Source organism: Streptosporangium sp. NPDC000095, assembly GCF_042899335.1.
Lineage (GTDB): Bacteria > Actinomycetota > Actinomycetes > Streptosporangiales > Streptosporangiaceae > Streptosporangium.
This window is the reverse complement of the sequence record NZ_JBIAZS010000007.1, coordinates 230,563-287,151: the sequence shown is the minus strand read 5'-3', so window position 1 is coordinate 287,151 and position 56,589 is coordinate 230,563. Positions and strand designations below refer to the sequence as shown.

50 protein-coding genes and 1 riboswitch (1 of these 51 only partly in view) are annotated in these 56,589 nt (G+C 70.9%); of the genes, 24 read left to right on the top strand and 26 right to left on the bottom strand.

Translation table 11 applies throughout. From position 1 onward, the window contains the following. From mnhG to ACFY3V_RS18435, 8 genes are all read right to left on the bottom strand, one after another. Window positions 1–316, bottom strand: partial view of a monovalent cation/H(+) antiporter subunit G gene (mnhG, locus tag ACFY3V_RS18470; protein ID WP_362900118.1) — the 5' portion only. The gene continues 17 nt to the left of window position 1, outside the view; only the first 316 of its 333 coding nucleotides appear in the window; the start codon lies at window positions 314–316; its stop codon lies beyond the left edge, outside the window. Next, window positions 313–573, bottom strand: coding sequence for a monovalent cation/H+ antiporter complex subunit F (locus ACFY3V_RS18465; protein WP_362900120.1), 261 nt, complete (start codon window positions 571–573; stop codon window positions 313–315). Before ACFY3V_RS18465 ends, mnhG begins: the two co-directional genes overlap by 4 nt. Further along, window positions 570–1,130 carry a Na+/H+ antiporter subunit E gene (locus ACFY3V_RS18460; protein ID WP_362900122.1) on the bottom strand — a complete coding sequence of 187 codons (561 nt, stop codon included), beginning with the start codon at window positions 1,128–1,130 and terminating at the stop codon, window positions 570–572. Before ACFY3V_RS18460 ends, ACFY3V_RS18465 begins: the two co-directional genes overlap by 4 nt. Beyond that, window positions 1,127–2,722, bottom strand: a complete 1,596-nt coding sequence (locus ACFY3V_RS18455; protein ID WP_389774621.1) for a Na+/H+ antiporter subunit D — start codon at window positions 2,720–2,722, stop codon at window positions 1,127–1,129. Before ACFY3V_RS18455 ends, ACFY3V_RS18460 begins: the two co-directional genes overlap by 4 nt. Further along, the gene (locus ACFY3V_RS18450; protein WP_389774618.1) at window positions 2,722–3,543 is read right to left on the bottom strand and encodes a Na(+)/H(+) antiporter subunit C; all 822 of its coding nucleotides are present in this window, start codon (window positions 3,541–3,543) and stop codon (window positions 2,722–2,724) included. Before ACFY3V_RS18450 ends, ACFY3V_RS18455 begins: the two co-directional genes overlap by 1 nt. Then, window positions 3,540–6,332, bottom strand: a complete 2,793-nt coding sequence (locus ACFY3V_RS18445; RefSeq protein WP_362900128.1) for a Na+/H+ antiporter subunit A — start codon at window positions 6,330–6,332, stop codon at window positions 3,540–3,542. Before ACFY3V_RS18445 ends, ACFY3V_RS18450 begins: the two co-directional genes overlap by 4 nt. A gap of 209 nt (window positions 6,333–6,541) precedes the next feature. Beyond that, window positions 6,542–7,264: a carbon monoxide dehydrogenase subunit G gene (locus ACFY3V_RS18440; RefSeq protein ID WP_389774616.1), complete on the bottom strand. Its 723-nt coding sequence runs from the start codon at window positions 7,262–7,264 to the stop codon at window positions 6,542–6,544. A 233-nt stretch (window positions 7,265–7,497) separates the two neighbouring features. After that, on the bottom strand, window positions 7,498–8,565 hold the full coding sequence (locus ACFY3V_RS18435; protein WP_389774613.1) for a fatty acid desaturase family protein: 1,068 nt from the start codon (window positions 8,563–8,565) through the stop codon (window positions 7,498–7,500). 270 nt (window positions 8,566–8,835) lie between these two features. On the opposite strand from ACFY3V_RS18435, the gene ACFY3V_RS18430 reads away from it, so the two are divergent. The 3 genes from ACFY3V_RS18430 (at window position 8,836) to cydB (ending at window position 12,681) form a co-directional block, all read left to right on the top strand. Beyond that, window positions 8,836–9,708 (top strand): polysaccharide deacetylase family protein, encoded by an 873-nt coding sequence (locus ACFY3V_RS18430; protein ID WP_362900132.1) that lies wholly within the window; start codon window positions 8,836–8,838, stop codon window positions 9,706–9,708. 553 nt (window positions 9,709–10,261) lie between these two features. Beyond that, window positions 10,262–11,728: a cytochrome ubiquinol oxidase subunit I gene (locus tag ACFY3V_RS18425; protein ID WP_350946754.1), complete on the top strand. Its 1,467-nt coding sequence runs from the start codon at window positions 10,262–10,264 to the stop codon at window positions 11,726–11,728. A gap of 11 nt (window positions 11,729–11,739) precedes the next feature. After that, window positions 11,740–12,681: a cytochrome d ubiquinol oxidase subunit II gene (gene cydB, locus ACFY3V_RS18420; protein WP_362900135.1), complete on the top strand. Its 942-nt coding sequence runs from the start codon at window positions 11,740–11,742 to the stop codon at window positions 12,679–12,681. Between the two features lie 41 nt (window positions 12,682–12,722). Here the strand turns inward: cydB and ACFY3V_RS18415 are convergent, their stop codons facing one another. Continuing rightward, window positions 12,723–14,336, bottom strand: coding sequence for an LLM class flavin-dependent oxidoreductase (locus tag ACFY3V_RS18415; protein ID WP_389774608.1), 1,614 nt, complete (start codon window positions 14,334–14,336; stop codon window positions 12,723–12,725). Between the two features lie 151 nt (window positions 14,337–14,487). Here ACFY3V_RS18415 and ACFY3V_RS18410 point away from each other — a divergent pair, with 151 nt between their 5' ends. Then, on the top strand, window positions 14,488–15,051 hold the full coding sequence (locus ACFY3V_RS18410) for a MarR family winged helix-turn-helix transcriptional regulator (RefSeq protein ID WP_362900139.1): 564 nt from the start codon (window positions 14,488–14,490) through the stop codon (window positions 15,049–15,051). Window positions 15,052–15,223: 172 nt separating this feature from the next. Here the strand turns inward: ACFY3V_RS18410 and ACFY3V_RS18405 are convergent, their stop codons facing one another. After that, window positions 15,224–15,862, bottom strand: coding sequence for a hypothetical protein (locus ACFY3V_RS18405; RefSeq protein WP_389774605.1), 639 nt, complete (start codon window positions 15,860–15,862; stop codon window positions 15,224–15,226). A 323-nt stretch (window positions 15,863–16,185) separates the two neighbouring features. Between ACFY3V_RS18405 and ACFY3V_RS18400 the strand changes: the two genes are divergently transcribed. After that, window positions 16,186–17,085, top strand: coding sequence for an LLM class flavin-dependent oxidoreductase (locus tag ACFY3V_RS18400; protein ID WP_389774602.1), 900 nt, complete (start codon window positions 16,186–16,188; stop codon window positions 17,083–17,085). A 186-nt stretch (window positions 17,086–17,271) separates the two neighbouring features. Continuing rightward, entirely contained in the window at window positions 17,272–17,424 is a 153-nt protein-coding gene (locus ACFY3V_RS18395) for a hypothetical protein (RefSeq protein ID WP_362900145.1), read from the top strand. On the opposite strand, the gene ACFY3V_RS18390 is transcribed toward ACFY3V_RS18395, so the two are convergent. The 8 genes from ACFY3V_RS18390 to ACFY3V_RS18355 all read right to left on the bottom strand — a co-directional run bounded on the left by ACFY3V_RS18390 (window position 17,399) and on the right by ACFY3V_RS18355 (window position 26,190). After that, complete coding sequence (locus ACFY3V_RS18390; protein ID WP_362900147.1) at window positions 17,399–17,818, bottom strand: PPOX class F420-dependent oxidoreductase; 420 nt, start codon at window positions 17,816–17,818, stop codon at window positions 17,399–17,401. The genes ACFY3V_RS18395 and ACFY3V_RS18390 overlap by 26 nt on opposite strands. A 464-nt stretch (window positions 17,819–18,282) precedes the next feature. After that, entirely contained in the window at window positions 18,283–18,684 is a 402-nt protein-coding gene (locus ACFY3V_RS18385) for a hypothetical protein (RefSeq protein WP_389774598.1), read from the bottom strand. 232 nt (window positions 18,685–18,916) lie between these two features. After that, window positions 18,917–21,307 carry an aerobic carbon-monoxide dehydrogenase large subunit gene (gene cutA / locus ACFY3V_RS18380; protein ID WP_389774595.1) on the bottom strand — a complete coding sequence of 797 codons (2,391 nt, stop codon included), beginning with the start codon at window positions 21,305–21,307 and terminating at the stop codon, window positions 18,917–18,919. Then, entirely contained in the window at window positions 21,304–21,780 is a 477-nt protein-coding gene (locus tag ACFY3V_RS18375; protein WP_362900153.1) for a (2Fe-2S)-binding protein, read from the bottom strand. Before ACFY3V_RS18375 ends, cutA begins: the two co-directional genes overlap by 4 nt. Further along, a complete protein-coding gene (locus ACFY3V_RS18370) occupies window positions 21,773–22,642 on the bottom strand; it encodes an FAD binding domain-containing protein (protein WP_362900155.1) in 870 nt (289 codons plus the stop codon). Before ACFY3V_RS18370 ends, ACFY3V_RS18375 begins: the two co-directional genes overlap by 8 nt. Next, window positions 22,639–24,027 (bottom strand): solute carrier family 23 protein, encoded by a 1,389-nt coding sequence (locus ACFY3V_RS18365; protein ID WP_362900157.1) that lies wholly within the window; start codon window positions 24,025–24,027, stop codon window positions 22,639–22,641. Before ACFY3V_RS18365 ends, ACFY3V_RS18370 begins: the two co-directional genes overlap by 4 nt. Before the next feature lie 281 nt (window positions 24,028–24,308). Continuing rightward, window positions 24,309–24,524, bottom strand: coding sequence for an RNA-binding S4 domain-containing protein (locus ACFY3V_RS18360; RefSeq protein WP_350946739.1), 216 nt, complete (start codon window positions 24,522–24,524; stop codon window positions 24,309–24,311). Between the two features lie 94 nt (window positions 24,525–24,618). Further along, the gene (locus ACFY3V_RS18355; protein ID WP_362900160.1) at window positions 24,619–26,190 is read right to left on the bottom strand and encodes a PucR family transcriptional regulator ligand-binding domain-containing protein; all 1,572 of its coding nucleotides are present in this window, start codon (window positions 26,188–26,190) and stop codon (window positions 24,619–24,621) included. A 189-nt stretch (window positions 26,191–26,379) separates the two neighbouring features. Here ACFY3V_RS18355 and ACFY3V_RS18350 point away from each other — a divergent pair, with 189 nt between their 5' ends. The 5 genes from ACFY3V_RS18350 (at window position 26,380) to ACFY3V_RS18330 (ending at window position 34,122) form a co-directional block, all read left to right on the top strand. After that, window positions 26,380–27,291: a DUF2877 domain-containing protein gene (locus ACFY3V_RS18350; protein WP_350946737.1), complete on the top strand. Its 912-nt coding sequence runs from the start codon at window positions 26,380–26,382 to the stop codon at window positions 27,289–27,291. After that, a complete protein-coding gene (locus ACFY3V_RS18345; protein ID WP_389774588.1) occupies window positions 27,278–28,726 on the top strand; it encodes an FdrA family protein in 1,449 nt (482 codons plus the stop codon). The genes ACFY3V_RS18350 and ACFY3V_RS18345 overlap by 14 nt, the downstream gene beginning before the upstream one ends. Window positions 28,727–28,848: 122 nt before the next feature. Next, on the top strand, window positions 28,849–30,258 hold the full coding sequence (locus ACFY3V_RS18340) for a DUF1116 domain-containing protein (protein WP_389774585.1): 1,410 nt from the start codon (window positions 28,849–28,851) through the stop codon (window positions 30,256–30,258). Window positions 30,259–30,473: 215 nt separating this feature from the next. Further along, entirely contained in the window at window positions 30,474–32,564 is a 2,091-nt protein-coding gene (locus ACFY3V_RS18335) for a protein kinase (RefSeq protein ID WP_389774582.1), read from the top strand. 238 nt (window positions 32,565–32,802) lie between these two features. After that, window positions 32,803–34,122 (top strand): MFS transporter, encoded by a 1,320-nt coding sequence (locus tag ACFY3V_RS18330; protein ID WP_389774579.1) that lies wholly within the window; start codon window positions 32,803–32,805, stop codon window positions 34,120–34,122. An 82-nt stretch (window positions 34,123–34,204) separates the two neighbouring features. Here the strand turns inward: ACFY3V_RS18330 and ACFY3V_RS18325 are convergent, their stop codons facing one another. The 3 genes from ACFY3V_RS18325 to ACFY3V_RS18315 all read right to left on the bottom strand — a co-directional run bounded on the left by ACFY3V_RS18325 (window position 34,205) and on the right by ACFY3V_RS18315 (window position 39,172). Then, window positions 34,205–35,800: a bifunctional 3'-5' exonuclease/DNA polymerase gene (locus tag ACFY3V_RS18325; protein WP_389774576.1), complete on the bottom strand. Its 1,596-nt coding sequence runs from the start codon at window positions 35,798–35,800 to the stop codon at window positions 34,205–34,207. A gap of 35 nt (window positions 35,801–35,835) precedes the next feature. Next, a complete protein-coding gene (locus ACFY3V_RS18320; protein WP_389774573.1) occupies window positions 35,836–37,344 on the bottom strand; it encodes a metallophosphoesterase family protein in 1,509 nt (502 codons plus the stop codon). Between the two features lie 253 nt (window positions 37,345–37,597). Continuing rightward, window positions 37,598–39,172 (bottom strand): FAD-binding oxidoreductase, encoded by a 1,575-nt coding sequence (locus ACFY3V_RS18315; RefSeq protein WP_389774756.1) that lies wholly within the window; start codon window positions 39,170–39,172, stop codon window positions 37,598–37,600. A 46-nt stretch (window positions 39,173–39,218) separates the two neighbouring features. Here ACFY3V_RS18315 and ACFY3V_RS18310 point away from each other — a divergent pair, with 46 nt between their 5' ends. The 4 genes from ACFY3V_RS18310 (at window position 39,219) to ACFY3V_RS18295 (ending at window position 42,889) form a co-directional block, all read left to right on the top strand. Then, window positions 39,219–39,857 (top strand): TetR/AcrR family transcriptional regulator, encoded by a 639-nt coding sequence (locus tag ACFY3V_RS18310; RefSeq protein ID WP_362900174.1) that lies wholly within the window; start codon window positions 39,219–39,221, stop codon window positions 39,855–39,857. Next, window positions 39,854–41,386, top strand: coding sequence for a glycerol-3-phosphate dehydrogenase/oxidase (locus tag ACFY3V_RS18305; RefSeq protein ID WP_362900176.1), 1,533 nt, complete (start codon window positions 39,854–39,856; stop codon window positions 41,384–41,386). The genes ACFY3V_RS18310 and ACFY3V_RS18305 overlap by 4 nt, the downstream gene beginning before the upstream one ends. A 126-nt stretch (window positions 41,387–41,512) precedes the next feature. Further along, window positions 41,513–42,469, top strand: coding sequence for a sucrase ferredoxin (locus tag ACFY3V_RS18300; RefSeq protein ID WP_362900178.1), 957 nt, complete (start codon window positions 41,513–41,515; stop codon window positions 42,467–42,469). 105 nt (window positions 42,470–42,574) lie between these two features. Further along, window positions 42,575–42,889, top strand: a complete 315-nt coding sequence (locus tag ACFY3V_RS18295; RefSeq protein ID WP_012893126.1) for a WhiB family transcriptional regulator — start codon at window positions 42,575–42,577, stop codon at window positions 42,887–42,889. A gap of 182 nt (window positions 42,890–43,071) precedes the next feature. Here the strand turns inward: ACFY3V_RS18295 and rsgA are convergent, their stop codons facing one another. The 4 genes from rsgA to ACFY3V_RS18275 all read right to left on the bottom strand — a co-directional run bounded on the left by rsgA (window position 43,072) and on the right by ACFY3V_RS18275 (window position 47,438). Continuing rightward, the gene (gene rsgA / locus ACFY3V_RS18290) at window positions 43,072–44,190 is read right to left on the bottom strand and encodes a ribosome small subunit-dependent GTPase A (protein WP_389774569.1); all 1,119 of its coding nucleotides are present in this window, start codon (window positions 44,188–44,190) and stop codon (window positions 43,072–43,074) included. A 364-nt stretch (window positions 44,191–44,554) separates the two neighbouring features. Next, window positions 44,555–45,811, bottom strand: a complete 1,257-nt coding sequence (gene glyA, locus ACFY3V_RS18285; protein ID WP_350946726.1) for a serine hydroxymethyltransferase — start codon at window positions 45,809–45,811, stop codon at window positions 44,555–44,557. A 32-nt stretch (window positions 45,812–45,843) separates the two neighbouring features. Continuing rightward, a riboswitch (ZMP/ZTP riboswitch) is annotated at window positions 45,844–45,922 on the bottom strand. A gap of 13 nt (window positions 45,923–45,935) precedes the next feature. Continuing rightward, window positions 45,936–46,946: a YihY/virulence factor BrkB family protein gene (locus ACFY3V_RS18280; protein ID WP_350946725.1), complete on the bottom strand. Its 1,011-nt coding sequence runs from the start codon at window positions 46,944–46,946 to the stop codon at window positions 45,936–45,938. A gap of 93 nt (window positions 46,947–47,039) precedes the next feature. Next, complete coding sequence (locus tag ACFY3V_RS18275) at window positions 47,040–47,438, bottom strand: YccF domain-containing protein (protein ID WP_350946724.1); 399 nt, start codon at window positions 47,436–47,438, stop codon at window positions 47,040–47,042. Between the two features lie 433 nt (window positions 47,439–47,871). Here ACFY3V_RS18275 and ACFY3V_RS18270 point away from each other — a divergent pair, with 433 nt between their 5' ends. The 6 genes from ACFY3V_RS18270 to ACFY3V_RS18245 all read left to right on the top strand — a co-directional run bounded on the left by ACFY3V_RS18270 (window position 47,872) and on the right by ACFY3V_RS18245 (window position 51,685). Continuing rightward, window positions 47,872–48,006: a putative leader peptide gene (locus ACFY3V_RS18270; RefSeq protein ID WP_389774564.1), complete on the top strand. Its 135-nt coding sequence runs from the start codon at window positions 47,872–47,874 to the stop codon at window positions 48,004–48,006. A 147-nt stretch (window positions 48,007–48,153) separates the two neighbouring features. Next, entirely contained in the window at window positions 48,154–49,836 is a 1,683-nt protein-coding gene (locus ACFY3V_RS18265) for a nitrite/sulfite reductase (RefSeq protein ID WP_389774561.1), read from the top strand. 49 nt (window positions 49,837–49,885) lie between these two features. Further along, window positions 49,886–50,029, top strand: coding sequence for a hypothetical protein (locus ACFY3V_RS18260; protein WP_012893136.1), 144 nt, complete (start codon window positions 49,886–49,888; stop codon window positions 50,027–50,029). Beyond that, a complete protein-coding gene (locus ACFY3V_RS18255) occupies window positions 50,026–50,202 on the top strand; it encodes a hypothetical protein (protein WP_362900185.1) in 177 nt (58 codons plus the stop codon). The genes ACFY3V_RS18260 and ACFY3V_RS18255 overlap by 4 nt, the downstream gene beginning before the upstream one ends. Then, entirely contained in the window at window positions 50,199–50,927 is a 729-nt protein-coding gene (locus ACFY3V_RS18250) for a phosphoadenylyl-sulfate reductase (RefSeq protein ID WP_350946719.1), read from the top strand. Before ACFY3V_RS18255 ends, ACFY3V_RS18250 begins: the two co-directional genes overlap by 4 nt. Then, the gene (locus ACFY3V_RS18245; protein ID WP_362900187.1) at window positions 50,924–51,685 is read left to right on the top strand and encodes a sirohydrochlorin chelatase; all 762 of its coding nucleotides are present in this window, start codon (window positions 50,924–50,926) and stop codon (window positions 51,683–51,685) included. Before ACFY3V_RS18250 ends, ACFY3V_RS18245 begins: the two co-directional genes overlap by 4 nt. Before the next feature lie 37 nt (window positions 51,686–51,722). Here the strand turns inward: ACFY3V_RS18245 and ACFY3V_RS18240 are convergent, their stop codons facing one another. After that, complete coding sequence (locus tag ACFY3V_RS18240) at window positions 51,723–52,463, bottom strand: DUF1707 domain-containing protein (protein WP_362900189.1); 741 nt, start codon at window positions 52,461–52,463, stop codon at window positions 51,723–51,725. A 164-nt stretch (window positions 52,464–52,627) separates the two neighbouring features. Here ACFY3V_RS18240 and ACFY3V_RS18235 point away from each other — a divergent pair, with 164 nt between their 5' ends. The 3 genes from ACFY3V_RS18235 (at window position 52,628) to ACFY3V_RS18225 (ending at window position 56,519) form a co-directional block, all read left to right on the top strand. Next, window positions 52,628–54,085, top strand: coding sequence for an ankyrin repeat domain-containing protein (locus ACFY3V_RS18235; RefSeq protein ID WP_389774555.1), 1,458 nt, complete (start codon window positions 52,628–52,630; stop codon window positions 54,083–54,085). Between the two features lie 281 nt (window positions 54,086–54,366). Further along, the gene (locus ACFY3V_RS18230; RefSeq protein ID WP_389774552.1) at window positions 54,367–55,986 is read left to right on the top strand and encodes an isovaleryl-CoA dehydrogenase; all 1,620 of its coding nucleotides are present in this window, start codon (window positions 54,367–54,369) and stop codon (window positions 55,984–55,986) included. Between the two features lie 104 nt (window positions 55,987–56,090). Continuing rightward, on the top strand, window positions 56,091–56,519 hold the full coding sequence (locus ACFY3V_RS18225; RefSeq protein ID WP_329083919.1) for an OsmC family protein: 429 nt from the start codon (window positions 56,091–56,093) through the stop codon (window positions 56,517–56,519). Window positions 56,520–56,589: the final 70 nt, after the last annotated feature.

Sequence of the window (56,589 nt, the reverse complement as noted above, 5' to 3'; positions counted from 1 at the left end):
CGTGCGGTACGGCCGTGCCGTCGTCCTGTGGCGACTCGGTGAGATGGGCGGTCCTTCCCACCACGTAGGCGGCGACCGCCGCCGTCACCACCTGGTAGACGGCGACCAGGACGATGACACCGGCGATCTTCCAGCTGGGGTCGCGCAGCCACATGGCGAGCAGGATGAGGTGCAGGCCGAGCACCTGGGGTTTGGTCGCCGCGTGCATGCGCGCCAGGGTGCCGGGGAACCTGACCATGCCGACCCCCGCCGCGAACGCCAGCGTCGCCCCCAGCAGCAGGCAGACGGCCGCGGCCACGTCCATCGCGGCGCTCACCGGGCACGTCCCGAGAAGAACCTGGCCAGCGAGACCGAGCCGACGAATCCCAGCAGGGAGAGCACCAGCAGCACGGGCAGCACGGAGTACTCCCGGTAGACGGCCGCCCCCGCACCGACCGCGCAGATGACGACGGCGGTGAGTACGTCCAGCGCGACGGCGCGGTCCAGCATCGTCGGGCCGCGCACCAGCCGGTAGAGCGTCATCGCCGCCGCGACGGCGAGCATCGCCAGAACGATCAGGTAAACCGTCGTCATCGCACCTCCTCCTGGTCCGCTCGGGTACCGAAGGCGGCCACGATGCGCTTCTCCAGCCGGGTCACGTCGTCCTGGGTGATCCGGCGGACCGTCTCCAGGTCGCCGGAGATGCCGAGCACGTGGAGCAGGAGCTTCTTGTCTTGGGTGTTCGCCTCCAGCACCAGGCTGCCCGGCAGCGCCGACAGCGCCACCGTCACCAGTACCACCATCGGCTCCGACGAGGTGCGCAACCTCACCTCGACGATCTGGATCGGCGGTGGTTTGCCCAGCCTCAGCGCCCAGAAGATCACTCGGGAGCTGGAGATCACCATGTCCCGCATGAAGCGGACGATGAACCACGCGATGCCGAGGGGATGGAACCGGATGCCGGTGTCCTGGAGCGGCAGGGGCATCAGCCACACGAGGAGCAGCCCGACCAGCAGGCCCCCGAGCACGTTGCCCACGCTCAGGTCGCCCCAGAGCATCAGCCAGATCAGCGTCAGCCAGAGCACCTGCGGCAGCGGCACGGGCCTGCCCAGCAGCTTCAGCACCGTGAACGCCGGACGGGACTCGCTCATCGCCCACCGCCGAGCACCGCGGAGATGTACGGTTCGCGGGCCAGGAGTTCTTCTGCGGCCCGCTCGGACAGGGCGTGCAGCGGACCGGCCAGGACGGTGAAGGACAGGGCGAGCGCCACCAGGGCGGCCGTGGAGGCGAACATGAGCTTCGGCAGGGTGACGGAGGTGACGATCGCCTCGTTCCCGTTCGTGACCGGCGCCCCCTTCGGCCCCTCTCCGTCACCGTTCTCCTGGGTCTCCAGCACGGTTCCCCCCTCGGTGACCATTCCCTCGGGCGGCACCCGCCAGAACGCCTTGTTCCAGGTCGTGGCCACCGCGTACAGGGTGAGCAGGCTGGTGACCAGTCCCCCCGCGACCAGGATCATCGCCATCGGGCTACCGTCGGCCACCCCGGCCTGGATCAGCCCGAGCTTGCCCAGGAAGCCTGATAACGGCGGGATGCCCGCCAGGTTCATCGCGGGCACGAAGAAGAGCACCGCGATGACGGGTGACAGTTTCGCCAGGCCGCCGAGTCTGTCCAGGGAGGTGGTGCCGGTGCGGCGTTCGATCATGCCGGTCACCAGGAACAGGCTCGTCTGCACGGTGATGTGGTGGGCCACGTAGAAAACGGCGCCCGCCATCCCCTGGGCGCTGAACAGGGCGACTCCGAACACCATGTAGCCGATATGGCTGACCAGGGTGAAGGACAGCATTCGTTTTATATCGCTCTGCGCCACCGCGCCGAGCACCCCGACGAGCATGGTCAGCAGCGCCGCCCACATCAGCAGGTTGCTCACCGGCCCCCAGGGGAAGAGCAGCGCCTCCAGGCGGATGATCGAGTAGACGCCGACCTTGGTGAGCAGACCGGCGAAGAGCGCCGTCGCGGGAGCGGGCGCGGTCGGATACGAGTCGGGCAGCCATGCCGACATCGGGAAGATCGCGGCCTTGACCGCGAAGACCAGCAGGAGCATCAGCTCGATCAGCAGCCTGATGTGCTCGGGCAGGACCGCGAACCGCTCGGCCAGCTGCGCCATCGACACGGTGCCCGTGGCGCCGTAGGTCACCGCGATCGCGACGAGGAAGAGCAGTGAGGAGGCGAGTCCCACCACCGTGTAGGTGGCGCCCGCCCGGATGCGGGACTCGGTCCCGCCGAAGGTGAGCAGCACGTACGAGCCGCCGAGCAGCATCTCGAACCCGACGAAGAGGTTGAACAGGTCACCGGAGAGGAAGGCGTCCGACACTCCGGCGACCATGATCAGGTAAGCCGGGTGGAAGATCGAGAGCGAGGCCTTGTAGTCCTGGTCCGCCCATGACTGGGAGAGGGAGTAGATCATCACGCAGAGCGTCACCGCGGAGGAGACCGCGAGCATCAGCGTGGAGAGCCGGTCGGCGACGAGCGCGATGCCGATCTGCGCGCTCCAGCCCCCGATATGGGCCACCAGCGGGCCGTCCTGGTCCGCCGCCCACAGCAGGATCAGCGAGACGACCAGCACCACCGCGAGCGTGCCCACGCTGATCAGCGCCTGGAGCTTGCGCAGCCTGCTGCCGATGGCCAGCTTGAGGCCGACGGCGAGCAGTGGCAGCACCACGGGCACCGGGATGAGTGCCTCCATCAGTCCTCCTCCCCCTCGAGCTCGGGATCCTGTGCCCTGGCCTGTCGCGCCCGGTCCTCCCGGATCGCGGCGCGCATCTGCCTGCGGGCGTCGCGCTGTCGGACGCGGAGCCGCTTGCGGATCTCACGCTCGCGCGCGGCCTGCTCGCGCTCTCTGCGGGCGAACTCGGCACGCACCTCACTGAGGCGGCTTTCCCGCTCCTCCTTGGAGAGGTCCTCGGCCTGCTGGGCCTCGGCGAACCGCTCGGCAAGCCGTTCCGCGGACAACTCGTCGTTCTTGTGCGCCTGCAGCCAGCGGCCCAGGTCGGCGTTGACGTCGAGGATCCGCTGCTCCAGTTCTTCGGCCTCCCTGCGTTCCCACTCGTTGTGTTCCTCCTCCAGCCGGGCCAGCTCGGCGCGCTGCTCAAGGACGAGCTGCTGGTAGGCCGCCTGACGGTCGAGTACGGCCTGGCTCAGCTCGCCCCGCCTGGCACGCAGCCGCACCCGGCGGTCCTCGGTGTCGTCCTGCACCTCGTCGGCTCCGGTGAGCTGCCAGGACCTGTGGATCATGCCGAGCAGGAAGGCGGTGACGCCCAGCGTGATGACGATGGCGGTGAGCACCATGACCTGCGGCAGCGGGTCGGCCATCCGCTCCGGCTCCGTCGTGCCCAGGATCGGTGGCGCTCCCGGCGGCCCGCCCACGGTGAGGATGAGCAGGTTCACCCCGTTGCTGAGCATGATGACGCCGGCGAGCAGCCGGACCAGGCTTCTCTCCAGCAGCAGCGTGACTCCCGCGGCCACGAGCACGGCGACCACCAGGAGCGGCACTACGGGCGCGGTCACCGGCTCTCCTCCTCGTCGATCTGCCGATCCAGCTCGGAGCCCAGGCTGCGCAGGATGTCCCGCACCATGCCGATCACCGTGATGTAGACGCCGATGTCGAACAGGAGCACCGTCGACAGGTGCAGCTTGCCGACCAGCGGGACGTACAGATCGGCGGCGAGCATGTCCAGCGCCCCTGCGCCCGCGACCAGCCCCACCAGCGCGGTGAGCGTGGACAGCAGGAGGCCCAGACCGATCAGCACCCCGGGGGCGGCCGGCACGGCGGCGGCCAGCTCGTGCCTGCCTCCGGCGAGATAGCGCAGGACCAGCGCGAGACCGGCCACGATGCCTCCGGCGAACCCGCCGCCCACCGCGCTGTGCCCGGTGAACAGCAGGAAGATCGAGACCAGCATCACGGTGTGGAAGGTCACCCTGGCGACGAACTCCAGGATCACCATCCGCTGTCCGGCGGGCTGGGTGTTCGCCAGCCAGTACGTCCTGGGCTTCTCCTCGTCGGCTCTCTGCTGCGGGGGCTGCGTCGCGTGCGCCCGGCTGCGCAGGAAGACCAGGCCGGTCATGCCGAGGGTGAGGACGACGAGGACGGAGCTCTCCCCCATGGTGTCCCAGGCTCTGATCTCGACGAGGAGCGCGCTCACGATGTTGGCGGCCCCCGCCTCCTGCGCCGCCTCGGCCATCAGCGTGCCGACCGGTATCGCCTGCCGCGCGTTCATCGCGAACATGCCGGCCCCGGCCACCACGAGACCGCTCACGATGCCGAGGGTGAGCCGCACGCCGAACGACAGCCGGCCCCGGTCCTCCCTCGGCCCGAGGGGAAGTCTCCGCAGCACCAGCACGAACACGACCAGGCTCAGCGTCTCGACGAGGAACTGGGTGAGCGCGAGGTCGGGCGCGCCGTGGACGAGGAAGAGCAACGCCGTGCCGTACCCCGTCAGGCCGGCCAGCAGCACGAGCACGACGTGCGAGCGCATCCGGAGCGCGACGGCCGCCGCGGCGACGATGAGCACGCCGATGACGGGCTGCTCGATGCGGTCCCAGACCACCATGTCCAGCCCGAGGTCGAATCCGGGGCCGTAGCTCAGTGAGAAGACCCCCACCGCCGCCACCGAGACGAACGCGATCGTGAGGTAGTCGGGCAGCGAGCCACGCTGGACGACGCCGGTCAGCTGCAGGGAGAAGCGTTCCAGCCCGCGGACCAGTGCCCAGTAGGACCGGCCGGAGTCGATCACGTGCAGGGACTCCCCGACCCGCGCCACCGGTTCCCTGAACCGAAACAGGAGCGCTCCGCCCGCCAGCGCGAGGGCCGAGAGCAGCAGCGGCACCAGGGCGCCGCTCCACAGCGCGAGGTGGGTGCCGTGACCGGGCCCGGCGAAGGTGTCGGTGTAGCTCTCCATCGCCCCGCCGTACAGGGCGGCGAACGGGGCGGCGGCGAGGCCGAGCGCGGAGAGCAGCGCGGGCGGCACGAACTCCGCGGCGCCGAAGGAGCGCACGTCCACCGGCTCGACACCGGGCTTGGCGGCGAAGGCGCCCCACACGAAACGCGCGCTGTAGCCGGCGGTGAGCGCGGAGCCGAGGACGACCCCGGCGAGCACCGCCGTGTCGATGCCCCGCCCGGTCATCAGCGACTCGAAGGCCGCCTCCTTGCCGACGAACCCCAGGAACATCGGGATGCCGGCCATCGAGGCGGCGGCCCCGGTGCCGACCACGGCCAGCCAGGGCGCCGAACGCCGCAGACCGCTCAGCTTGCGCAGGTCGCGGGTGCCGGTGGAGTGGTCGATGACGCCGACGACCAGGAAGAGGGAGGCTTTGAACAACGCGTGCGCGAGCAGCATCCCGACCCCGGCGATCGCGGCGTCGCGGGTGCCCGCGCCGAACAGCACCGTCAGGAAACCCAGCTGGCTCACCGTGCCGTAGGCGAGCAGCTTCTTGAGGTCGTGCTCGCGCAGCGCCCGCCAGGCGCAGAACAGCATGGTGAGCAGGCCCAGGGGTACGGCGGTCCACCACCAGGCGGCGAGTTCCCCGAAGGCGGGGCCCAGGCGGGCGAGCAGGTAGACGCCCGCCTTCACCATCGCCGCGGCGTGCAGGTAGGCCGAGACCGGGGTCGGCGCGGCCATCGCGGCGGGCAGCCACATGCTGAACGGGAAGACCGCCGACTTCGACAGCGCTCCGACCAGGATCAGCACCACCGCCACCGCCGTCAGACCGCCGGACGGCGGGCTCTGCACGATCTGCGAGATGCGGTACGTTCCCGCCGACTCGCCGAGTATGATCATGCCGCCCAGCATCGCGAGGCCACCGGTGGTGGTGACGATCAGCGCCTGCATCGCGGCCCTGCGGCTGCTTCTGCTCGCGGGGTCGTGACCGATCATCAGGTAGGAGAAGACCGTGGTCAGCTCCCAGAAGACGAACAGCAGCAGCAGGTCGTCCGCGACCACGAGCCCGAGCATCGCCCCGGCGAAGGCGACGAGCACCCCGGCGAACAGGCCGAGCCCTTCGGCGCCCGCGGAGAAGTAACGCGAGCAGTACAGCACGACCAGGGTGCCCACGCCGGTGACCAGGGCCATCATGAGCAGGGCGAGCGCGTCGACGCGGAAGGAGAGTCCCATGCCGAGGCCGGGCGCCCAGTCGTGGTGCGACTCGACGGGGATGCCGGTGAGGGCGATCCAGATCGTGTAGACGAATCCGCAGGCGGGTGGCGCGGCGAGCAGGAAGAACGCGTTCCTGCCGAAGCGGCGTACCAACGCCGGAGCGAGCATCGCCGCCACGGCGTGCAGGATCAGCAGCGGCTCCATGTTCCCCCGTGACCCGTCGTGGCAGACGTACGCCAGGATCCTAGAAGGCCCGACTTTGACAGGTCAAACTCGCGGGCCGCCTGGCCGGGGAGCGCCCGCTCTCCACCGAGCCATGATCGACTCCATGAGCATTCCTGCTGGCAGGGCCATTCACATCTCCGGCGGCGCGGGCGAAGGAAACGATCATCCTGCTCCGGCTGTGAGCGACATCACCGCTTTCCGCCGCCACGGCCGAGCAACCAGCCGATCACCGCGCCGCCGAGCGCGACGCCCGCGCCCATCCCGAAGGCGGCCAGGAGCGACCAGGCGGGGACTCCCGACTTGGTCTCCCTGGGCGGGACCGGGCGCTCGAAGACGTGCGCGGCTCCGGCCTGGCCCGCCCCGGCCGACGATGCCGGCGTGGCGGACGAGAGGGCGGCGGGTGCGGCGAGCGATGATTCGCCGCCCGGCGCGATCTCGGCGAGGGCGCGGCCGGCGGGAACGGCGGGAACCCCTCCGGAGGCGAGATGGCTCTCCACCGCGGAGAAGAACTCCCCCGCGGTCTTCCTCGCGACGGAGCCGAGCATGCGCTGGCCGACGCCGCCGATCATGCCCCCGATCACGGCCTCGGCGTCGTAGTCGACCCGGGTGCCGCCCTCGACCTCGCTGAGGCGGATCTCCACGGTGGCGTCCACGGTTCCCGGAGCGCCCTGGCCCCGGGCCCTGAGCACGAACCGTTCCGGCGCCTCGGGGTCCGACAGGGCGACCTCGCCCTGGTAGACGCCCTTGATGGAGGCCACCCCCGCGGTGACGGTCATCCGGTAGGTGTCCGGCCCCGTCTCCTCAAGGCGCTCGCACCCCGGGATCGTGCGTACTAGCACGGCCGGGTTCTGGAGCGCTGACCACACACGATCTCTGTCGATGCCGAGCACGGCACTGCCTGCGAGCTTCACACCAAGCACCATAGGCAATCGCCGGTCGGGCGGATAACAGCAACATCTGCCCGCCGCCGCGCCCCGCCCTTGTCAGTGCTGTGTCAGTGCTGTGTCAGTGCTGCGCCGACGCCGTGGACGCCGCCTCGGCGTCCCGGGCGGGGCCTTCGCGCCTGCGGAGCGCGGGGCCCCGCACGGGACGGGCCGAACGCGAGGCCCCGCGGGACGGGCCGAACCGACCGATCCGAACCGGACTAGCCGGGCGCGGGACTCTTCACCCGCAGGGACTCGCCCACGTCGTGCAGGTGGCGCAGCGCCTGCGCGTACGAGCTGACGATCCCGGACTCCAGGTAGTCGACCCCCACTTCCTCGCAGTACGCCCGGACGATCGGCTGGGCGCGGCGCAGGTTGGGCATCGGCATGCTCGGGAAGAGGTGGTGCTCGATCTGGTAGTTGAGCCCGCCGAGGACGACGTCGAGGAGCACGCCGCCGCGCACGTTGCGCGAGGTCAGCACCTGGCGCCGCAGGAAGTCGAGCTTGTCCTCGCCCCTGAGCATCGGCATGCCCTTGTGGTTGGGGGCGAAGGTGCAGCCCAGGTAGACGCCGAAGATCGCCTGGTGCAGGAGGAAGAAGACCACCGCCTTGGCGGGAGACAGCACCGCGAACAGCGCGCCCACGTACAGGACGGCGTGCACGACCAGCAGCGAGGCCTCCAGCACGCGGTTCTTCATCGTCGGGCGCGCCAGCGCCCGGACGCTGGACACGTGGAGGTTGAACCCTTCGAGCGTGAGCAGCGGGAAGAACAGGAACGCCTGCCAGCGGCCCATGAACCTGGGCAACCCCTTGCTGACGGCGGCCTGTTCGGGTGACCAGAGCAGGAAGTCGGGGCTGACGTCGGGATCGTGGTCCTCGTGGTTGGGATTGGCGTGGTGACGGGTGTGCTTGTCCATCCACCAGCCGTAGCTCATGCCGATGGCGAGGTTTCCCGCCACCAGTCCGGCGAGCTGGCTGGAGCGGCGGGAGCGGAAGACCTGACGGTGGGCCAGGTCGTGGGCGACGAGCCCGATCTGGGCGAACACCACCGCGAGGAAGGCCGCCACCAGCAGTTGGTACCACGAGTCGCCGAGGGCGAAGAAGGCGGCCCAGCCGCCGACGAAGGCCGCGGCGACCAGGCCGAGTCGCGCGGCGTAGTAACCGGGGCGCCGGTTGAGCAGACCGGCTTTGGCGATCCGGCGCGACAGGCGGGCGAAATCACTGCCCCGCTCCCCGTTTGCCGGGATGGCGGGAAGGTCCTCGTCATCGATCGCGGTTGAGTTGGACACGCTTCTCCTCAAATGGGCCGGATCATTCGACATGATTGCGTCAGCAAGGAGGGCACAGATCTGCGTCAACCAAGCAGGACGGCCATCTTAGGATTGCGCGGTAGCTGTGATCACAAACCCCCGCTTCCACCCCAGCTTGTGGTAGTGCTGACCCTACCCCGGCAAATATACGGATTTAGGGGTTGCCGCAGGGTAGTCATGGAAGTAATCACATTCGCCGCTTTCAGCGGCGTTAGGCCGGGCTCCCGGCTGCTGGCAGGATGGTCGCCCATGGCATCGGGGACATACTGGACGGTCAGAACGGCGGCGGCGACGGCTCTGGCGGTGAGCGCCGGGTGTGCCACCGGCCTCGACGGTGCGGGCGAGGACGGTGCCACCTCCGCGCCGGGCGCCTCCCGAGCCTCGAAGCCCACCCCAGGAGAGCAGGCGGTGAGACCGACAGGACCTCCCGGGGTGAGGCCCAGGCCGGGCGAGGTGGGCAGGATCCCCCGCCCCGGCGACGGCCTGCCTCCGGTGATCAGCTCCATTCCCACCAAGCGGAAGGTCGTCTTCCTCACCATCGACGACGGCTGGGAGCAGGATCCCGGTTTCGTGGCGCGAATCCGGGACCAGCGGATTCCCGTGGCGGCCTTCGTCACCCGCGACGCCGTGGAGGCGAAGGGCGCGGCCGACCCGACCGCACAGGGCGGCAGATACCTCGGTGCGGGCAAGTGGGGGTACGTGCGCGACCTGCGCGACGCGGGGGCGACGATCGAGAACCACACGCTGACCCACCCGAACCTGCCGGCGCTCGGCTACGAGGGCCAGAAGGCCGAGATCTGCGGCGTCTCCAAGCTGATCCGCAGGCACACCGGCACCACCCCCACCCTGTTCCGCCCGCCGTTCGGCAACCACAACACCCTCACCCGCAGGGCCGCCAAGGCCTGTGGCATCGACGCGCTCCTGCTCTGGACCGCGACCGTGCAGCCGGGCGGGAAGATCGCCTACCAGGTGCCCGACAAAAAGCTCCGCCCCGGAGACGTCCTGCTGCTGCACTTCCGTCCGAACCTCGCCCGCGACTTCGGGATCCTCGTCGCGAAGATCAAGCGCCGGGGTTTCGAGATCGGCAACCTCGACGCGTATCTGGAGGCCGCGACCCGCTGAGCGATCTCGGCGCACAGCGGGAGGCCGCGGCCCACCGAGTGATCTCGGCCGCGTACCGGACAGCGGGTCCACCGCCTCGGCCGCGTACCGGACAGCGGGTCCACCGCCTCGGCCGCGTACCGGACAGCGGGTCCACCGCCCGGCGTAACCCTCCAAGCGATCTCGGCCGCGTACCGGACAGCGGGTCCACCGCCCGGCGTACCCGGAAATCCCCCAGGAGACGGACGTCCCGGAGAGGGCGCCCGGCCCATCATTGAGCCACGCCCCGAGGGGAAGCGGGCGCGGGGATCGCCGGGCCCGGCAGAACACATGTCCTGCGCGCGAGGGGCGCCCGAGAGGGGATTCTCGGGGGCACGAGGAAGATCCGGCGTCGCGAGCCGACAGAGACGATCTTGGTTCGACGGAGAAGTGCGGTCTCCCACCGGGCCATGTGACAAAGATCGCAGCGGTTCGCGGCGCCTCTCCCTCCCGTTGCTCTACAAGCCGTAGTACTACTAGAAGTAGAACTACGAGTCGTAGAGCTCCTGGCCCGCGAAGGGAACGCAAGGGGAAGATGGACGCACTAGACCTGGCCCGGTGGCAGTTCGGGGTGACCACCGTGTACCACTTTCTGTTCGTACCCCTCACGATCGGTCTCGGCGTCTTCGTGGCCGGCCTGCAGACCGCCTGGCACCGGACGGGCAAGGAGCACTACCTGCGGCTCACGAAGTTCTTCGGAAAGCTCTTCCTGATCAACTTCGCGATGGGCGTGGTGACCGGCATCGTGCAGGAGTTCCAGTTCGGCATGAACTGGAGCGAGTACTCGATCTTCGTGGGCGACGTCTTCGGCGCGCCACTCGCCCTGGAGGCACTGCTCGCGTTCTTCCTGGAGTCGACCTTCATCGGCCTGTGGATCTTCGGCTGGGACAGGCTCCCCAAGCGCGTCCACCTCGCCACCATCTGGGCCGCGGTCATCGGGTCCAACCTGTCGGCGTACTTCATCCTCGCCGCCAACGCCTGGATGAAGCACCCGGTCGGGTACGAGGTGGTCGACGGCAAGGCCAGGATGACGGACCTGTGGGCGGTGCTCACCAACTCCGCGGCGCTCGCCCAGGTGCCCCACGTGATAGCCGGGGCCTTCGTCGTGGCGGGCGGCTTCGTCCTCGCGATCTGCGGCTACCACCTCCTGCGCGAGCGCCGCACCGGTGCCGGCGCGCTCCCGGGTGCCGGCACGGCCTCGGTGACGGCGCCGCGTGGCGGCCCGAGCATCTGGCGGACCCCGATGCGGGCCGCGCTGCTGATGACGGCGATCGCCGGGGCCCTCGTCGCGGGCAGCGGCGACATGTCGGCCAAGCTGCTGTACGAGCAGCAGCCCATGAAACTCGCCGCCGCCGAAGGACTGCGGCACGACACCGCCGGCGCGGCGTTCTCGCCCGTCCCCGGGATCGAGGTGCCCATGCTGCTCAGCTTCCTGTCCACCGGCGACCCGAACGCCGTGGTCCAGGGCACCGAGGACCTGCAGGCGCGGTACGAGGAGCGGTTCGGCCCCGGTGACTACCGGCCCAACCTGCCGGTGGTCTTCTGGTCCTTCCGCGTGATGATCGTCTTCGGTCTGTCCACGGTGGCCCTTTCCGTGCTCGGTCTCTGGCTCACCCGCCGCAGGCGGCGCGGCACCCCCCTCGCCCCCCGGGAGATTCCCACCTGGTTCGCCCGGTTCTGCGTGCTCGCGTTGCCGCTGCCGACCGTCGCGATGATCGCCGGTTGGCTGCTCAGCGAGATCGGCCGCCAGCCGTGGACCGTCCAGGGCGAACTGCTCACGGCCGCGAGCGTCTCGCCGGGCGTCAGCCTGGCCGAGGTGGCCGTCTCGCTCGCGGTCTTCACGGCGCTGTACGGCGCGCTCGCGCTGGCCGAGGCGGTACTGCTCACGCGCCACGTCAAGGCGGGGCCCGAGCCCGCCGCCCCCGCCGCTCCCCTCGCGCCGCCGCCCTCGCGCGACGACGAGGACGCGGACGCCCGGCTCCAGCCGACCCTCATGTACTGAAGGCGACGACGATGGAACTCACCACCTTCTGGTTCGCGGTCATCGCGTTCCTGTGGACCGGCTACTTCGTGCTGGAGGGCTTCGACTTCGGCGTGGGCATGCTGGTACCCGCACTGGCGAGGAACGAGGCCGAACGCAAGCAGGTCCTGGGCACGATCGGCCCGGTCTGGGACGGCAACGAGGTCTGGCTGATCACCGCGGTCGGCGCCATGTTCGCCGCCTTCCCCGCCTGGTACGCCGGACTGCTCAGCGAGTTCTACCTGCCGATCGTGCTGGTCCTCGTCGGGCTGATCGTGCGCGGCGTCGGCCTGGAGTGGCGCGGCAAGGTCCAGCACGCCTCCGACCGCGTCTGGTGCGACCTGGGCGTGCTCGTCGGCAGCGCCCTGCCCGCGTTCCTGTGGGGCGCGGTCTTCGCCGATCTGCTGCGGAGCAGCGCGGCGGCCGCCCTCGTCGGCGGAGTGTTCTCGCTCTCGGTGTGCGTGCTGCACGGGGCGGTGTTCGTCGCGCTCAAGACCACGGGACCGGTGCGCTCCCGTGCCCGGCGCGCCGCCCTGATCGCCTCCGTGGTGGCACTGCCCGCCGCGGTGGCGGCGCTGTCGAACATTCCCGTCGCGACCACGGCGATCGGCGCGTGGTCGGCGGCCCCGTGGCTGTGGGCGGCCTCGCTCGCCGCGATGGCGGCCCTCGCCGCCGGGATCGCGCTCACCTGGCGCGGCCGGGACGGCTGGGCCTTCGCCGCCACGGCCTCGTCCATCGCGCTGGGCGGCGCCGCCCTCTTCGGCGCCCTGTGGCCCGCCCCTTTCCCCGGCCTCACCGTCGCCGAGGCCGCCTCAGGCCCGTACACGCTGGGCGTGCTGACCTGGATCGGCCTCATCGCGCTGCCGTTCGTGCTCGGCTACCAGGCCTGGTCGTACTGGGTCTTCCGCAAGCGCCTGGTCGCCGAGGTCTCCTGAGAACACCGGCCACCCCGACCCGGCCACCCCAGGCAGCCGCCTCAGTGCAGGCCGAGCCTGGCGAGCGGCTCGACGAGTTCCCTCTCCTCGTAGGACAGGTGCGACAGGAGCGTGTCGCTCAGCAGGTCCATCGCGCCCCGCAGGGCCTTGTGACCGTCGGGTTCGGAGACGAAGGCGACCAGCGCCCGGTCGACGTCTTCGAGGACCTCGTGGATGACGTGGTGCTCCTGCTCCAGCCGGTCGACGACGGGCACCAGCCCGGGGTCCGCGCGGCGCAGACGAGGGAAGAGGCTCTGGTCCTCGATGGTGTGGTGGGTCGTGACGACCCGGCAGTAGGACTCGCAGTACGCGCCGACCGTCCAGTTGTTCTGGCGCATCGTCATCGTGTTGATGTGGGAGCGCGCGATGCCGGGATCCATGGCTCCGGAGGTGACCTCCTCGACGAGCCGCCGGATCTCGGCCAGTTCCTGGCGGAGGTGGTCGTGGACGTCGACGAGATGGCGTCCCGCCGCCTGCTCCCCGGGGGTGTAGGTGCGGGCCGGGTCGGGAGCGGGACCGGTGGGCCGGGTGGTCTCGTCCCAGACCTGGACATCGGAGAGCCGGGTGCCGTCGTCCGGGGTCGGCGTGACCCCCAGGGCGGGAGGAACCCCGCCCCCGGGAGCGGCGACGGCGGCGGGCGCGGGGTGGGCGGGGACGTCCGGTGACACGCTCCGCACGATCGCCGCACTCACCCCGGTGGACCGGCCCGCGCCGGTGGCCGTAGGCGAACCGGCACGCTCGGCGTCCACGAGTTCGCGTACGGCGGGGACGACCTCGGCGGCGAACCGCCGGATGTCGTCGGGGTCGTCGCTCGCGAGGATGTAGGCGCTCATCCCCTGGTCCAGGGTGAGTTCGGCGAGTTGCTCGGCCCACACGCCCGCGGGCCCCTGGAGGAAGGCGCGGCCGGAGCCGGTGAAGGTGCCGCCGATGTTGTACAGACGCCGGATGTCGGCGGGTGAGCGTCCCGCGCCGAGAGCGGCCTCGTCGATGATCGCGTTCATCGCCGGGAGTGCGTCCAGGCCGGCGTAGGCGTGGCTGGGCAGCCAGCCGTCCGCGAGCCTGCCGGTCATGTCGAGCATGCGCCTCTTGTAGGCCCCCAGCAAGATGCCGACGTCGTGGACGGGGGCCGGGCCGGGGTGTGCTCCCCGCACGCGGTGGTGATCGCCGTCCACCCGCACGGCTTTGCCCCCTGCCTTCCACATGGCCCGGATGACCTCGATGCCCTCCTCAAGCGCGTCGACCCCCTGGGCCGCGGTCAGCCGCGGGCCACCGAGAGCGGCGATACCGTCCCAGAAGGCGCCCGCTCCCAGCCCGAGCTCGACGCGGCCACCGCTGAGGATGTCCAGGGTCGCGACGCTGCGGGCGAGCACCGCGGGCGGGCGCAGGGGCAGGTTCGCCACGTTCGGCGACACCCGCAGCGTCGAGGTGCCGGCCGCGATGACCGAGAGCAGGGTCCACGTGTCGAGAAACCGTGCCTGGTACGGATGGTCCTGCACGGTCACCAGGTCCAGCCCCACCTGCTCGGTGAGCCTGGCGAGCGCGACGACCCTCTCGGCCTGGTCGGCCACCGGTGTCAGGAATGTCCCGAACAACAACTCGTGCCGGTAGTCGGGCATGTCTCTCCTCGGTGCGTCATCTCGGATGCGCGACACACGTCCCTTCCGGACGCGCGGCACCGCGATGGTGCGGCAGGACAGATCGTATGTAAAACAGATGAATTGTCAAACAGAAGGTCTCGTTAACCGTCGATCCTGGTAACCTCGTGACATGCCCGCGCCCCGACCCACCAGTGCCGAGACCCAGGACGCCCTGGACAGCGATTTGGGCTGGACCCTCGGAGTCGTCTTCCGCGCCTACGTCAGGACGGCGAACGCGCTGGTCAGCCACCTCCCCGGCGGCCCGCGCGGTTACCAGGTGCTCGCCGCGGCGGCCCAGGGACTCCCCGGCGGCCAGGGCGCGCTGGCACAGCGTCTCGGCGTCGACAAGACCGTCATGACCTACCTGCTCGACGACCTGGAGAAGGCCGGGCTGGTCGAGCGCCGCCCCGACCCCGCCGACCGGCGCAACAAGCGCGTCGTCGCCACCGAGCGGGGCAGGGCGGCCTGGGTCGACACGCAGACCCGGCTGGAGCACGCCGAAGACCACGTGCTGGAGCCGCTGGACCCCGCCGACCGCTCGGTGTTCCGGGAGTTGCTGCGCAGGCTCGCCGCCCGGGCCGACAGCCTCGACCCGGAGCACAACACCTGCCGGCTCGTCGAGGAGCTCGCCCCGGAAAGCATTCCCTCGACATCGGCCGCCCCCGCCAAGCCGCGACGCTCCCCCCGCCGCTGACCACCGGCTGTCGCGAGCGCCCGTGAGCACGCTCGCGAGGCCGCCGGAGGATCGGCGGGCATGAAGAACCAGGCGCCGAGAACCCGCCGAACCGGGCGCACCGAAGATCCGGAGAAGCCGTTCCGGCCCGGGGACGCACCCGCCCCCGGCCCGGAACCACCCCGGACGCGACTCAACCGACGGACAGGACCAGCGTGGAGTCGTAGGCGGAAGACGCTCCCGCACCGAATCGCTGGTTGTTGACCACTGCTCCGTAACTGGCGCCACTCGCCCAGCGGAACGTCATCACCGGCTGGTTCCCGCTGAAGTCGATGCTGCCCACCATCTCGGTGAAGCTACCGCTGCCACCGATCCGCGACGAGCCGTTCGCCGCGAAGACCCAGCTGTTTCCCTGCCTCTGGAACCGGCCGCGCAGCGGATAGAGGTCCGTGCGCACATTGGTGGTGTTGAAGACGAACGTGCCGTTTCCCGAGAAGACCCACACCGCGTTCCTGACGCGCGAGAGCGCGCTGTTCGCCCAGGCGGGCTGCCCCTTCACCTGCTGGAACCGGGTGACCCGCGCCGTACGGAAGCGGTAGGGGAAGGCGGCACTCACCACCTGCCCGGCCCCGGTGGGCGCGCTCGCCCCGGCCTGCCCCGACGTGGACGCCTGCGCGGCAGGAGCCGACACCACGGCCCCGGTGAGCAACACCCCCGCGGCGAGCACCCTCGCCGCCCTTCCCCTGCTCCTCCCGGCCCCCCTGCTCCGCGTCCCGTCCTCGTCCACCCTCACCCTCGCCCGGATTCGACTCCTCGACCCCATGAAATCCATGCCGATCTCCCTCCCGGCACCCTCTCCACCCTGTCTCCCACCCGGCGGCAGAAGATGCATTCCTGACTACAGGAGTAGCGTAAAGCTAAAGCTTCCTTTCTTGAAAGACAGAGGGCAATACGATCTGGAGAAGCAACAGGAATCGAGGGAAAAAGCCAGATCAACTCGACCATCTGCCCGGAGCAACGCACTATTTGTCGGCATTGTAGTTAATTTATCTGGCTATATTTTTGTCGCCTTGGGAACCAGACGGGAGCTCCTGCACACATCTCCACGAAAGCGCGATTGACCTCAAGAAGGCTTGAGGTTGAAGACTGACTCCCATGGCCACCCTCATGGACATCGGAGTGATCCTGCCCACCGTCGCCGTGCAGCGAGAGCAGCGGCTCGACCTGGGCACCGCCGCACGGCACGCGGAGCAGGTAGGGCTGGACGGCGTCTGGCACGGCGACCATCTGGCCACCGGAACGGCGTCACTGGACTGCGCCGTGGCACTCGCCGTCGCGGCGGGGGCGACCGCGCGGATCAGGGTCGGGGCGAGCGTGTTCGTCCCGGCGATCCGCCCTCTGGCGTGGGCGGCCAAACAGGTCGCGAGCCTGCAGCACGTCTCCGGCGGACGGCTGGTCCTGGGCGTCGGCTCCGGCGGCGGCCCCGGGCAGTGGGCGGCGGCCGGAGTGCCGTACGGGGAGCGCGGCAGGCGCACCGACACCGCACTGGAGCTGCTCGCGCGGCTACTGGCCGGGGAGACCGTCGCACTGGTGGACGAGCCGGGAGAGGTACGGCTCGAACCGGCCGTGACGCCCCCGCCGATCTGGGTCGGCAACGCGTCGGCGGTGGCCATGCGACGCGCGGCCCGTCACGGGGACGGCTGGTTCCCCTCGATGATCCCCCCGTCGGAGGTGGCCTCGGGCAGGGCCACACTCGCCGAGCTCGCCGCCTCCCACGGACGCCCGGAGCCGGTCGTCGCCATCGGCGCCACCGGCGTCCTCGGCACGGCTCCCGGACTGCCCACCCTCGATGCCATCGCCTCGCGTATCACCGGATACGGCATCCCCATGGAGAAGGCCGTGCGTCTGCCCCTCACCGGCGAACCCGCGCAGGTGGCCGAGCGGCTGGCCGCCTACCGCGAGGCCGGGGCGCGTCACGTGGTCCTGGGGTTCGCGGGAGGCGACTGGCGCGAGCAGTGCGACCTCCTGGCCGAGACCCGCGCCCTCCTGCCCTGACCCGCGCGACACAACCTCCCGCGACAGCGCCCTCACCCGACGGAACACACCCCCGCCCACGCACCAGCGAGGGTTCACCCGAAGGGTGATCCCTCCGACACAAGACCGGCCGGCAACTGCATAAAGAGTCCGAGCAAAAACCCACCGTGACATCCTTGCTCCTCACAGAGCGAAGGAGCACGAGCGATGACCACATTCCACCGATGGGACGATGTCAAGCGCGAGATCTTCGACGAGGAGGACATCGCCGCGATCGATGAGGGCTCGGCGCCCTCTTCGGCCGACGCCGCTGCGGCGACGCGGGCGGCGGTCATCAGCCAGGCTGGCTGTTGTCCTTGAGCGCGCCCCAGCCGTGCCAGTTCACGATCTCGATCCAGGCGCTGACCCGGCCGCGGTCCCGCTGGGGGTACGGCTTCCCCGTGTACTGACGGGACAGCCTGTCGATGTCGCTCAGATCCTTGTCGTCATACATCTCGGCGACGTTCCCGCTGATACTGACGTGGGTGTACCAGCCGTTCTCGTCGAGCACGGTGAGGGAGACGCGGGGATCACTGCGCATGTGGTCGAGCCGCCTGCGGCCCTCGTCCATGTTGACCAGGATCCGGCCGTCGTCCCAGAGATACCAGGTGGCCGTGGACACCGGCCGCCCGTCGGGCCGAAGCGTGGTGATGACAGCGGGGTTCGGCTTCTTCAGCATCGCGACTGCCTCATCGGGAAGCGGCGGCTTTGACATGATCGCTCCTCTTCGTCTACGTGCCCCTGCGATGCAGGTGACGCGTGCGGTTCACGAGATACCCGTCCACCGTGCCACATCCCGGATGGTAACGGTCCGGCGACTCTCCGCAAACGGCGCCGACCCCCGAAGGACCCCCGCGACCACAGGTCTGGACGTCGCCTCCACGCCCCCGCCCCAGGAGATCGGGAAAGGTCGAGGAATCCACCGCGAAAACCGTCACACGAGCGCCCCTGCCTTTTGACGGCGACCCCAAGCTTTGAGGATGAGGTGATCCACAGATTCCGGACAGGCCAGATCGTCGGGATGCGGATATGGGAAGAGGCCATGATTCCGCGGCGGGACAGGAGTCGCCGGAGCTTGCAAAAAAATCGTCGGGCATCGTCCCTGAAAAGGGGCGATGCCCGACGGATTTTCGATTCAACGATCTATCGATGAGGCGACAGATCGTTGTCCACCGATTTTCAGGGAACCACGTAAGGGCTGTAGTAGTACCCTCCGTTGGTGATGTCCTGCATTCGCACCCGGCATGAGCCCTGGTTACCGACCGCGAAGACGAAGCTCTTCACCTGGCCCGCCGAGATAGAGAAGGGGCCGTTGTCGTCTTTTTGGAAACCATTTATGCACATCAGGCGGAATCGCGCAGTGATCTTGGATCCCTCGTTCTTGTGGTAGGCCACGTCGTAACCGCCCGGACTTCCGGTAATACCACGCGCGCACAATTCGTTGTTACTGATCGGAGCGCACTTCACCGGGCCGAGAAAGGCTGCCGTTCCTGCCTGGGCCGCGGATGCGGAAAGGGCGGTCAGCGGCACGGCGGCGCACACTGCCGCGAGCGCGATGGCGCCGATTCGACGAGTGATCACTCGTTGATCCTTCCTAGATGAACCGTTGTTCTGTGGAACCTAGGCAACGATCACTGTTCGGCCGTGCTTTCGACAACCTGTAAGGCTCCAGGGTGCGGCTGAGGCGCCGACAAGATAGGACGAGGTAGCGTGAACGCGCGGTCAAGCGGCCGAGTGATCCCGCAGATCTCCCGGAGACGACTCGCGTCGGGCCGAGAAAACCCGGCCCCGGCAACCCCGGTGCCCCCGAAGGTCAGGTCGTAGCGGCGCGGCGCAGGTCGAAGAGGTCCGACGGGGAGATGGGCATCCTGTCGATCCGGATCCCCTCGGCGTCCTCGATCGCCGAGGCGAGCACCGCCGAGACCGGGATGACCCCCGCCTCGCCCGCGCCCTTGATACCGAGCGGGTTGAGCGGGGACGGCGTCTCCAGGTGCGCGGTCTCGATGAAGGGCACCTCGGTGGCGTACGGCATGAGGAAGTCCATGAACGAGGCGTTCAGCAGCTGGCCGTGACCGTCGTAGACCATCTTCTCGTACAGCGCCCCGCCGACGCCCTGGCCGACGCCGCCGTGGATCTGGCCCTCGACGATCATCGGGTTGATCAGCTTGCCGCAGTCGTGGACGACGGCGTAGCGCAGGATGCGGATCTCGGCGGTGAGCGGGTCGGTCTCGACGATGGCGGCGTGCATGCCGGAGGCGAAGGTCGAGCGGATCGGCGAGTAGTAGTCGCGGCCCTCCAGCCCCGGCTCCTCCCCATCGGCCACCGGCGGCCGGTCGTAGGAGGCGGCGCCCGCGAACTGGGTCGCCCTCGCCGCCTCCTCGTCGAAGGCGTAGCGCAGCGGGTTGGACAGCACCGCCACGGTCGCGAGCGGGATCGAGGCGCCGGGAGTGCCCGCCACCCGCACCTCCCCATCGACGATCTCCAGGTCGCGGGGGTCGGCCTCCAGCGCGTCGGCGGCGATCCGCAGGGCCTTCTCCCGCACCTTCCTGCAGGCCAGCGCGATCGCGTTGCCGCTCATCACCGCGGCACGCGAGGCGAAGGTGCCGACCGCGTAGCCGAACCTGCGGGTGTCGCCGGTGACGACCGAGACCTTTTCCATCGGTACGCCCAGCTCGGACGCGGCGATCTGCGCGAACACCGTCTCGTGGCCCTGGCCTTGGGAGGTGAGGCCGGTGGAGACGTGCACCCGGCCGTCCGAGGTGATCTGGACGTGCCCGCCCTCGTACGGGCCGACGCCGGTGCCCTCGACGTAGCAGCCGACGCCGATCCCGATCGTGCGGCCCTCCTCGGCGGCGCGGGCCTTCAGCTCCGGGAAGTCGTCCCAGCCGATCAGCTCCTTGAGCATCCGCAGCGACTCGGGGTAGTCGCCGCTGTCGTAGATGAGCGGGCGGCCGTCCTGGAAGATCAGGCCCTGGTCGTAGGGGAACTCGTCGGGCTGGATGAAGTTGGCCGCGCGCACCGCCGTACGGTCGGCCCCCAGATACTCGGCGATGTGGTCCATCGTCCGTTCCATGCAGAAGACCCCCTGGGGGCGGCCCGCCCCGCGGTACGGGGTGACCTGCACGGTGTTGGTGTAGATCGAGGAGAACTCGACCCGGTAGGCGCCGATCCGGTAGGGGCCGAGCAGCTGGGTGGAGGTGATGATCGGCACGATGATCCCGTACGGCGTGTAGGCGCCGTGGTCGTGCAGGATCTCGACGTCCAGGCCGAGCACCCGGCCCTCGTCGTCGAAGCCGACCCGGACCGACTGCACCTGGGCCCGCTCGTGCGCGGAGGAGACGAAGTGCTCGCGCCGGTCCTCGGTCCACTTCACCTCGTGGCCGAGCGTGATCGCCGCCCACGGGACGAGGATCTCCTCCGGCCACGGGTGGACGATCTTCACGCCGAACCCGCCGCCCACGTCGGGGGCGATCACCTCGACCTTCGGCAGCGGCAGGCCGAGCTTGGCGGCGATGGCCATCCGGACGCTGGTGGAGGTCTGGGTGCTGGAGTGGACGCGCAGGGAGCGGTCGTCGGCGTCCCAGCGGGCGTGCACGCCGCGTCCCTCCAGCGGCATGGAGGCGCTGCGCTCGATGTCGAGCCGGAAGGAGAGAGTGTGCGGCGCGGCGTCGATCGCCTCGCGCGCGCCGAGCCCGGCGTCCGAGGGCACCTCCTGGACCAGGTGCGCGCCGACGTTGCCCGGTACGCCCTCGTGGACGAGCTGGGCGGACTGCGCGGCCTCCTCCACGCCGACCACCGGCTTGAGGATCTCGTAGTCGACCTGGATGAGCGCGCAGGCGTCCTCGGCGAGGTAGCGGTCGCGGGCGACGACCATCACGACGGGCTCGCCGACGTGCCTGACGATCTCGCGGGCGAGCGGGTACGCGGTGCGGCCGTGGGTGAGCGCCGGGTGCGGGATGAGCAGCGGCAACGGCTGGGCGAGCGCGCCGGGCAGGTCCTCCCAGGTGTAGATCGCCACCAGCCCCTCGACCTCGATGGCGGCCGAGACGTCGATGTCGCGGATCCTGGCGTGGGCGTGCGGGGAGCGGACGAACGCCGCCTCCAGCGCCCCGGCTCCCAGGTCGTCCAGGTACAGGCCCCTGCCGGTGAGCAGCCGGGGGTCCTCGCGCCGGGTGACCGGTTCGCCGAACAGTTTCGTGGTCACGTGTCCTCCGCCATGATCTCGGCCGCGCGGTGGACGGACTTGACGATGTTCTGGTAGCCCGTACACCGGCACAGGTTGCCGGAGACGCCCTCCAGCACCTCCTCGTCGGTCGGCGTCGGGTTGTCACGCAGCAGCGCGGTCACCGTGCACAGGAAGCCGGGGGTGCAGAAGCCGCACTGCAGGCCGTGGCACTCGGCGAAGGCCCGCTGCACCGGCGAGAGCGTGCCGTCGGAGTCGGCGAGTCCTTCGACGGTGGTGATGTCGCGCCCGTCCACGGTGACCGCGAACGTCAGGCAGGAGCGGACGGGCTCGCCGTCCAGCAGCACCGTGCAGCATCCGCAGACGCCGTGCTCGCACCCGACGTGCGTGCCGGTCAGACCGAGGTCGTGCCGCAGGCAGTCCGACAGCAGCCGCCGCGCGGGGACCTCGGCCTGCCGGAGCACCCCGTTGACGGTCAGCGTGATCTCATGCATCCGCGGCCTCCCTGGCGGCGTCACGGAGTGCCTGCTCGGTGAGCACTCCGGCGAGGTGTCGCCGGTAGGCGGCGGTCGCGTGGATGTCGGCCTCGGGGTCGACCCGGTCCCGTACGACGCGGGCCGCCGAGGCCCAGTCGGCCGAGGCGGCCGGGCGGTGGCCGACGGCCTCGGAGACGTCGACGAGCAGCGGCACGGGGCCCAGGCTCACGCACGCCACCGTCGCCGAGGTGATCCTCAGGTCGTCGTCCAGGACGACGAGCGCCGCGATCCCGGCCAGGGCGTAGTCGCCGTGCCTGCGGGCGACCTCGCGGAACGCGGTGCCCGAGCGCGGGGGCGGCGCGGGGAAGAACGCGGAGACGGCCAGCTCTCCGGGGGTGACCGCCGACTCCAGCGGGCCGGTGAAGAAGTCGTCGGCGGGGACGTCCCTGACGGCGCCGGGCCGCGCCAGGCGCACCGAGCCCTGCAGCAGGGCGAGGACGGCGGGCAGTTCGGCGGCGGGGTCGGCGTGGGCCAGGCTGCCGACCACGGTTCCCCGGTTGCGGATCACCGGGTGGGCGACCAGCCGGAGCGCCTTGCCCAGCAGCGGCTGGGCGGCGGTGGCCGGTCCGTCGCGTTCCACCTGGGCGTGCCTGGCGAGGGCTCCGACGCGGACGCCCTCCGGTGTGACGTCGACGAACGCCAGCTCCTGCAGCCGGTTGATGTCGACCAGGTGGGCGGGGGCGGCGAGCCGCATGTTCAGCATCGGGATCAGGCTCTGCCCTCCGGCGAGCACCTTGCCGTGCTCCCCGGCCCCGGCGAGGGCGTCGAGCGCCTCGCCGAGGGAGCGGGGAGCGTGGTATTCGAACGGGGGTGGCTTCACCCGGTGGCCTCTCGTCGCGGCTCCGACACCTGCGGACCGGCACCGCCGCCGCTGCCGCCCCGCCCGGCGATGACCCGGAGCAGGTGGTAGCCGGCCACCACCACGATGGTGCCGAGGGCGATGCCCTCCAGCGTGAAGTCCGAGCTGATCATATGCTTGACCGGGCCGATGGCGAGGATGATCCCCGCCCCGATCGGGACGAGGTTGACGGGGTCGGCGAAGTCGACCCGGTTCTCGATCCAGATCTTCGCGCCGAGCAGGCCGATCATGCCGTACAGGATGACGGTGATGCCACCGAGCACGCCGCCCGGCGTGGCCGCGACCAGCGCGCCGAACTTCGGGCAGAGGCCGAACAGGATCGCGATGACGGCGGCGATGTAGTAGGCGGCCGTCGAGTAGACGCGGGTGGCGGCCATGACGCCGATGTTCTCGGCGTAGGTGGTGGTCGGGGAGCCGCCGAAGGCGCTGGCGACGACGGTGGCGGCGCCGTCGGCGGCGACCGCCCGGCCCATGTACGGGTCGACGTCGGTCTTGGTCATCTCGCCGACGGCCTTGACGTGGCCGACGTTCTCGGCGACCAGCGCGATCACCGCCGGCAGGACGAGCAGCACGGCGGAGAACTTGAAGTCGGGGAAGTGCATGTTCGGCAGGCCGATCCAGTCGGCCGCCGCCACGCCTTCGAAGCTCACCCTGGGGTGCGTGTCGACCGCGCCGGTGCCCGCGTTGAAGGCGGTGATGTTCCCGAAGACCCTGTCGGCCAGCCAGGAGAGCGCGAAGCCGATGATCAGACCGAGCAGGATGGCGATCCTGCCGATGAAGCCCTTGAAGAGCACGATGAGGACGAAGGTGACGGTCATCGTGATCAGGGCGATCCACTGGTCCTGCGGCCAGTAGATGTCGGCGACGACGTACGCCAGGCCGAAGCCGATCAGCATGACGACGGCGCCGGTGACGACCGGTGGGAAGACGCGGTTGATGATCTGTACGCCGAGGAAGTGGATGGCCACGCCCACGAGCGCGAGGACGAGTCCGGCGACGAGGATGGCGCCGGTGACGATCGCGTCGGTGGCGGGTGTGTCACCGCCCATGAGCGCCCGGATCGCGAGCACGCCGCCCACGAACGACGCGCTGGTCCCGAGGTAGCTGGGGACCTTTCCCTTCACGATGAGCAGGAACATGATCGTTCCGACGCCCGAGAACATGATGGCGACGTTGGGGTCGAGTCCCATCACCAGGGGGAAGACGAAGGTCGCGCCGAACATCGCGACGACGTGCTGCGCCCCGAATCCGACCATCCGCGGCCATGACAGCCGCTCGTCGGGTTTGACCACCTCTCCTGGAGCGAGCGTTTTGCCGTCGCCGTGTTTCGTCCAACCTGCAACCATCGAGCCCCACCTTTCACCGGGCCGTCGGTCGGTGAACCACCCCGCGGGCTTCCCTCCGGCGAATCCCCTTACAGCTGTTGCGGGCACGTTAGGACCGAAAGCATGCCCTTACATCGTCATGATCTGCCAAATCTGCGGGGCGTAGCAGTGGACAGCTCGCACACCGCGCACCCGCCGCCCCGGTGAGGGCCGCCCGCGGCGCCCGCCACGGGGCGCGTCGATCTCCCGGCCGCCCGGATCCCGGAGCCGTCACCCTCCCGGCCACGCGGACCGCGGAGCGGTCACTTCCCGACCACGTGGATCTCGAAGCCGTCGCCGCTCACCACCTGGCCGTCACGGATCTTGCAGGTCTTGCGGAGCTCGACCTCGCCGTCCACCAGCACGTTGCCGTCGGCGATGAAGTGTTTGGCCTGACCGCCCGTCTCGGTGACGCCGCAGTATTTGAGCAGGTCGCACAGCGGGATGTATTCGGTTTCCAGCTCGAAGGTCTCGTTCACGCCGAACAGCTTAGATCCCGCCTGCGCGCCCTCCTCGCCGTGCCGGGCGCCGCCGTCGGATGCCCCCGCCGGACGCCGCCGCCGGGTGCCACCGTCAGATGCCGCGCATCCGCAGGACGTGCAGGGCGAGGGTGAGGTTCAGGCGCAGGTGGGCGTCCTCGGTGAAGCCGCCGAGCATGCGCTCCAGCTTGCCGATCCGGTAGCGCAGCGTGTTGTAGTGGAAGTGCAGCCTGCGCGCCGTCTCGGCCACGTTGAGGTTGGTCTCCAGCAGCACCTGCAGCGTACGGCGCAGGTCGGCGTTCTCCGCGTCGTCGTCGGAGGCGAGCGGGCCGAGGGTCTCGCGGACGAAGGCGTGCAGCTCGGCGGTGTCGTTGACCAGCGACAGCAGCCGGTAGACGCCGAGCTGGTCGAAGTTCGCGACCGCGCCGTTGCCGTGGAGCTGGCGGCCCACCCGCGCGGCCTTCAGCGCCTGGCCGTACGCCTCGGGCAGCGCCTCGGCCCCGACGGCGGTGCGGCTCGCGCCGGTGGAGAAGGTGGCGGGCAGGGACTCGGCGAAGGCCGCGGCGGCGTCCTTGGCGAGGCGGCCCGCGTCGACGGACGCGTCCACGATGGTGACGACCTCGTGGGAGAACCCGGCCACCGCGCCGCGTGCGTCGTGGCGGCGCATCGCACCGGTCCAGCACGTGACGAGGCGGTCCTGGGCGGCGCGCTCGTCGCCCTCGGGGTCGAGCTCGGCCACCAGCACGGTGACCGGGCGCTGCAGGTCCCAGCCGAAGGCCCTGGCCCGGGAGGCGACCCGTTCGGAGCCTCCCGCCCTGCCGGTGAGCACGTCGCGCAGGAAGTCGGCGCGATACTTGCTCTCGACGGCGTTGACCGCCTCCTGCCGGGTCACCACCAGCGCGGCGACCGTGGCGGCACGTTCCAGAATGCCGACGTCGCTGTCACCGATCGCCCCGACCGGGCCGCAGGCGACGATCCTGCCGTGGTGGTGGCCGCCCGCCACCACCGGCACCGAGGCGTGGCGCCCGTCGGGGCCCTTCGAGGCCTCGCGCAGCGCGGCCACGTGCTCGACCGGCCCTGCCGCGGCCAGCACGTGCCCCGTCCCGTCCAGCACGGCCACCCCCGCGCCCAGCAACCCGGCGACCTCGGCCGTCACCTCGCGCAGTCCTCCCCCGGCGAGCACGACCTGGACCAGTGCCCGGTGCGCCTCCTCCGCCCTGGCCAGTACGGCGGCCTGGCGGTTGAGGATGTCGGTGAGGACCTGGTTGAGGATGTCGTCGAAACCGACGTCGTCGGGGAGCTGGATGAGCGGGAATCCCAGCCGGTCGGCCTGCTCCACCATCTCCTCGGGCAACTCGTCGAGATAGCGGCCGAGTTTGATGGCGAGCGCGGCCAGGCCGCGCTCGTCGAGGTCCGCCACGAGCCTGCCGAGTGACTGGGGCGTGTTGCGCAGCGGGTAGCCGGTGGTGAGCAGCAGCTCGTGCGGCTTGACCCAGGCCAGGACGTCGGGCACCTCCATCACGTTGAGGCGCTGCACGACACGGTCCAGCCCCCGCTCCCCCGCGATCAGCCGGGCTCCCGCCAGTGTCGAGACGCCGAGGACCTCGCCGACGGCGACGCCGTGAATGATCGTTCCGGTGCTCGCCGGGCGTACGGGGGGTTCCATGAGGTGATTGTGACTGATGGACCCGTCTGTCAGGAAGAGCCAACCTTTGAGCGGAGTGTTGGCAGCTTTCTCCGTACGGCCTGCGTTCACGCCCGTTCTACCGTCTGCTCAATGGATGGGGGAGTCCGTGAGCGAGCGAACCGCTGGAGAGAGCACCTTCACACCTACGGGGCCTGCCGAGGAGCGCTCATGACCGTTGGAACACGCCAGAGGACGCCGAGGGCGCCGAAGACGCAGCGCGTACACGCGTGGACGCACGGGACCGGTGCGGCCAGCACCGCCCTGCGCCAGGTGCTGGAGGCGCCCCGCCGCCCGGCGCGGGTGCTGGCGGCCTTCCCGGCAGGCGTCTACCTTGAGGTACGCACGGAGATGGAACCGCAGGTCATCGCGGTGGTGACCGGGGAGGCCACCCGCCTGCCCAACGCGATGGTGGTCACCGACCCGATGCCTCGCGTCGCGGTGGGCGACGAGGCGTCCGTCGGAGACGGCTCGATCGACGTCGGACGGCTCAGCCTGCGGGCCCACCGCTGGTGGAACCCGGCCCCGGCGCTCGGTGCCGTGGAGACGGCGCGGCTGGCCCGCTCGCTGCCCGCGATGGCGGAGTTGTGCGAGCGGTCGCCGAGGCGTCCCGGGCTGGAGGGCAACGGCGCTGCCGGCCTGCTGGCCCAGGGGTGCGCCGAGGGTTCGTTGCTGAAAAGCGTGACGGCCGCCGAGCAGTTGGTCGGCCTGGGTCCCGGGCTCACGCCGAGCGGCGACGACGTGCTCGCGGGGTTGCTGGTCGCGCTGCGTCACCTGGGCGGGGCGGTGGGCGCGAGACGTGCCGTGTGGCTGGCCGACTGGCTCGCCGCCGCGGTCACCTTCGACGTGCGTGGCAGGACCACCCCCATCTCGGCGGCGCTGCTGCACTGCGCCGCCCGGGGCGAGGCGAGCGGTGAGGTACTGGCCGTGCTGCGGGGTCTGGCGGGCCGGCACTCCCTGGAGCCGGCGCTGCACCGCCTTCTGCAACTGGGCCACACCTCCGGGGCCGATCTGGCGTGGGGGCTGCGGATCGGGCTCGCGGCGGTGATCGATTTGGAAGGCGGGGGCAATGGCGAGTACTGACGTGGTCCGGACGCGTACGGGGGTCTACCACGACTCCGTGAGCCTGATGCGGGTCAGCCGCACGGCGAGCGCGCTGCCCGGTGTGGAGGTCGCGGTGGTGGCGATGGCCACCGAACTCAACCTGCAGATCGCCTCCGAGCTGGGTTTCGACCTCCCCCAGGCCGGGCCCGCCGACCTGCTGATCGCGCTGCGCGGCGAGAGTGACGCCCTGGAGGCCGCGTCCGCGGAACTGGACGGGTTGCTGGCCGCGCTGTCGGCCCCGTCCCTGTCCGCGGGCGGGGTCGGAGGCGGCGCCGCCGAACTCCCTCCGCGCACCGTCCGCGCCGCGGCCCGCGAGCACGCGGCCGACCTCGCCCTCGTCTCGGTGCCCGGCCCGCACGCGTTCGCCGAGGCGCTGGACGCGGTCGAGGCCGGACTGTCGGTAATGATCTTCAGTGACAACGTGCCGGTCGAGCAGGAGGTTCTGCTCAAGAGGCGCGCCGCCGAGCGCGGCGTGCTGGTCATGGGGCCAGACTGCGGCACCGCTGTGATCGGCGGGGCGGGCCTCGGCTTCGCGAACGTCCTGAGGCCCGGTCCTGTCGGGCTGGTGGCGGCCTCGGGAACGGGCGCGCAGCAGGTGACCTGCCTGCTCGACCTCGCGGGAGTGGGGGTGTCCCACGTGCTCGGCGTGGGCGGTCGCGACCTGTCCGCGGACGTGGGCGGGCTGTCCACCCTGCGCGCTCTGGAGGCCCTCGACGCCGACCCCGCCACCGAGTTGATCGTCCTGATCTCCAAGCCTCCGGCCCCTCAGGTCGCGCGGGCCGTCGAGGAGGCCGTCGCGAGGCTCGGCACACCGGTCGTGACCGCGCTGCTCGGTCCCGGACAGGCCGACCTCACCTCGGTGACCGAGGCCGCCCTGCGTGCCCTCGGCGCCCCGATCCCCACCTGGCCCTCCTGGCCCGCCCCCGGGACAGCCGATGCGTCTCCCGCGTCTCCCTCCGGGGCAGGTGGCCCCGGCGCGGAAAGGAACGTGCGGGGAATCTACTCGGGCGGGACGCTGTGTGTGGAGGCGAGGCTCATCGCCGGGACCGGCGAGTTCACCGACTTCGGCGACGACGCCTACACGGTCGGCAGGGCCCATCCGATGATCGACCCGACGCTCCGCCTGGAGGCCCTGGCCGAGGTGCCGCCCGGCGACGTCGTCCTGCTCGACGTGGTTCTCGGCCACGGCTCCGACCCCGATCCGTCCGCCAGGCTCGCGCCCGCGATCGCCGAGGCCGTCGCCGGAGGCGTCACCGCGGTGGTGGCGCTGGTCGGCTCGGAAGGCGACCCGCAGGGGCTGGTCGCGCAGGCCGGGGCACTGAACGCGGCGGGGGCCGCGGTGTTCACGTCCAACGCCGAGGCGGCCGGGTACGCCGCGCGGGTGGCCGCCGGGATCACCGCGAACACTCGTTGATCGTTCGCACTGTTCACGCCGTTCGTGCCTCCTCCTCGGAAGCGGAGGTTTCCGGGCTCGTTTCCGGCTCGGGTCTTCAGACCCGTTCCGGGCTCGGGTCTCAGGTTCATCAGGGAGAAGTGATGACGCTGTCCATGCTTTCCGGCGAGCCGGAAGTGATCACGGTGGGGGCCGACGTGCTCGGCGAGGCGCTGGACGCGCAGGCCGTCTCGCGGGTCCGGGTGGACTGGCGCCCGCCGATGCCCGGCACCGAGGCCGACCTGGCCAGGGTGCTGGCCGACCCGCGCAGGGTCCGCGCCAACGAGACGGCCGTGGGCCGCCTGGTCGCGGCGCGGCCGCAGCTCGTCGGGGTGCGGCCGGCGCACGAGGTGCTCGACCTGCCGAAGGGCACGTTCCTGCACGCCGGCCCGCCGATCGAGTGGGAGCGGGCGTCGGGACCGATGCGGGGCGCGCTCATCGGGGCGATGCTGCTGGAAGGGCTCGCCGCCGACCCCGAGGAGGCCGAGGAGCGGCTCGCCTCCGGGGGTGCCCGGTTCGACTCCTGCCACCACCACCGCACCGTCGGGCCGATGGCGGGTGTGGTCACCCCGTCGATGTGGATGTTCGAGGTGCGCGACGCCGAGCACGGCGGCACCGCCTACTGCTCGCTCAACGAGGGGCTGGGCAAGGTGCTGCGCTACGGCGCGTACGGGCCCGAGGTGCTGGAGCGGCTGCGCTGGATGGCCGAGGTGCTCGGCCCGGTGCTCCAGGCCACCCTGGAGCGGAGCGGGCCGCTCGATCTCAGGTCGCTTGCCGCGCAGGCCCTGCAGATGGGCGACGAGCTGCACAACCGCAACCGCGCCGCCACCTCGTTGATGGTGCGTGAGCTCGCCCCCGACGTGGTGGAGGCCGCGCCCGGCCACGCCTCCGAGGTCCTGCGCTTCGTCAACGGCAACGACCACTTCTTCCTCAACGCGGGCATGGCCGCGTGCAAGGTGAGCACGGACGCGGCGAGGAACGTCCCCGGCTCCACGATGGTCGTCGCGATGGCCCGCAACGGCACGGACTTCGGGATCCAGGTCTCCGGGCTGGGCGACCGCTGGTTCACCGGCCCCGCGGGCGTGCCGGACGGCCTCTATCTGGGCGCCTACGGCCCCGAGGACGCCAACCCCGACATCGGCGACTCGACGATCACCGAGACGGCGGGGCTGGGCGGCTTCGCGATGGCCGCGGCCCCGGCGATCGTGAGGTTCGTCGGCGGGAACGTGTCGGACGCGATGGCGGCCACCCGGTCCATGTACGAGATCACCCTGGCCGAGCATCCCGCGTACCAGATCCCGGGGCTGGACTTCCGGGGCACGCCGGTCGGCGTCGACGTCACGCTGGTGGCCAGGACCGGCCTGCTGCCCACCGTGAACACCGGTATCGCCGGACGGGTCGCGGGAACCGGGCAGGTCGGCGCGGGGCTGGTCAGCCCGCCCGCCTCGGCCTTCACCTCGGCCCTCGCCGCACTCGCCGAGGCCGCCGATCATGAACACACGGCTACGTATTGATCTTTTGTCTATTAAGATTGGGTAAAGCTGACAATTTCCCCATCCGCCGGTAGCATTCGGCGACGTTCAGAGCGTGGACGCAAGATCAGTGATCTGAAGAGCACCGATCCTGACAAATACCGTCATACGCCTTCTCGGCATGCAAACTTCCATAACCAAATGCCCTCCCGATATCGTGTCCACCGCACAGGGCTGGTTTTGGGGAACGGGGAACGATGACCGATCGCTTGCTCGGGAGAAACCCCCTGGGGCCTGAGGGCGGCGATTCCGCGGGCGCGACACCGGAGGGCCAGGGCCGGCTGGTGGGCAGGCGCTACCGCCTGGTGTCACCGGTCGGACGTGGCGGGATGGGCATGGTGTGGCACGCGCACGACGTCCTGCTCGACCGGGACGTCGCGGTCAAGGAGTTGATCCTCCCCTACGGCCTCGACCACGCGGGCAAGCAGGGAGCCCACCGGCGGATGCTGCGCGAGGCCCGCTCGGCGGCCCGGCTCAGCCACCCCGGCATCGTCACCGTCCACGACGTCGTCGAGGAGGACGGCCGCCCCTGGATCGTGATGGAACTGGTCCGCGCCTGGTCGCTGGAGCAGGCCGTGCGGCAGAGCGGGCCACTGCCCGTGGTCCAGGCCGCGGAGATCGGCGTCCGGGTGCTCGACGCGCTCCGCCACGCCCACGCCGCCGGGATCATGCACCGCGACGTCAAGCCGGGCAACGTGCTGCTCACCTCCGACCGGGTGGTACTCACCGACTTCGGTATCGCCGCGATCGAGGGAGACGTGACGGTCACCCAGACCGGCCTGATGATGGGCTCGCCCGCCTACATCCCGCCGGAACGGCTGTCGGGCCAGCCGTTCACGCAGGCCTCCGACCTGTGGTCCTTCGGCGCCACGCTGTACGCGGCGGTCGAGGGGCGTCCTCCCTACGAGGGACCGGACGCGGTGGCCGTGCTCGGCGCGATCCTCACCCAGGAGCCCAGCCGCCCGCAGCGGGCCGGTGCCCTCATCGCCGTCATCGAGGGCCTGCTCCGCAAGAACCCCGCCGACCGGATGAGCGCCTCGCAGGTGTCGGACCTGCTCGATCGGGTGCTGCGCAGCCACGGCTCCAGCACCCCGAACCGCGCGCCCAGCCCCATGCCCTCGTCGATGCCGATCCCGGGCGACTCCATGCCGATCCACCTGGTGCCCCCGCTGAACGCGCCGTCGGGGCCGCCCCCCTCCCGGATCATCGAGACGCCCTCGGGGCCGATCCGGGTCCCGTACGCCAACGACTCCTCGGGCGGCGACGCGCTCTCCGGCCCTGCGAGGTCGCACCGCGCGGACCTGCTGTCCTTTCCCGCGTCCGGCTCGGGCGGGTTCCCGCAGGCGGGCGGGGCCACCGGTCTGACCGGCGGGCACCAACGCGGTTACGACGCGCTGCGCATCCCGGCCACCGGACCCGACGGAGACCCGTTCGACCCGCTGAGCAGTTTCTCCGGCGACCTGCCCGTCGCAGCATCGTCGGTACCGTCGCCCGCGCAGCCGTCCGCACCGCGTCACGGCGGGCAGAGCGAGGCGTCCAGGGCCCGCGAGGCGACGCGTCGGCCCACCCCCTCGGCGCGGGAACCGTCCTCCCGCACCGCCGTACGGGACTCGCGGTCCGTCACCTCGCCCGGCCGGAGCGGGATGCGCGGGACCTCGCGCCGCGCCCGGGGAAACAGCGAGGGCGGCCCCGACTTCCGGCTGCTCATGCTCGGCGGGGGCGGCGTGCTGGCCATCGTGGTCGCCGGACTGCTCGTCTTCCTGCCCAGCGACGCCTCCGACACCCCGGTCTCCACGATCCCGTCCACGGCGATCTCCGCCACGGACGCGCCGGTGACGTCCACCGGGCCGAGCGAGGAGATCCCCGAGGGCTTCAAACTGGCGAGCGCCGCCGGCGTCTCCGGCGCGGTGCCCGGCGACTGGACGGTGAAGGCGAGCTCCGGCGGAGTGGTCACCTTCACCGGGCCGAAGAGCGGCGGGCAGACCATCGTCGTCGCCGAGGTGCCGGTCGAGGAACCGATGACGGCACTGGGCAAGGCCAGCAAGAAGGGCCTGGACGAATACACCGAGGTCAGCGTGATGGCGGTGAACTACCGTACGTGGAAGGCCGCGGACTGGGAGTACACCTACGTCCAGCCGAACGGTGTCCCGATGCACGGGCTGACGCGCTACGTCGCCCTCAACGGCCGGACCGCCTACCAGATCACGTTCAAGGTCCAGGACCTGGACTGGGAGAAGAACGCGGACATCCTGGAGACGTTCTTCGCCACCTTCAGCTCGGTCAGCTGATCCCGGCGACCGGCCGTCACCCCCGGCCTTCTCGCCGTCCACCATCCTTCACCTCACCACCGATCCCTCCCACCGTCCGTGCTCCTTCGTCTCATCACATGCCTCATCGGCCGAACCCCGTCCCGTCGTCCTTCACCCCGCACCGCCGTCCCGCCATGTCCAGGTCGCGCCCGCCGTCCACCGTGCCGCTCCCGAAAAGGTCTCGTGGCTCGGTCATGAGTGATGGCAGACTTCGCTCGTGACCGCGAACCCCACGAACACCACGCCCCCCGGCGCCTCCCCCGGCAGGAAGACGCGAGTCACCGCCGTACAGCGGCGGACGCTCACCGTCCTGTCCGCCGCCCAGATCAGCGGCGGGATCGGAGTCGCCGTGGGGCTCACCTTCAGCTCGGTGACCGTGAGGGAGCTCTCCGGCTCCACGGCGCTCAGCGGGCTGGCCGGCACCGCGACCGTGCTGGGTGCGGCGCTGCTCGCGCTGCCCACCGCGAAATCGTCCGGGAGGAGTGGCAGGCGCGCCGGGCTCACCCTGGCCTACGGCTGCGCCCTGCTCGGCTGCCTGGTCTCGCTGCTCGCGGTCGCCCTGGGCTCCTGGCCGCTGCTGCTCGCCGGGCTGGTGCTGTTCGGCGCGGCCAGCGCGGGCAACCTCGCCTCGCGCTACGCCGCGACCGACCTGTCCCCGCCGGGGCACTCGGCCAGGCACCTCTCGCTGGTGGTGTGGGCCACCACCGTCGGGTCGGTCGCCGGGCCGAACCTGGCGGAACCGGCCGAGCGATTCAGCACCGGGCTCGGGATGCCGTCGGGCAGCGGCCCGTTCGCCGTCGCCCTGGTGAGCTTCGCGATCGCCCTCGGCATCATCGTGGTCGCCCTGCGTCCCGACCCCCTGCTCCTGGCCCGCTCCGCGTCTTCCAACGCGTCTTCCGACACGTCCCCCGACTCCGACGTCCCCGCGCCCGGACCCGCCCCCTCGGAGAAGGGCGCCGGGACGTTCCGCACCGCCTGGCGGGTGCTGCGCGGGACACCCGTGGCGGCACGCGCGCTGGTCGCGATCGCGGTGAGCCACACCGCGATGGTCTCGATCATGTCCATGACCCCGGTCCACCTCGACCACGGCGGTTCGACGTACACGGTCATCGGGATCGTGATCAGTCTGCACATCGCGGGGATGTACGTCCTGTCGCCCGTGGTCGGCTGGCTCGCCGACCGGGTGGGCAGGACAACGGTGCTGGTAGCGGGAATGGGTCTGCTGCTGGCCGCGGCCGTCCTCGCGGGCGGGGCCGGGACGCACGACGTCACGCAGGTGGCCGTCGGACTTCTCCTGCTCGGCCTCGGCTGGTCGTTCGGGCTGATCTCCGGCTCGGCGATGCTCAGCGAGGCCGTGCCGCTGGAACACCGCACCCCCGTGCAGGGCCTCTCCGACCTGCTGATGAACGTCTGCGGCGCGGCCGGCACCGTGATCGCCGGTCTGATCGTCGGTGGTCTGTCGTACGGCGTGCTCGGCGCGGCGGTCGCGGTCATGGTGACGGTCACCGGCGCCTGGCTCGCCCTCACCCGCGCCTGAGCCACGACCGCCCTCACCCGATCCGCTCAACCGGCGCCCGGGAGCGTCCGAAACCGCCCGGGACGCCCGGCCCCACCGGGCGTCACTTGGCGTCGGCGTAACACCTGACCGGGACGGCCAGCATGGGGAAGCGCACCGGGGTCGATCCGAACAACAACCGGGTCGCCTCCTCCGCGGCCTTGCCGACCGCCGCGACGACCTCCTCCGCCTGCTCGGCCGGGCAGTGCACCATCACCTCGTCGTGCTGGAAGAACACCAGTCTTGCCGGGTCGGGAAGCAGGCCGCGCAGCACGGCCATCAGCACGAGAGCCCACTCGGCCGCGGTCGCCTGGACGACGAAGTTGCGGGTGAACCGGCCGCGGTCGCGAGCCGCGCGGCCTCCCTCGGGGCCGGAGACCAGCTCCCGCCAGCGGGCGGAGGGCGGGGGCGAGGTGCGGCCCAGCCAGGAGCGGACCACCTTGCCCTCCTCCCCCGCCCTGGCGGCGTCCTCCACGAACTGGTAGGCGCGGGGAAAGCGCCGGCGCATCACGGCCAGCAGCTTGGGCGCGTCTCCGCTGGTGCCTCCGTACATCGCCGACAGCATCGCGATCTTGGCGTTGTCGCGCTCGCCGCCGAACGCCTGCGCCAGCGCCTGATAGAGGTCTATCTGCCCGGCCGCCCTCGCGAGGCCGACGTCCCCCGCCATCGCGGCCAGCACACGCGGCTCCAGCTGGGCCGCGTCGGCGACGACGAGCGTCCAGCCGTCGTCGGCCACGATGACCTTGCGCATCAGCTTGTGGATCTGCAGGGCCCCGCCACCGTTGGTCGCCCACCGGCCCGTCACCACGCCGCCCACCACGTATTCGGGCCGGAAACGGTGGTCGCGCACCCACTGGTCGGCCCAGGCCCAGCCGTGGAAGCTGTAGAACCTGGCCATCTCCTTGTAGGCGAGCAGGGGCGCGACGCCCGGGTGCTCGACCTGCTTGATGTCGTGGGCCCTGGTGGAGGCGACAGGCACGCCCGCCGCCTTGAACGCCCTCACGATCTGCTGCGGGGAGTCGGGGTTGAACGGCGTACCGAACGCCGCCGCCACCTCGTCGGCCAGGGCCTGGAGCTTGGCGGGCCGCATGCCGTGCACAGGACGCGGGCCGAGCAGGCCGGTCAGCAGCTCGTCGTGCACGTCCCGGCGCCAGGGCATGCCCTCCCTCGCCATCTCCGCGGCGACCAGCGCCCCGGCCGACTCCGCGGCGACCAGGAGCCGGAAGCGCCCGGGGTCGGCGGTCGCCTCCACGCGCCGCAACTGGTCGGCGTAGACCTCCGCGACCAGGTCCGCGTCCGGCGGGGACGCCTCCTCCTCGAAAAGCGTGGCCTGCCGTGCCTGGGGTCCGTGCGGATCGTCGGGCACGGGCAGGCCGTGCAGCCGGGCGTAGGCCGCGGGGGCCGACCTCGGCTCGCCGAACCGCCCTTCGTGGGCGAGGAGCAGGCCCTCGGTCAGCGCGAGGTCGTGGCAGCGTGCGAGCCGCACCCCCGCGGCGAGCAGGGCGGGGTAGACCTCCCGCGTGTCGGCCCAGACCCAGCGCGGCCCCCGGGCCTCCATCTCGCGGACGGCCGAGGCCAGATCGGCGACGGCCCCAGCGGGCTCGCCGTCCACACGCAGCACACCCCCACCCCCGGGAGCCGCCGCGACCGACACGTGCATACGCCCACCCTGCCACGCCGGTACGACATTCTCGATCAGACGAGCGGTATGACGATCTCGTCCTCGACCGGGGGCTCGATCTCCTGCCGCAGGCAGCCGGTGGCGGCGAAGCAGCGGATCGTGAGGGCCTCCGAGGTGACCGAGACGTGCAGGAAGCTCTTGAAGAACGGCGGGGTGTCCCAGTCAGACAGCTCCGACAGGTAGCGGTGGAACGTCCTGCCCACCGGGAGCCGCAGCGGCATCGGCCAGCCGCCGAGGATCCTGGCGGCCCACCGCATCCGCCGGGTGATCGGCACGGCCGGGATGTCCCTCACCGGGGTGTTGCCGATCCGCCGGGACATCAGCGCCGCGCTCTCGTCGGGCGTGAGGTAGAGCCACCGCATGCGCAGCCGGTCACTGTAGAGCCCGCTGTAGAACGAGAGCGAGTCACCGCGGAGCGGGTAGCAGCGGTAGTCGTCCTCGTGCACGCCGCCCACGGTGACCCTCGGGATGGTGTGGGTGGCGTGCATGAAGGCCCCTGATCCGCCCGCCACGAGATACTGGATGGTCCGGTCCCCGACCTTGACCGGGAAGCGCTGGTAGTTGTGCACGTCGCCGCCTATCGCCGCGATGTAGTTGTGCGCGGGGTCGGTGACGATGTCGTCGATGGTTCCGCCGCCGGCCAGCTTCGACGGTTTGTAGTCGTTACGGCTGTAGATGGGCTTTCCGGTGATCAGCACCTTGGGCCGGGGATCGCGGGAGACCTCGCGCAGCCAGGTGGCCTGCTCGGAGTCGATGTCGCCGCGGATACCGGTGTCCACCCCGACGATGAGCAGCCCCGGGGTCTCCATCGCCCAGTAGGGGGCGGGCTGCACGGCCCGCTGCTCCGGCTTCGCCCGCAGCTCGCGTGCCCTCGCCAGCCGGGCCTCGTCGATCTTCTCCGGCTTGCGCCAGAGCAGACCGCGCAATCCCGAGGGCGACAGCTTGAACCCCTCGTTCTCGGCCTCCAGGGCGGGGGCCTCGCAGAAGACGCGCATGAAACCACCGAGCCCGTCGTACCAGTCGTGGTTGCCGGGGATCGCGTAGATCGGCGCTCGATAGTCCTGGTACGGGCGGAAGAACTTGTCCTCGTACTCGTTGCCCGAGCCGGTGGGGTAGATCACGTCGCTGGCGACAACCGCGAACGCGGTGCCCTCACCGACTTTGAGCATGCCCGGCACCACGGCGTACTGCGAGGCGTCGCCCTCCCCCGTGTCGCCGAGGACAAGGAAGGAGAACTCGGAGCCGACGTCCATCGGGATGCGGAAGGAGGGGTCGACGCCCCGGTCCCGCTGCGAGCCCACCCAGCGCGCCCTCACCTGCCCCGAGGGGTCTCCGAACAGGATCGCGAGGACCTCGTTCCGCGACCGCCAGATGGTGCGCGGGTTCAGCCAGGAGAAGGTCTCCTTACTGGGCAGCAGTTCCTTGAAGGTGCCCGTCTGGGCGCAGGACCAGCCCGCCCCCTCCTTCGACACCCGGGAGGAGACCTCACGCCCGCGCTCCGCCGCCTGTCTTATGTCAACCATGGCCCATATCTTGGCAATGATCTTAAAAAGCCGCACACCTCTCGGGAAAGGCGGCCGATCCGGAAGCCGGCGAGGACTACTGCGGGCCGTTGGGGGCCGCCGAGGTAGGTCCGGTCGCGGCCTGCGCGGCGGAGCGCCGCCCAACGTGCGGGCCGAATCGGAGCCCGCCCTGCCCTTCCCTGCCCTACCGTGCCCCCCGTATACCCCCGTATCCATCTGTGCCCATCTGTGCCCATCTGTGCCCGTCGCGCCGTCACCCGCCCGGCGGGACGAGAACGCCGGGGTTGAGAATGCCCTCGGGGTCGAGCCTGCCCTTGATCCCGCGCAGGATCTCCACACCCAGGTCGCCGATCTCGGTCGCGTAGGCCTCCCGATGGTCGCGACCGACCCCGTGGTGGTGCGAGACGGTGCCCCCGGCCGCGACGATCGCCTCGTTGACCGACCGCTTGGCCTCTCGCCACTGCCCGACGGGGTCGTCGCCCTGCGCCGTGACGACCGTGAAGTACAGGGAGGCGCCGGTGCCGTACACGTGGGAGATGTGGCACATGACCAGCGGCGAGCCGAGCGAGGCGCGCAGCGAGAGCCGTACGGCGTCGTAGAGGCGAGGCAGGTTGGACCAGAACCCGGCCGTCTCCAGGGTCTCGACGGTCGCGCCGGCGGCGAGCAGCGAGTCGCGCAGATAGGGCGCCGAGTAGCGTCCGTGAACCCACGACTCCCCCGGATCCGTGCCGAGGGGGACGCCTCCGAACCCGGACAGCACGGCGGCGACCCGCTCGCGCAGGGCGGGCACCTCGGAGAAGCCCTCGTATCCGGCGATCGCCAGACAGCCCGCACCGGTCGGCGAGGCGCCTATCTCGCCGGGGCGTGCCAGGCCCACCATCGTCTCGGTCTCGTCGGACAGGCGCAGCACGGTGGGCACGACGCCCTGCTGGACGAGGTGTCGCAGCGCGGCCGATCCCTCCGTGAACGAGGCGAACCGCCACCCCTCGTAGACCCGTTCCTCGGGCGCGGGCCGGACGCGGAGTCTCAGGGAGGTGATCACGCCGAAGGCCCCCTCCGAGCCCAGGATCACCTGGCGCAGGTCGGGCCCGGCCGCCGACCTGGGCGCCCGGCCCAGCTCAAGGGTCCCGCGCGGAGTGGCCACGGTCATGCCGACCACCATGTCGTCGAAACGCCCGTACCCGGCCGAGGCCTGCCCGCTGGAACGGGCGGCGGCGAAACCCCCCAGCGTGGCGTACTCGAACGACTGCGGAAAGTGACCTAGGGTGAACCCGTGCCCGGCCAGAAGCCGCTCGGCCCTCGGGGCCCGGAGCCCTGGCTCCATCTCCGCGACCATCGACTCGGCGTCGACGGCGATCAGCCGGTCCAGGCGGACCAGGTCCAGCGCGACGACACCGGCGAAGCCCTGCCTGCTCGCGACCAGGCCGCCGACCACGGAGGTTCCGCCCCCGAAGGGGACCACGGCGATCCGGTGGGCGGCGCAGACGGCGAGCACCTCCAGCACCTCGCGGTGCGAACCGGGCAGCACCACCGCGTCGGGCGCGTCGGAACCGTCTCCGGCGCGCATACGCATCAGGTCGGGGGTGGACTTGCCACGGGTGTGCCGGACGCGGGCCTCGTCGTCGGAGCGCACGTGATCGGCGCCGACCACGCCGCACAGTTCCGCCCGCACGGGCGACGAGAGGGTCACGGCGGGCAACCGCACCTCGCCGAGCTCGGCGGCCCGCTCTGGACGCGGACTCACGCCCAGCACGTCGTGGAGCAGTTTTCTCACCGGTTCCGGCAGGTCGGCGGCCTTGCCGGGATCACCCCAGCCGGACCAGAGCATGGGCTCGGTGGCACTCGTCGGATTTTCCACCCTTACACTGTGACACATGACGTCTATTCGTCACAATGCGGACGTGGAGAGCAGCGGCCAGGTGCTGGACGCCGCCCGCGAGGTGGTCCTCGCGGTGGGGGTGCGGCGCGCCACACTCACCGACGTGGCACGCAGGGCGGGGCTCTCCCGCATGACGATCTACCGCCGCTGGCCCGACATGCGGACCCTCGTCGCCGACCTGATGACCCGCGAGTGGGTGAGCGTCGCGGACCGGTTCGCGACCGGGGACCCGGTCACCTCCGCGGTGGCGGCGGTACGGGCGCTGCGCGACCATCCGCTCTGGCGAAAGATCGTCGAGGTGGACCCGGAGCTGCTCCTGCCCTACCTGCTGGACCGCAGGGGGGCGAGCCACGAGGCCATGCTCGCGCTCGTCGAGGCGGCGATCGTCCGAGGCCAGGAGGGGGGCACCGTGCGGCGCGGTGACCCGGCGAGGATGGCCAGGGCGGTGCTGCTCACCGCCCAGTCGTTCCTTCTCTCCGGCCCGACCATGCTCGACCCGGCCGGCCCCGACACCCCGGACGGCACGGTCGGCCTGAACGGCCCAGGTGGCCCGGGCGGCACGGACGCCCCGGTCAGCCTGGACGACCTGGACGCCGAGCTCGCCACGCTCCTGGAAAGGTACCTGCGACCGTGAACTCCTCTCTCAACGCCGCCCGCCGCGCACGCGAGCTGGCCGAGGTGCGCGACCTCGTGGTGGACGTGCTGGTGGTGGGGCTGGGCGCGACCGGCGCCGGGGCGGCGCTCGACGCGGCCTCCCGCGGCCTCTCCGTCGCCGCGATCGACGCCCACGACATCGCCTTCGGGACCTCCAGGTGGAGTTCCAAGATGATCCACGGCGGGCTCCGCTACCTGGCCAAAGGGCAGGTCGGGGTGGCGTACGAGAGCGCGGTGGAGCGCGGCCACCTGCTCGGGCGCACCGCGCCGCACCTGGTCAGCGCCCATCCCTACCTGCTGCCGCTCGTCCCCGAGGTCTCCCGCCGCCACGCGGCGCTGCTGATGACCGGATACCGCCTCGGCGAAGGGCTGCGGGTCGCGGCACGCACGCCCCGCCACCTCCTGCCCGGCCCCTCACGGATCTCCGCCGCGCAGGCTCTCGCCCTCGCCTCGCCGCTGGACTCGCGCGGGCTGCGCGGCGCCCTGCTGTCATGGGACGGGCGCCTGACCGACGACGCCCGCCTGGTGATCGCCGTGGCCAGGACCGCTGCGGCCCACGGGGCGAGGATACTGACGCGCTGCCGTGCGCTGGAGCTGTCGGGCGACGGCGCGCTGGTCCGCGACGAACTCGACGGGGACATCTTCACCATCCGGGCCAGGACGGTGGTCAACGCCACCGGCGTCTGGGCCGCCGGACTGCACCCGGGCATCCGGCTGAGCCCTTCGCGCGGCACCCACCTGGTCCTGCGACCGGAGACGCTGCCCGGCCTGGCCGCGGGACTGCACGTACCGGTTCCCGGGGAGAGCAACCGTTTCGTCCTCGTTCTTCCCCAGCCCGACGGGCGGGTCTACGTCGGGCTCACCGACGAGGCGGTGGACGGCCCCGTCCCCGACGTACCGCAGGCGCCGGAGGATGACGTGACCTTCCTGCTCTCCATCCTGAACTCCGTGCTGGAGGAGCCGATCCGGCGCGAGGACGTCGCCGGGACCTACGCGGGGCTGCGCCCACTGCTCGCCGGCGCCGGCGGCGGCCGCAGCGCCGACCTGTCCAGAAGGCACACGCTGCTGAGCACGCCGGACGGGCTGATGACGATCGTGGGCGGCAAACTCACCACCTACCGGAGGATGGCCGAGGACGCGATCGACCGGGCCGTGTCGCTGGGCGGGCTCGACGCGGGACCGAGCCGCACGGCGGACCTTCCCCTCGTCGGGGCCGGCGCGCGCCCGGGGAAGGACGCGAACGGCGACGGGCGCGAGGGCCGGGAGGCGGACCGGCTGCTTGAGCGGTACGGGAGTGAGGCGGCCGCCGTACGGTCCCTGATGGCGGAGGACCCCTGGCTGGCCGAGCCCGGGCCGACCGGGGTCACCGGGGCCGAGCTCGTCTGGGGCGTCAGGCACGAGGGCGCCCTGGACGTGGACGACCTCCTGGACCGGCGCACCAGGGTCGGCCTCGTCCTGCGGGACCGCGACGCGGCCCTCCCCATGGCGCGTGCCGCACTGGCCTACTGACGCCTGCCCGCCGGAGCCGGAAGGCCGCCGACGCACGCGCCTTCACCCACCTGTGATCGTTTCGCTCCTCGCCACCCCTCTCTCACCATTAGGTTAGTCTTACCTAAGTCAGAGCGAGGAGAGAGCGTGAGCACGGGGAGCGTCGTGGGCAGGGCGGACAGAGCGGTCAGAGCCGCCAAGGGGTGCACCCACCCTCCGGGCTGTCACACCGGTGAGCTGCCACTTCACGCCAGCGCGACCGTCGGAGCCCGCTTCTGGCTTCTCATCGAGCACCCCGGCCCCTGGGCCTCCCACCTGGAAGACTGCGATCTTCCCAAGGAAGTTCACACTCTTATCAAACGGGCCACCCGCCTCGGCATCCGCCCCCAGCTGATCCGCCGCCCGGGACGCAGAAACCTCGTGGAAACCGGCATTCACGTCATGGTCGCCGACTCCGGATCGGCCGAACCGTGGATCGCCGAAGGCGTCATCGCAGATCCGGACGATCTTAACCTTGACAACGTGGTGGCCGGAGTGGTCCCGGAGTCCTGCATACTTGTGAGTGAGCCGGTTTTTCTGGTCTGCACGCATGCCAAGCGCAACGCGTGCTGCGCCCGCATTGGACTACCCCTCGCTCGGTCCTTGGCAAAAACATTGCCGGACACAGTATGGGAAACATCACATGTTGGCGGCGATCGATACGCCGCCAACCTCGTGTGCTTGCCACACGGGCTTTACTACGGCAGCATGTCTCAGGCTGCTGCGATCGCGGCAGCCAACGCGTACCGGTCCGGCGAGGTCATCCTCGACCGTTTCCGGGGACGCGCAGGCATCCCTGAGCCACTGCAGGCCGCTGAGCATTTCATCCGCGTTCATACGGGTGATCTCTCGGTTGGCGGAGTGGCCGTGGAATCCTCCAGGTTGGACGGCGCCGTCACCGAGGCATTTGTGCGCGGTAATGGCACCCGTTTTCGGGTAGTGGTTGAACCCATGACGCTGACAACGCCATGCGGTACGGCTTGCGCCGATACGATCACTACCTACCGGCTGGTCACGCTGGACAGGGTAGCCCCTGTGCGGTACGCCACGTCCGCGCTGACCTGACCTGAGGGAACATCACGGCCAATCCAGGCGTTGTCCTCAGGGACGTCACAAGCGTCCAATGCGGCATCAACCAGAAATACCCTCTCACTATAAGGTGGTTTTCTCATGTCTCAGGTACGTCGGCAGACCGCCCGGCCTCGGCCCAGCTGGGGCTGGCAGGATGACGCCGCGTGCCGGGGCGAGGACCTCGTGCTCTTCTTCGGTCCCGACGGCGAGCGTCAGCCCGAGCGTGACATCCGCGAGCGTAAGGCCAAGGCGATCTGTGCCCAGTGCCCTGTTCGCGCCGAGTGCCTGGACTACGCGCTCTCCCGTCCGGAGAAGTACGGCACCTGGGGCGGTCTGAACGAGGACGAGCGCGCCTCCGAGCGTCGCCGTCGTATGCGCCGCGCCGCCAGCGCCGGCATCAGTGCCGTCGCCTGAGCAGTACCTCCACCCGGCTTCCCCCGCACGTGTGATCTCGCGAACCCCCTGCGAGATCACACGTTGTCGCGTCGGGCCCCGCGCGTGCGGCCCCCCGGAACGGGCGACCGCACGGCGGGTTTCCCCCGCACTTCCGCTTCTCACCAGGGCCCATCGGTTCCCTTCAGGGCCCTTTTCGCGTTTCAGGGCCTGTTGCGGCCCGCCTTCCGCATCTCCTTGGTGATGCTCTTCCATTTGCCCTGGAGCTCCTTGCGGAGCCGCGCGTCAGTCCTGGACGCCATCCACGCGGCCTCCCGCTGAAGCTTGTTCCAGCTTTCCAGCCGCCGCTCGGCGAGCGTGCCGTCCTCGATCGCGGCGATCACGGCGCAGCCCGGCTCGCTGTCGTGGCGGCAGTCGCCGAACCTGCACCGCGCGGCGAGCTCCTCCAGGTCCGAGAAGACCATGTCCACGCCCTCGCCCATGTCGTACAGGCCGATGCGGCGGATACCCGGCGTGTCGATGATGAGCCCGCCCCCCGCGAGCGGGATCAGCTCGCGGTGCACGGTGGTGTGACGGCCCCGGCCGTCGCCGGCCCTGACCTGCTGGGTCTCCATCACCCCCTCCCCCGCCAGGGCGTTGACGAGCGTCGACTTGCCCGCCCCCGAGGCGCCCAGCACCACCGCGGTGCGCGTGCCCTCGAGGTAGCCGCGGACGATGTCGACGCCCTCGCCCGTGACGGAGCAGACCGGGTGCACGTCCACACCCGGCGCCGCCGAGGCGACCTCTTCCATCAGGAAGCCGAGGCCCTCGCCGATCAGGTCGGACTTGGTGACGAGCACCACGGGACGCCCCCCGCTCTCCCAGGCGAGCGCGAGCAGCCGCTCGATCCTGCCCAGGTCGGCGGTGTCGGTGGCGTGCAGGGCGGGTTCCGCGACGAAGACGACGTCGACGTTGGCGGCGAGCACTTGGCCCTGGGAGTCGCCGGAGAGCCCGCCCCTGGAGACCCTGGCGACGCCGCCGCGCACGAACGCGGTGCGCCGGGGCAGAAGCGCCTCCAGCTCGAAACGGCCCTCGGCCAGGCGGCGAAGCCCGGCCCAGTCACCGACGCACGGCAGGGCCACGGGGTCGGCGGCGGCGTCGCGCCGCACCCTGGCGCCGTAGTGGGCCCGGAGATGACCGGAGGCCGTCAGCACCTCGGCGGCACCGCGATCGACGCGGGACACCCGGGCGGGGATGAGGCCTGCGGGAAGCTCGGCGGCGAGAGAGTCGTTCCAGCCGAGCGAGGTGAGGACGGATGAAGAAGAGATGATTGGCGAAGACAACGTAAGCACCCTTGTGGAAGGCCGGGTGCCTCGTCGCGAATCGGCTAGGCGGGCACCCGGAGGTTGATGGACGGCAGGCTCACCAGAACAACCCGCATGCTTCCCACCTCCTGTCGCCTCGTGGCCGCGCGTTTCTCGAACGGCTTCTTCGGGAGAACCTTAGCGCAGCGCCTCCCGTCCGGCGCAAACACATTTTTACCGTGTTTCCCGGGGCGCCCCGGGATCCCCCGGGCCGAGCCCGGAGGACTCCAACCGGCCCGGACGTCGCCCGGTGCGCCGCGAACCGGTGGAGATCCCCCGGAGGGCGGGGCCGCGATCGGGGTGGAGAATCACCCCGATCGCGGCCCGCCCTCCGGGGAGGAGATCACAGACCGGGGGCGGGGAAGTGGGAGGTGAGCTCCCTGACCTCTCCGTGGACCCGGGTGATGACGTGCTTGGCCTCGTCCTCGTCCTTGGCCAGGGCGGTGACGACCTGGTCGATCCAGGCGCCGATCTGCCGCATCTCGGCGACGCCCATGCCCCGGCTGGTCACGCCCGCGGTGCCGATACGGATGCCCGAGGGGTCGAACGGCTTGCGCGTGTCGAAGGGCACGCTGTTGTAGTTGGTCTCCAGCCCGGCCTTGTCGAGGGCCTGGGCGGCGGGCTTGCCGCCGATGCCCTTGGGGGTGAGGTCAAAGAGGATGAGGTGGTTGTCGGTGCCGCCGGAGACCAGGTCGAAGCCCCGGGCCAGGAGCTCCTCGGCCAGCGCCTGCGCGTTCATGACCACCTGGCGGGCGTAGTCCCTGAACTCGTCGGTCGACGCCTCCTTGAGCGCCACCGCGATGGCCGCGGTGGTGTGGTTGTGCGGGCCGCCCTGCAGACCGGGGAAGACGGCCTTGTTGAGTGCGGTGGCGTGCTCGTCGGAGGTGGCCATGAGCATGGCGCCCCGGGGACCGCGCAGGGTCTTGTGGGTGGTGGTGGAGATGACGTCCGCGTGGCCCACGGGCGACGGGTGTGCGCCACCGGCCACCAGGCCCGCGATGTGCGCGATGTCGGCGGCGAGCACCGCCCCGACCTCTCGGGCGATCTCGGCGAAGGCCGGGAAGTCGATCGTGCGCGGGACCGCGGTGCCACCGCAGAAGATCAGCTTGGGGCGCTCGCGCAGGGCGATCTCGCGCACCTCGTCCATGTCGACGCGGCCGGTGTCCTGCCGCACGCCGTAGCGGACCGGGTTGAACCACTTGCCGGTGGCCGAGACCGACCAGCCGTGGGTCAGGTGGCCGCCGAACGGCAGGCCCATGCCCATCACGGTCTCGCCCGGCTTCAGGAAGGCCAGGTAGATGGCGAGGTTGGCGGGCGAGCCCGAGTAGGGCTGCACATTGGCGTGGTTCACGCCGAACAGGGCCTTGGCCCTGTCGATGGCGAGGGTCTCGATCTGGTCGATGACCTGCTGGCCCTCGTAGTAACGCTTGCCGGCGTAGCCCTCGGAGTACTTGTTGGTCAGGACGGTGCCGGTGGCCTCGAGGACGGCCTTGGAGACGTAGTTCTCCGAGGCGATCAACTTGACGGTGTCGGACTGCCGCCGCTCCTCGGCCTTGATGAGCTCGGCGATCTGCGGATCCACGCTGGAAAGAGCGCTCATGCGCCTTCACTCCCCTGTCGTCGTCGACATCGCGCGAAGACCCAGGCGCTCGGCCTCCTCGCCCTTTCGCTCCCCGGTGGTCTCTCCCACCTTATGCGCCAGTCGCGGCTTAGACGATAGCGGACTAAGCCGCACGCCCGGCGCGACCTGCGCCCTCGACAGGCCAGAGCCGGTCGACCTCGGCGTTGAGCGTGGCGCCGATAAGCACGGCCAGCGCGGTGATGTAGAGCCACAAGAGCACGGCGATGGGGGCGGCGAGCGAGCCGTAGATGGAGACGGGCGAGAACCAGGCGGCGAGGACCGCGCGCAGCACGGCGGCGCAGGCGATCCAGATGACGAGGGCGAGCATCGCTCCCGGAAGCTCGCGCCACCAGCGCGTGCGTACGGGCACGCTCACGTGGTAGAGCAGGGTGAGGAAGATCACCGAGCCGATGACCACCACCGGCCAGTAGAGGATGTCGACCAGCACGGTGTAGTCGGCCGGTAGGGCCCCGCGCAGCGCGGCCGGGCCGAGGACGAGCACCGGCATCACCACGAGGCCGATCAGCAGACCCGCCAGGTAGAACCCGAAGGACATCAGGCGGGTGCGGATGATGCCGCGCTCCTCGCCGAGGCCGTAGGCGACCGAGATCAGGTCGACGTAGACGAACAGCGCCCGCGAACCCGACCAGAGCGCGAGCAGGAAGCCCAGGGAGATCAGCGAGACCTGGTTCTCGGGTTTCAGCACGTCCTCGATGAGGGGGGTGACGACGGTGTCCACGGCGTTGTCGGTGAACAGCAGGTGGGCCTGCTCGTCGATCCAGTCGCTGACGTTCTTGACCGTCTCGGGGCCGAACACCCGGGTCAGCTGGCCGAGCATGCCGATCAGGCCGAGCATGAACGGCGGGAGTGACAGCAGCGCGAAGAAGGCCGCCTCACCCGCCAGGCCGGTGACGCGGTAGGTGACGCCCGCGTTCGTGGTCGCGACGATCAGGGTCCACACGTCGGTGCCGCGGATCCACGAGAGCAGCGCCCGCAGCCTGCCCCAGACGTCCCTGCGGAGCCACGCGACGCCGGCGCGCAACCGCACCCCGGGCCCGCGCGGGGGGCGCCGCTCGGGCCCGGGCCGATGGGCCGGGGCATCAGTGGACGTCATGCCACACAACGGTATTCCTAGCCGCTCTTGATCACGAGTCAGGCGGGCAACGATCGAATCTCGCCCGCCTGCCCTCGGTGTCCGCGGCGAAACCTACCTGCGGTAGAACGCCTCGGCGTCGTCGACGTCGACGATGCGCGCGCCCAGCGGCAGCAGGGAGACCGGGATCAGCTTCAGGTTGGCCAGGCCCATCGGGATGCCGATGATCGACAGGAAGAGCGGGATCGAGGTCAGCAGGTGCCCGATCGCGAGCCAGACGCCGGCCACGACGAACCAGATCACGTTCCCGATGGTCGACAGCGCGCCCGCGTCGGGGTCGCGCACCACGGTCCTGCCGAAGGGCCACAGCGCGTAGGCGGCGATCCGGAACGACGCGATGCCGAACGGGATCGTGATGATCAGGACACAGCACACGATTCCCGCGAGTACGTAGCCGATCGCCAGCCAGATCCCCGCGAAGACCAACCAAATGACGTTCAACAGTGTCCGCATATTTACGAGCATGTCAGGTGAAAGGGCGCCTGCTCCATCCGGCGTCTCCCTGGAACGCCCCTGATCCGGACCCCGACCCGAATGGGGCGCCCGTTTCGCCGCGACGCTCCGCTGAAGTCCCTGTCGATCGCGGCTCAGGTCCGGGGGGAGCCGAGTGATGCCCCGGCCGGAAAGGGCGGAGAATGGAGCCATGATCTGCGAGGACTGCAAAGAGCGGCGGCACGACGAGTGCCGGGGAGGCTCGTGGTGCGACTGCCAGCACCAGCCTGTCCACGAGCCTCGGGAGTCGGCACTCGACTGGCCCCGCCAGGGCTGATCCGAACCCCCGGCCCCGCCACGCCCGTCGAGACCCTGCCGCCCGGCGGGTGGCAAGGTCTAGACGGGCGGCTGCCCCCGCTCCCCGCGCGACTCCCGATACCACGTTCGCGTCCAGATGGTGGACCCCACATTGGACATCCACCGTGCCCAAGGTATCGTCGTAGACATGCCAGCGGACCCCTTGCTCGTCGTGCGACGCCACGTCGACCTCCTGCGTGTCCGCAGCGCCATCTGTTGTGACGTCCGTTAACAGTCGCCCCCTGCTGATTTCACCCAGCTCGGCCGCGTAACAGGCGTCCTCCTCTGAGTAATCGACCCCCGCACTCGACGATGAGGCGGGAGGTGCCGCCTGTGCGCGTCCGGAAATCATTCCATCGAGCCACAAAAGGACGCGCGCATGACGACCCCAGCCCGGTCGGCGAACCGACATCACAAGCGCCCGCGCGGCGAAGGTCAGTGGGCTCTCGGTTACCGCGAGCCGCTGAACAAGAACGAGGAGAACAAGAAGAACGACGACGGGCTCAACGTCCGTCAGCGGATCATCGACGTCTACTCCAAGCGCGGCTTCGACTCCATCGACCCCTCCGACCTGCGCGGCCGGATGCGCTGGTTCGGGCTCTACACCCAGCGCAAGCCCGGGATCGACGGCGGCAAGACCGCGATCCTGGAGCCGGAGGAGCTCGACGACCGCTACTTCATGCTCCGGGTCAGGATCGACGGCGGCCGGCTCAACCTGGCCCAGCTGCGCGTCATCGCCGACATCTCCAACCTCTACGGCAGGGGCACCGCCGACGTCACCGACCGGCAGAACATCCAGCTGCACTGGATCGAGATCGAGGCCGTTCCCGACATCTGGGAGCGTCTGGAGTCGGTGGGCCTGTCCACCACGGAGGCCTGTGGCGACACCCCGCGCGTCATCCTGGGCTGCCCGCTGGCCGGGATCGACACCGACGAGGTCATCGACGGTTCCGCGCAGATCCAGGAGATCCACGACACCTACATCGGCGACCCCGCCTACTCCAACCTGCCGCGCAAGTTCAAGTCCGCGGTGAGCGGGTGCCCGGCGCACTGCACCGTGCACGAGATCAACGACGTGGCGTTCGTGGGTGTGGTGAACGAGAACGGCGAGCGCGGCTTCGACCTGTGGGTGGGCGGCGGCCTGTCCACCAACCCGATGCTGGGCAAGCGGCTGGGCGTCTTCCTCACCCCGGACCAGGTCGCCCCCGCCTACGGTGGCGTGATCGGCATCTTCCGCGACTACGGCTACCGCCGCCTGCGCCACCGGGCCAGGATCAAGTTCCTGATCAACGACTGGGGCCCGGAGAAGTTCCGCGACGTCCTGGAGAAGGAATACCTGGGATACGTCCTGCCCGACGGCCCCGCGCCCGAGCAGCCGCGCGGCGGCCGCCGGGACCACGTGGGCGTCTTCCCGCAGAAGGACGGCAACTTCTACGTCGGCTTCGCCCCGAAGGTCGGCCGCCTCGACGGCGACAAGCTGAACCTCATCGCCGACATCGCCGAGCGGCACGGTTCCGACCGGGTGCACACCACGGTCGAGCAGAAGATGGTCATCCTCGACGTGGCGCCCGACAGGGTCGACAGCCTCGTCGCCGAGCTGGAGGCGGGCGACCTGCAGGTCAACCCCTCCACCTTCCGCCGCCAGACCATGGCGTGCACCGGGATCGAGTTCTGCAAGCTCGCCATCGTCGAGACCAAGGTCACCGCGGCCAGCCTGATCGACGAGCTGGAGCAGCGGCTGCCCGACTTCAAGAGCCCGCTCACCATCAACGTCAACGGCTGCCCCAACTCCTGCGCCCGCATCCAGGTCGCCGACATCGGCCTCAAGGGCCAGCTCGTCGTGAACGACAAGGGTGAGCAGGTCGAGGGCTTCCAGATCCACCTGGGCGGCTCGCTGGGCGTCAACCCCGGCTTCGGCCGCAAGGTCCGCGGCCTGAAGGCCACCTCCGAGGAGCTTCCCGACTACGTGGAGCGCGTGCTCCGCAACTTCGAGAAGCAGAAGGACGAGAACGAGACCTTCTCCGACTGGGTGCAGCGCGCCGACGACGCGGACCTGAAGTGAACGGCCGACACGCCGTCCTTTCGGTAACGGGCGGGACGAGGAGGAGCGGATGAGCGAGCGAGCCGTTCCCTTCCACTGCCCGTACTGCGGTGAGGAAGACCTGGAGCCCTACGAGGGCGACGGCGGCTGGTACTGCCGGTCGTGCGTGCGCGCCTTCAAGCTGAAGTTTCTCGGAATCGGGGTGCGCTCGTGACGCACGGCGAATCCGACGCGGCGAACGTGCCGGCCGCGCCGACCTCTCCGACCGGAGAGGTCACCGCGACCGGCACGGCCCGCACGGTGAGTTCCGGCACGACGACGAGCGCGACGGCCCGCGAGGCACGACCTGCCCGCGCGGCGAACGAGGATTGGATGAGCGAGCGATGACACTGGTGGACATCGAAGTCGGGTTACGTCAGCAGCGCGGGACCCTCGACCTGCAGGAGATCGTCGAGTCGGCCGCGCGGTTCCTTGAGGACGCCTCGGCCCTTGAGATCATCCGCTGGGCGGCGGCGACCTTCGGCGACCGGCTCTGCCTGACCGCCTCCATGAGCGACGCCCTGCTGATCGACCTGGTCAGCCGGGTCAAGCCCGGCGTGGACGTGCTGTTCATCGACACCGGATACCACTTCGCCGAGACGATCGGCACCCGTGACGCCGTCCGGCAGGTCTACGACGTGAACGTGATCGACGTGAAGCCGTCCCGTACGGTGGCGGAGCAGGAGCGCGACCTGGGTCCGCGCCTGTTCGGGCGCAACCCCGACCTGTGCTGCTACCTGCGCAAGGTCGAGCCGCTGAATCGCGCCCTGGAGCCGTATCTCGCCTGGGTCTCCGGCATCCGCCGCGACGAGGCCGTCACCCGCGCCGGCGTCAAGGTCGTCGAGTGGGACGCCAAGCGTCAGATGGTCAAGATCAACCCGATCGCCCGGTGGACACAGGACGACGTCGACAACTACATGGCCGACAACGGGGTGCTGATCAACCCGCTGCACTACGACGACTACCCCTCGATCGGCTGCGCCCCCTGCACCCGCCAGGTCGCCCCGGGAGAGGACCCGCGCAGCGGTCGCTGGGCGGGCATGGGCAAGACCGAGTGCGGGCTCCACGTATGACCTGGCGTGCCACCGGCGCCGCTCTCGGGACACCGCTGGTCGCGGTGGCGCACGGGTCCCGTGACCCGCGCGCTGCCGCGACGGTGGAGGCCCTGCTCGACCTGGTACGGGACGCGCGGCCCGAGCTCCTCGTACGCACCGCCTACCTCGACCACGCCTCCCCGACGCTTCCCATGGCGCTGTCGGGGCTCACCGAGGCGGCGGTGCTGCCGCTGCTGCTCACCGAGGCCTACCACAGCCGGGTCGACATCCCCGGCGCGCTGGCCGAGGCGACGGCGCGCAGGCCCCTGCTGCGCGTGCACGCGGGCGCCACGCTCGGCCCGCACCCGCTGCTCGTCGCCGCGCTGGAGCGGCGCCTGGCCGAGGCCGGTGTGGAGCCCGGGGAGCCCGGCACCGCCGTGGTGCTGGTCTCGGCCGGTTCCAGCGACCGGCGGGCCAACGCGACGGTCGCCGGGATCGCCGGAGACTGGGCGAGGCTGCGCGGCTGGCGGTCGGTGACCGCGGCCTACGCCTCGGCCGCCGGTCCCACCCCCGAGGAGGCCGTGCTGCGCCTGCGGCGCTCGGGCGCCTCGCGGATCGTGGTCGCCCCCTACCTGCTCGCCCCCGGCCACTTCGCCGACAGGATCCGCCGCGAGACCCTGGCGGCGGGCGCCGACGCCGTCGCCGACGTGCTGGGCGCCGCCCCCGAGGTCGCCGCGGTGCTGCTCGAACGCTACGAACTCGCCACCCACCGACACCCGGCCCTCGCCACCGCCTGAGCCCCTGGGAGACGACTCGCCTCCCCCTGGGCCGCCCTCAGAGGTCGGGAAGCCGGGGTGGCGCCGGGGGCCAGGGGGGCCTCGGACGCTCCTCGTTGGAGGGGTGGATCTGGTGGGGGCCGGGCCCTGCTCTGTGGTGGCCGTACTCGCCGGTGAGTTCGGCGCGCATCTCCTCCCACTGCTTGCGCCAGGCCGCCATCGCCTTCTTGAGGGGCTTGGCCTTGGAGTCCCCGACCACCTTGACGCTTCCCATGAGGGCGTAGGCCGCGACCCGGACGAGCGGCGCGTTCGTGCCCGGGGGTGCCTCGATGACCTGGACCTTCTTGTCCCCCATGATGGCGATGCCGTCGATCTCGACGTCCACCCCGTCCGGGACAATGATCTTCACGTCACCCATGATCGCGGTGGCCATGATGTCGACCACCCCCGTGCGCACCTCCGCCTGGCGCAGGTCGAGCAGCACGTCGCCCATCACGGCGACGGCGCCGAGTGGCTTGTCGATCCGCCAGGTGCCGCGCCGCTTGGAGCTGCTCATCACCGCCACGAACCAGCGCCGCACCGAGCCGCCCTCCCCCGACGAGGGCTGAGGATAGGCGGGTGCGGGCACCGGGCGACCGCCGGGCAGGTCGGAGGTGATCACCGCCAGCTCGGCCTGGGTGACGGCGGTGTAGGCCGCCTCGGTACGCTCGGTCAGCTCCCCGAGGGTGAGACGGCCCTCGACGGAGGCGACCCGCAACCACTCGACGGCGGCTTCCCGCTCCGCGTCCGAGACCCGCATTTCCCCGGGATTATTCATAACTCACAACATATCGCGAGTTGCTACGGCGTGCGGATCCCCCCGAGGGAGGAAACTCGCTAATCAGATCGGATGACGCCTCCCCACCAGGGCCGCGGGACCGGCGTACGGCCGCGCCGGGGAGGCACGCCATATGATCCGGAGGCATGTACCGAGAACTCCTGGACGCGGTGGCGGCCAACGACGCCGAGCGGGCCGAGCGGCTGCTGCGGAACGGCACGAGCGCCGACCCCGACGGCACGGAAGAGCCCACCGCCCTTTACCTGGCATCGAACCAGGGCCGCGTGGACATCGTGCGCGCGCTGCTGGCCCACGGAGCCGACCCCAACCGGATCAGTGGCGGCGAGGACGAGGGACTGCCCCTGTGCGTGGCCTCCTCCTGGGACCATGTCGAGGTCCTGCGGGCGCTGCTCGCCGCCGGTGCCGACGTGTCCGGGCGGGAGGCCGGCGGATGGACCGCTCTGCTCTGGGCGGCCGCCAACGGGCGGGCGGACGCGGTCGGCGCGCTGCTCGCCGCGGGAGCGAACCCCGAGGACGCCAACGAGGGCGGCGACACCCCGCTCACCCTGGCCACCCGGCGCGGCGCCCTGGGCGTCGTACAGACGCTGCTGCAGGCCGGCGCCGAGGCCGACCTGCCCGACGGCGACGGCGACACGCCGCTGTCCATCGCCTACGACTGGCTGGGCACCCAGCTGGAGAGCGCGCTTCTCGAGCAACTCACCGAGCAGGCCCCCGAGGGCTCGCAGTTCGTCGTGGGCCGCAGCAGGGCGAAGGACGGCACCGACCTGGTGACCGTCGCGGCGGTGGGACCCGACGGGACCCGCGTCGCCGAACTCACCTGCCAGCGCGGGCACGCGGCCGTCGCCACCCTGCTGGAGGACGCCACGGGCGAGCGGCTGCCGTTCGACGAGCTGGTCGAGCGGGCGATGCCCTACCGGGACATCGACGAGGAGGCCGAGACCTGGTGGACCGTGGCGAGCTCGCTGAGCAGGCGCGACGACGGTGAGACCTTCGACGCGGCGGCGCGGCTGTGCTCGAACGAGGATCCGCGCAAGCGGGAGTTCGCCGTCGACGTGCTCGCCCAGCTCGGCTTCACCGAGAACGAGAAGCCGTTCCTGGAGGAGTCGCTGCCGATCCTGCGACGGATGGCGGCCACCGAGGGCGACGAGCGGGTGCTGCGCTCGGTGCTCGGCGCGCTCGGTCACCACGCCGACCCGCGCGCCCTGCCCGAGGTGCTGGAGATCGTCACCGCCGACGGCTGGACCCGCACCCAGGCCGATCCCGCCGCGCTCGCCGCCGTCCTGCCCCCGGGTCACGCCGAAGGGCTCGCGCTGCTCATCTCCATGACCGAGGACCCCGACGCCGAGGTGCGCGACTGGGCCACCATGGGCCTGGCAGGCCTGACGGAGGACCCCAAGGACAGCGAGCGGATCCGCGACGCGCTCGCCGCCAGGCTCGACGACGAGGACCTGAACACGGTCGCCGAGGCCACGCGCGGCCTCGCCACCCGGGGGGACGCGCGAGCCCAGCGAGGCGCGGAGCGCGTGCTCGCGGAGAGCGACGAGGACGACGACTACGTCCGCGACCTGGTCAAGAATCCCTGACGCGCGGGCGGGGGCCTCACCCGGCGGTCCGCGCCCGCTCTCGCCTCGTCCCGGCGTCGTCGGGACGAGCGCGGATCCTCCCGCGTGGCCGACAGTGGTCCGTACGCGTATCCGCGCGGTCCGCGCCGTACGCGTACGGCGGGGTGAACTTCCGGAAGCCGGTGTCCAACAGCGGACGTAAATCGGATATAGCGCCCAATAAAGGGCAACTTTCCCCCGGCAGGATGTTGAGATAGGCGCAGAACCCGGCGACGAGCCGAATGAGTTACCGGAGGCCGCACGTGACCCATGACGTCTTCAACCAGGCTCACCCGCTCACCGGACACGACGTGTCCGCCGACGCCGCCCTGATGGACGGCGTGGAACGCGAGGGGGCGGGATGGGCCACCGGGGAACTGCGCCGGCTCGGTCTTCTCGCCGGTTCGGAACAGGCCCAGGAGTGGGGAAGGCTCGCGAACGAGCACCCGCCCGTCCTACGCACCCACGACCGCTACGGGAGGCGGATCGACGAGGTGGAGTTCCATCCCGCCTGGCACGAGCTGATGACCGTCGCCGTCGACAACGGCATGCACGCCACCCCGTGGGCGAGCGCCAGGCCGGGCGCGCACGTGGCCCGCGCCGCCAAGTTCTACGTCTGGAGCCAGGTCGAGGCCGGACACGGCTGCCCGATCTCGATGACCTACGCCTCGATCGCCGCGCTGCGGCACAGCCCGGCGCTCGCCGCCGACTGGGAGCCCCTGCTGGCCTCGCGGAGCTACGACTTCGGGCTGCGTCCGCCGCTCGGCAAGCGCGGTGTGCTCGCGGGAATGGCGATGACCGAGAAGCAGGGCGGCTCCGACGTTCGCGCGGGCACCACCCGCGCCGAACCGCTGGGCGACGGGAGCTACGCCCTGACCGGGCACAAGTGGTTCAACTCCGCCCCGATGTGCGACGTGTTCCTCGTCCTCGCCCAGGCCCCCGGCGGACTGTCGTGCTTCCTGCTCCCCCGCGTCCTTCCCGACGGCACCCGCAACGCCGTCCACCTGATGCGGTTGAAGGACAAGCTGGGCAACAGGTCCAACGCCAGCGCCGAGGTGGAGTACCACGGCGCGACGGCCCATCTGGTGGGCGAGGAGGGACGGGGGGTGCGGACCATCCTGGAGATGGTCAACATGACCCGGCTGGACTGCGTGATCGGCTCGGCGGCCGGCATGCGGTACGGCGTCACGCAGGCCGTCCACCACACCCGGCACCGCGGGGCGTTCGGCAGGAAGCTCGCCGACCAGCCGCTGATGCGCAACGTCCTGGCCGAGCTCGCCCTGGAGTCGGAGGCGGCGACCGTCCTGATGACGCGGCTGGCCGGAGCCACCGACCGGGCCATCGCCGGCGACCAGGCCGAGGCCGCGCTGCGCCGCACCGCGCTGGCCGTGAGCAAGTACTGGATCTGCAAGCGCGCTCCGGCGCACGCGGCGGAGGCGCTGGAGTGCCTGGGAGGAAACGGCTACATCGAGGAGTCGCAGATGCCCAGGCTGTTTCGTGAATCGCCGCTGAACGGCATCTGGGAGGGATCGGGGAACGTCGCGGCGCTCGACGTGCTGCGCGCCCTGGGCCGCGAGCCCGAGGCGCGGGAGGTGTTCTTCGCCGAGGTCGCGCTCGCCGCCGGCGCCGACCGGCACCTGGACGCCGCCGCCGACCGCCTGCGCAAGTCTCTGGACGACACAGGCGACTTCGAGGTCCGCGCCCGGCGCGTCGCCGAGGACATGGCGCTGGTGCTGCAGGGCTCCCTGCTCGTGCGGCTCGCCCCCGCGGCCGTCGCCGACGCCTTCTGCGTCTCCCGCCTGGCCGGGGACACCGGCCGCGCCTTCGGCACCCTGCCCGCCGGTCTGGATCTGGACGTCCTCCTCGACCGCGCCTCCTTCTGACCTCCGGTGCCCGGCTGTGTCCGGGGCGCCCCGGACACAGCCGGGCACCGGCGCCGAGTAGGGTCGGTCATGGCCAACGGTTCATGATCGAAAGGATAATCGCCATGGCGACGACACGTACCGCGACGACCCAGTGGAAGGGCGCGCTGCTCGACGGTTCCGGCAGCGTCTCCCTCGACTCCTCCGGGGTGGGCACGTTCGACGTGTCCTGGCCCTCGCGCGCCGAGCAGGCCAATGGCAAGACCTCTCCCGAGGAGCTCATCGCGGCCGCCCACTCCTCGTGCTTCTCGATGGCCCTCTCCCACGGGCTGGCCCAGGCGGGCACCCCGCCCCAGACCGTGGAGACGAAGGCCGACGTGACCTTCCAGCCGGGTGAGGGCATCACCGGGATCGTCATCTCGGTCCGCGCCCAGGTTCCCGGCCTCACGGCCGAGCAGTTCCAGGAGGCGGCCGAGACGGCCAAGGCCAACTGCCCGGTGAGCAAGGCCCTCTCGGGCACGACGATCAGTCTCAACGCCGAACTGCTGAGCTGATCACGGCCGTACGCGCACGCCGCCGATCGGGGCCGTAGGCGCGCGATCGGGCTGACCGGGGACCGAACCG

Coding starts and splice junctions, on each gene's coding strand:
- ACFY3V_RS18465 (WP_362900120.1), bottom strand. CDS start 573: ATGACGACGGTTTACCTGATCGTTCTGGCGATGCTCGCCGTCGCGGCG.
- ACFY3V_RS18460 (WP_362900122.1), bottom strand. CDS start 1,130: ATGAGCGAGTCCCGTCCGGCGTTCACGGTGCTGAAGCTGCTGGGCAGG.
- ACFY3V_RS18455 (WP_389774621.1), bottom strand. CDS start 2,722: ATGGAGGCACTCATCCCGGTGCCCGTGGTGCTGCCACTGCTCGCCGTC.
- ACFY3V_RS18445 (WP_362900128.1), bottom strand. CDS start 6,332: ATGGAGCCGCTGCTGATCCTGCACGCCGTGGCGGCGATGCTCGCTCCG.
- ACFY3V_RS18430 (WP_362900132.1), top strand. CDS start 8,836: ATGGCATCGGGGACATACTGGACGGTCAGAACGGCGGCGGCGACGGCT.
- ACFY3V_RS18425 (WP_350946754.1), top strand. CDS start 10,262: ATGGACGCACTAGACCTGGCCCGGTGGCAGTTCGGGGTGACCACCGTG.
- cydB (WP_362900135.1), top strand. CDS start 11,740: ATGGAACTCACCACCTTCTGGTTCGCGGTCATCGCGTTCCTGTGGACC.
- ACFY3V_RS18415 (WP_389774608.1), bottom strand. CDS start 14,336: ATGCCCGACTACCGGCACGAGTTGTTGTTCGGGACATTCCTGACACCG.
- ACFY3V_RS18410 (WP_362900139.1), top strand. CDS start 14,488: ATGCCCGCGCCCCGACCCACCAGTGCCGAGACCCAGGACGCCCTGGAC.
- ACFY3V_RS18405 (WP_389774605.1), bottom strand. CDS start 15,862: ATGGATTTCATGGGGTCGAGGAGTCGAATCCGGGCGAGGGTGAGGGTG.
- ACFY3V_RS18400 (WP_389774602.1), top strand. CDS start 16,186: ATGGCCACCCTCATGGACATCGGAGTGATCCTGCCCACCGTCGCCGTG.
- ACFY3V_RS18395 (WP_362900145.1), top strand. CDS start 17,272: ATGACCACATTCCACCGATGGGACGATGTCAAGCGCGAGATCTTCGAC.
- ACFY3V_RS18390 (WP_362900147.1), bottom strand. CDS start 17,818: ATGTCAAAGCCGCCGCTTCCCGATGAGGCAGTCGCGATGCTGAAGAAG.
- ACFY3V_RS18375 (WP_362900153.1), bottom strand. CDS start 21,780: ATGCATGAGATCACGCTGACCGTCAACGGGGTGCTCCGGCAGGCCGAG.
- ACFY3V_RS18365 (WP_362900157.1), bottom strand. CDS start 24,027: ATGGTTGCAGGTTGGACGAAACACGGCGACGGCAAAACGCTCGCTCCA.
- ACFY3V_RS18355 (WP_362900160.1), bottom strand. CDS start 26,190: ATGGAACCCCCCGTACGCCCGGCGAGCACCGGAACGATCATTCACGGC.
- ACFY3V_RS18350 (WP_350946737.1), top strand. CDS start 26,380: ATGACCGTTGGAACACGCCAGAGGACGCCGAGGGCGCCGAAGACGCAG.
- ACFY3V_RS18345 (WP_389774588.1), top strand. CDS start 27,278: ATGGCGAGTACTGACGTGGTCCGGACGCGTACGGGGGTCTACCACGAC.
- ACFY3V_RS18340 (WP_389774585.1), top strand. CDS start 28,849: ATGACGCTGTCCATGCTTTCCGGCGAGCCGGAAGTGATCACGGTGGGG.
- ACFY3V_RS18335 (WP_389774582.1), top strand. CDS start 30,474: ATGACCGATCGCTTGCTCGGGAGAAACCCCCTGGGGCCTGAGGGCGGC.
- ACFY3V_RS18325 (WP_389774576.1), bottom strand. CDS start 35,800: ATGCACGTGTCGGTCGCGGCGGCTCCCGGGGGTGGGGGTGTGCTGCGT.
- ACFY3V_RS18320 (WP_389774573.1), bottom strand. CDS start 37,344: ATGGTTGACATAAGACAGGCGGCGGAGCGCGGGCGTGAGGTCTCCTCC.
- ACFY3V_RS18315 (WP_389774756.1), bottom strand. CDS start 39,172: ATGCTCTGGTCCGGCTGGGGTGATCCCGGCAAGGCCGCCGACCTGCCG.
- ACFY3V_RS18310 (WP_362900174.1), top strand. CDS start 39,219: ATGACGTCTATTCGTCACAATGCGGACGTGGAGAGCAGCGGCCAGGTG.
- ACFY3V_RS18295 (WP_012893126.1), top strand. CDS start 42,575: ATGTCTCAGGTACGTCGGCAGACCGCCCGGCCTCGGCCCAGCTGGGGC.
- glyA (WP_350946726.1), bottom strand. CDS start 45,811: ATGAGCGCTCTTTCCAGCGTGGATCCGCAGATCGCCGAGCTCATCAAG.
- ACFY3V_RS18280 (WP_350946725.1), bottom strand. CDS start 46,946: ATGACGTCCACTGATGCCCCGGCCCATCGGCCCGGGCCCGAGCGGCGC.
- ACFY3V_RS18275 (WP_350946724.1), bottom strand. CDS start 47,438: ATGCGGACACTGTTGAACGTCATTTGGTTGGTCTTCGCGGGGATCTGG.
- ACFY3V_RS18270 (WP_389774564.1), top strand. CDS start 47,872: ATGGTGGACCCCACATTGGACATCCACCGTGCCCAAGGTATCGTCGTA.
- ACFY3V_RS18265 (WP_389774561.1), top strand. CDS start 48,154: ATGACGACCCCAGCCCGGTCGGCGAACCGACATCACAAGCGCCCGCGC.
- ACFY3V_RS18260 (WP_012893136.1), top strand. CDS start 49,886: ATGAGCGAGCGAGCCGTTCCCTTCCACTGCCCGTACTGCGGTGAGGAA.
- ACFY3V_RS18250 (WP_350946719.1), top strand. CDS start 50,199: ATGACACTGGTGGACATCGAAGTCGGGTTACGTCAGCAGCGCGGGACC.
- ACFY3V_RS18245 (WP_362900187.1), top strand. CDS start 50,924: ATGACCTGGCGTGCCACCGGCGCCGCTCTCGGGACACCGCTGGTCGCG.
- ACFY3V_RS18240 (WP_362900189.1), bottom strand. CDS start 52,463: ATGCGGGTCTCGGACGCGGAGCGGGAAGCCGCCGTCGAGTGGTTGCGG.
- ACFY3V_RS18235 (WP_389774555.1), top strand. CDS start 52,628: ATGTACCGAGAACTCCTGGACGCGGTGGCGGCCAACGACGCCGAGCGG.
- ACFY3V_RS18225 (WP_329083919.1), top strand. CDS start 56,091: ATGGCGACGACACGTACCGCGACGACCCAGTGGAAGGGCGCGCTGCTC.